This is a genomic window from Isoptericola sp. GX10416, from assembly GCF_056590155.1.
Genome location: NZ_JBWPVO010000008.1, coordinates 1 through 56,791 on the forward strand (window position 1 = coordinate 1; position 56,791 = coordinate 56,791).

Genomic DNA, 56,791 nt, shown 5'->3' on the forward strand with positions numbered 1-56,791 from the left:
GCGGCACCTTCAAGTCCGTCGCCGTCAAGGCCCCGGGCTTCGGCGACCGCCGCAAGGCCATGCTGCAGGACATCGCGGTGCTCACCGGTGGCCAGGTCATCACCGAGACCGTCGGCCTCAAGCTGGAGAACGCCACGCTCGAGGAGCTCGGTCAGGCCCGCAAGGTCGTCGTCACCAAGGACGAGACCACGATCGTCGAGGGCACCGGCGACGCCGACCTCATCGCCGGTCGCGTGCAGCAGATCCGTTCCGAGATCGAGAAGTCGGACTCGGACTACGACCGCGAGAAGCTGCAGGAGCGCCTCGCCAAGCTGGCCGGCGGCGTCGCCGTCATCAAGGCCGGTGCGGCCACCGAGGTGGAGCTCAAGGAGCGCAAGCACCGCATCGAGGACGCCGTGCGCAACGCCAAGGCCGCCGTCGAGGAGGGCATCGTCGCCGGTGGTGGCGTCGCGCTCCTGCAGGCCGGTGCCGCAGCGTTCGCGAAGCTCGAGCTCGAGGGCGACGAGGCGACCGGTGCGCAGATCGTCAACGCGGCGATCTCGTCCCCGCTGAAGCAGATCGCCATCAACGCCGGCCTCGAGGGCGGCGTCGTGGCGGAGAAGGTTCGCGGTCTCACGCCGGGTCACGGCCTCAACGCCGCGACCGGTGAGTACGAGGACCTGCTGGCCGCGGGCGTCAACGACCCGGTCAAGGTCACGCGTTCCGCGCTGCAGAACGCCGCGTCGATCGCCGCGCTGTTCCTCACCACCGAGGCGGTCGTCGCCGACAAGCCGGAGCCCGCCGGGGCCCCGGCCGGTGACGGTGGCGGCATGGGCGACATGGGCGGCATGGGCTTCTGATCCACGCTCGCTCGGCGCGCTAGCCCGCGCCATGCATGACGGCGGCCGGTCGTCCGGGGAGCTTGCTCCCGGGCCGACCGGCCGCCGTTCTCATGTCGTGGAGTTGTGGGCGCGATTTCTGGCCCGTTATGCCCGAGATCTCAGTATTTACGGCCCAGAAATCGCGCCCACAACGCTTGACCCTGCACCGGGGTGCAGGGGTGAGGGTGAGCGCATGACCCGAACCGGCGCACTGCGCATCTGCGGCTCTCCGCCCCCTTCGACCTGCTCGTCACGGCCCCGCTCGCGCTGCCCTGGACGGCCGCCCTCGTCCTGACCGGGCTCGCCGGGGCCCATACCGGTCTGGGGTTCGACGGCGTCGCACCGGCCCCGTCGAACGTCTACGTCGTGCTGTTCGCCAGTCTCGTGGGCAGCCTGGTGACGGTGTGGGCGCTCGTGCGGCTCTGGCGGCCGACGGAAGAGGACGTCCGGCGTCTCCGGTCCCTGCGGCGCGGGCAGGAGCTCGGGTTCCGGCTGAGCGAGCTGGGCGCTCTCGTCGAGATGTCGGACGACGCCCGCTCAGGAATCCGCGTGACGTCCGAGATGCGTGTCCGCGGCCGGGAGAAGCTGGCCGAGATCGACGAGCGCATCGCCGACCTGCGCAGGATGCGGACGGCGCTCGGGGACGTCCTCGCGGCGCAGCGGCTCGACCCGGCCGTTCCGCGCCCGGTCGTGGGCGCCCTCGCCTGATCACCCGAGGTTGTGGGCGCGATTTCTGGCCCTGAATGTTCTGCAAAAGGGGCAAAACGGGCCAGAAATCGCGCCCACAACTGGAAGGGGTCAGCGGGCGAAGAGGCGGGCTGCCTGGCTCTCCGCGTCCGCATAGGTGGTCGATGCGGACTGCAGTGCCGCCGTGACGGAGTCGAGCGCCGTCTCGACCTGCGCCTGGGCGGACTGCCACTGCGCCATGACACCCGCGAACGACGTCGCGGCGCTGCCGTGCCAGCTCGACTGCAGATCCTGCAGATGGCGCATCATCGCCCCGACCTCAGCCCGGATGGCCCCTACAGACCCGTTCACCGCGGCGCTCGCCTGCGCCACCCGCTCGCTGTCGACCTCGTACCGCATGCTGTCTCCTCCGTCGTCGTCCCGGTGGACCGGGCTGAGCACGACGGTAGGTCGCAGCGTGCGCTGCGCGCCGCCGTCGTCCACAGCCTGTGGACGACGAACTACCTCGACGCGAGCGGCACTACCTCGGCGACGGGCCAGCCGTCGCCTCCTCGCCCAGCTTGCGGCGCTCCTTGGCCAGGCGGTGCAGCTCGGCGTCGAGGTTCTGCCGCGCCGGCTCCTCCCAGGTCGCCCCGAGCGGGCTCACGTAGAGGTTCGGTCGCCCCAGCAGCTTGGTCAAGACCTTGATCCGCGCGTCGAGGTAGTCCGGCAGCGGGATGTGAGCGTACTCGGCGCGGATCTCCCCGACGTACTCCTTGTAGCGCTGGGGCTCGGCGGCGAGCATGCCCAGGTCGGCGTCGTTGAGCACCGCGGAGTCGAAGTCGCCGGGGGCGGCCTTGTGCCGGGCGAGCGTGTCGACCAGCTCCCCGACGCGGTCCGCCGACTCCACGGGCACGCCGATCTCCACGAGCTGGGTGCGCGCGAGCTCGGCGCTGAGGGTGGTCTGCTCCCCGCCGCGCGTCGCGTAGGCGACCTTGCGGTCCGCGTCGAAGACGGCGCCGTGGTACCAGGCGGCGAGGCGGACGAGGTCGGGCTCGTGGGTCTCGTGAGCGAGCTCGTCGACCCGGTGCAGGACGGCGGCGAGATGGCGCAGGTTGTGGAAGTGGCGGCCAGGCCCGGACCACCGTTCGATGAGCTCTTCGCCCACCGCGCGGATCGATTCCTCGGGCTCCGTGGCGCCCGCCCCCCGACAGGTGCGGACGAACGCCGAGAGGAACCACTGCGGCGCGCCGGCGCTGGGGACGCCCATCGCTATCAAGACCTTTGCTCGGAGATCGTTCCTTGTCTCCCTGTCAGCCTACGACCGTCGACCGACACTCGGGTCCCCGACGGCCCGCTGACCGGGCCGTCACGCAGCGTAGCCGCCGGCAGCCGGAAGGAGAACCCGCACGGTCAAGCCGCCGCCCGGCGTCTCGACCACGGAGGCGGAACCGCCGTGCGCACCGAGGATCGCGGCGACGATCGCCAGGCCCAGCCCGGACCCGCCCGACTCGCGGTTGCGCGAGGAGTCGGCGCGGTAGAACCGCTCGAAGACCCGCCTGGCCTGCTCCGGGGAGACCCCGGGCCCGTGGTCGCGCACCTCGACCACGACGCCGTCCGCCACGGTCCCGAGCGCGAGCTCGGTGGGCGACCCGGCCGGCGTGTGCCGGGCGACGTTCCCCACGAGGTTGGTCAGGACCTGCCGCAGCCGGTCCGCGTCACCGACGGTGCGCAGGGCCGACGGCGGGGCCTCGCCCCCCAGCCCCGTCACCGAGACGGTGCGCGTCGGGTCGAGCGCGTGCAGGTCCTGCGCGGTCTCGTGGGCGAGCGCCGCGAGGTCGACGACCTCGTGCCGCATGGGCCGTCCCTCGTCGAGGCGCGCGAGGACGAGCAGGTCGTTGACGAGCGTGCCCATCCGGCGGGCCGAGTCCTCGATGCGCACCATCGTGTCCTCGACCTTCTCGTCCGTGTCGAGTGCGCCCATCCGGTACAGCTCGCCGTAGCCGCGCACCGTGGCGAGCGGCGTGCGCAGCTCGTGGCTCGCATCCGACACGAAGCGCCGCATCCGCTGCTCGGAGGCCTCCTGCACGGCGAACGCCGACTCGATCTGCGTGAGCATCGCGTTGAGCGAGTGCGACAGCGAGCCGACCTCCGTCGAGGGCGGCTGCTCGGGCACGCGGCGCGACAGGTCGCCCTCCGCGATCGCGGCGGCGGTGGCCTCGATGCGGCGCAGCGGGCGCAGCGAGTGCTGCATCAGCCAGAACGCGAGCGCGCCGCCGAGCACGACGATCCCGATGCCCGACCAGAGCAGCGAGCTCGACAGGTAGGCGGTCGTCTTGTCGACCGCGGCCATGGGCAGGGCGACGTACGCGGCGCCCTCGACGGGACTGTCCTGCGTCTGGCTGCAGGGGATGGACACGACGCGCCACGTCGTCGGGTCGGAGCCGCCCTCCGAGTCGACGGTGAACGGCTCGAGGCCGCGGTCCACGACGGCGGTCAGCGACTCGTCGGGGATCTGCGGCTCGCCGAACCGATCGAGCGTCGCGGTCCAGCCTGCCGGGCCGCCGTCGAGCCCGTTGCAGCTGCGCAGGGTGACGGCGTACTCGCTGGGGATGTGCTGGCTGCCCTCGGCCGGGTTCAGCGCCGTCATGCGGGCCACGCCCTGTGCCGACTGCTTGAGCTGGGTGTCGAGCTGGTCGACCAGGTAGTTCGACACGACGGTGCGCGTCGTGAGGCCGGCGATGATCATCCCGGCGCCCAGCAGCAGCACGAGGATCGCCACCAGCCGCACCCGCAGCGGCACCTGCGCGAACCAGCCCCAGTGCTGCTCGTCCGGTGCGCCCGGCGGGACCTCCGCCGTCGGCCCGGGAACGTCCGTGCCCGACGGCGGTCCCTCCGCAACGCTCGGCGCCCCGGGGGCTGCTGGTGCGGCGAACGTCGGCTCGGTGCTGTCGGGCCGGTCGCGGAAGGTCATCGCTGCTGTGCGCGCAAGAGGTATCCGACGCCACGCTTGGTGTGGATGAGCGGGGGCAGCTCGACGTCCGCGCCGTCCGGCCCGGTGATCGTGACGTGGTCGATCTTGCGGCGCAGGTAGGAGATGTACGACTCGACGATGTTCGCGTCGCCGCCCCAGTCGTACTGCCACACGTGGTCGAGGATCTGGGCCTTGGAGAGCACGCGGCCGGCGTTGAGCATGAGGTACCGCAGCAGCTTGAACTCGGTGGGGGAGAGCTCGAGCTCGACGCCGGCGCGGTGCACCTCGTGGCTGTCCTCGTCGAGCTCGAGGTCGCCCACGCGCACGACGGCGTCGTCGTCCGGCTCGCCTCCGGCGGTGCGTCTCAGCACGGCGCGGATGCGGGCGACGACCTCCTCGAGGCTGAACGGTTTGGTGACGTAGTCGTCTCCGCCGACGGTCAGGCCCTGGATCTTGTCCTGGGTGTCGTCGCGGGCGGTGAGGAACAGCACGGGGGTGTGCCGGCCGGTGGCGCGCATCCGGCGGGTGACGGTGAAGCCGTCCATGTCGGGCAGCATGACGTCCAGCACGACGAGGTCCGGCTCGGTGTCGCGGACGAGCTCGAGCGCGCTGGCGCCGTCAGCCGCGGCATGCACCTGGAAGCCGGCGAAGCGCAGGGACGTGGAGAGCAGCTCGCGGATGTTCGGCTCGTCGTCGACGACGACGAGCCGTGCCTCCGGGGTGTCGGTGGTGGCGGCCATGGGTTCAGTGTGCTCCCGATCCCTGAAGGTTTCCTGAATGCGCGGCGTACGAGTCGCGGGGCGACCCTCCTGCCTTCAGGATGCGGGTGTGACTGCTGTCGCGATCCTGCCTGCCCGTCCGGGCGGCCGCGTCGTGCGCCGATGGGTCGCGGCGGTACTGGTCGTCGTGACCACGCTCCTGGTCGTCGCCTCGACCGTGGCGGTGTGGGCGCACCGCACGGTGCTCGACACCGACGACTTCATGGACGCCGTCACGCCGGTGCTGGACGACCCGGCGTTCTACGACGCGCTCGCGGACCACGTGACCGAGCAGACGCTGCTGGCCCTCGACCTCGACGCCCGCGCCGCCACGCGGCTCACCGAGCTCGACGAGATGATGGCGCTCGCGCTGGTCGAGCAGCTGGACGCCGAGCCCGGCCCGCTGCTCGAGGCGTTGAGCACGCGCGTCGACCGACTCACCCTCGCCACGCTCGCACCCGTGGTGGCCGACCGGTTCGAGGAGCGCGTGGAGACGCTGGTCCACCGGCTCGTCGACTCCGAGGCGTTCCACGATCGGCTGCCGCAGCTCGTCGAGCGGGCGCACCGGGCGGCCATCGGCGTCGCCCGGGCCGACGGCGCGGACCACCCGGACGTGTACCTGACCGACGACGCCGTCGTGCTGGACACGACGCCGCTGATCGCGGAGGCGCTGCGGGAGGCCCTCGGGAGCGTCGGCGACATGCTGCCCGGGGTCACGCTGCCCGACGCCCTCGTGGAGCGGGCACCCGACGCCCGGGCGCAGCTCGGAGCGGCGCTCGGCACCCGGCTTCCTGACGGGTTCGGCCAGGTGGCGCTCCTCGACCGGGAGACCTTCGACCTGGTCCAGGGCACCGTCACCACGGTGGACCGTGCCGTCTGGGTCCTGGTGGCGCTGACCGTGCTGCTCGTCGTCGTGACCGTGGCGGTCGCCCCGGCCCGGCGCCGGGTCACCGTCCAGCTCGGGATCGGCGTCGTGGCGGGCCTGATGATCGCCGCCGCGCTGGTGGCACGGCTGCGCGACCTCGTGGTGGACGCCGCGCGGACGACCGACGGGGAGCGGGTCGCGACAGTGCTGTTCGACGCCGTCGCGGCCGACCTGCACGAGATCTTCTGGCTGATCGGGATCGTCGCCGCCGTGGGCGCAGTCGTCGCCGTGCTGCTCGGCCGACCGGCCTGGCTGCGTCGGGCCGGGGACCGCTGGCCGTGGTTGCGCGCCACGGACGGCGAGGCCGCCGGGATCTCGCGCCGGGTCGCCGGGCACGCCGACGCCCTCAGGGTCGTGGTGGTGGCCGTGGCCGTCCTGGGCGTCGTCCTGACGGGCTTCAGCTGGGTCGGGCTCGTGCTGGTCGGGCTGTTCCTCGCGGTCTGCCTCGTGGGCATCTCGGTCGCGCAGCGCATCGCCGACGTCCCGGGCGAGCGCCGGTCGGCGCCCGCCCCCTGAACGTCGGAGGTGGTGCCGCGCGTCAGAGGTAGCGCAGCGGGTCGAACTCGTCGATCGGGATGATCCGGACGCGCGGCAGCGGGCTGGTGAAGGCGTCGACGTCGCCCTCCAGGTCGAAGATCTCGAGCCCGTCCTCGGTCAGCGAGGTGAGCTGGCCGTTGACGAACTCGCGGAAGGCCAGCAGACCGACCCGCCGCCCGTGGTCGGCCAGGAGACGCTCGACCTGCGGCAGGAAGTCGCCGTCGTGGCTGGCGAGCAGGACGTCGCCGTCGCGCCCCGCGATCGCCTCGAGGGTGCGCTGGATACCGAGGTCGACGACCTTCTCGTCGCCCTTCGCCGCCAGCGGGATGGGCCGGTAGCCCATCGCGAGCAGCGCCTGGACGAACGACATCGGCATCTGGCCGCTGGTCGCGTTGAGGAAGAACAGCGGGACGACGTCGGAGCCCCACACCTTGCTCGCGAACTTGGTGATCCGGTCCCAGCGCGGCCGCTCCTCGGGGTTGGGGCGGCGGTTCAGCACGTTCATGCCGAGCGTGGCGTCGATGTTCTCGCCGTCGACCAGGAGGTACGTGGTGCGGGTCGGCTCGTTCGGCGACGCCGGGGTCGGTGCCGGCGCAGGCGATGCGGTCGGCGCGGAGAAGGGGGAGACCATGCGCCCAGGGTACGCGGGACGGCGGCGCCGCGGTGGACGGGCATGGACCGCAGCGGCGGGTCGGAGTAATCTCAGCGGCCGTGCCCGACTTCTCCAGCTCCGACCACCCGCAGGTGACCGTCCTGCAGCACGGCTCCGACGTGCCGCTCGACCGGTTCGTCCGGACGTTCCCGGCTGCCCGCGTCGTGCGGCTCTTCGCCGGAGATCCCGTGCCGTCGCTCGAGGAGTGCGGCGACGGCCTGATCGTCCTGGGCGGGCAGATGCACGCCTACGACGACGCCGCAGCGCCCTGGCTGCCCGCGGTGCGCGACCTGCTGGCGCGCGCGGCCGTCGACGGGCTGCCCACGCTCGGGATCTGCCTGGGTGCCCAGCTCCTCGCCGTCGCCGGGGGCGGAGCGGTGCAGGTCGCCGCGCCGCCTGGGCGGGAGGCCGGCGTCGTCGACGTGCACTGGCGCGCCCAGGCGCTGGAGGACCCGGTCCTCGCGCCGCTCGTCCGTGCCGCCGGGGCGACGTGCGCCGACGACGTCGAGGCGCCCGGCTGCGTGACGCCTGCGGTCTCGATGCACTCCGACGCGATCATCGAGCTGCCCGCCGGAGCGCAGTGGCTCGGGTGGTCCGACACGTACCCCTACCAGGCGTTCCGCTGGGGCTCCGCGCTCGGCGTGCAGTTCCACCCGGAGGCGAGCCCGTCCCTGGCCGTGCGCTGGGCCCTCGGTGAGGTCGACGTCGACACCGCCGCCGTCCACGCCCAGGTGACGGCGCACGACGACGGTCTGGCACGCACCGCGGACCTGCTCGCCGGGGCGTTCCTCGAGCAGGTGCGTGCCGCCGTCGGGCGTCGTGCCGCACCCGCGGTCGCCTGATCGGCTTCCCCCCACGCGCTGTGGGTGCACGACACGCCGTCGGACTCCATCCGACGACGGCGTGTCGTGCACCCACAGCGCTGAGGGGGGGCGGGGAGTGGGAGGTCAGGACTCGATCTGGTTCTGCGGGGTGCCCGACTTCAGGGCTGCGAGGCGCGCCTCCAGCTCGAGGTCCTCCATCGACCCCTCCAGCTCGGAGAACTGCGACTCCAGCGACGACGCCGCGATCTCCGCCTGGCCCATGGCCTGCGCCTCCTCGCGACGCACCGCCTCCTCGAACCGCGAGAGCTCGCTGGTCGGGTCCATGATGTTGATCGAGCTGATCGCGCCCTGCACGGTCTGCTGCGCCACGGCGGCCTTCTGGCGGGCGACGAGCTGGTCGCGCTTGGACTTCAGCTCCACGAGCCGGTCCTTCATCTGGGCGAGACCGGTCTTCAGCTTCTCGACCGTGACCTGCTGCTGCTCGATCATCGGCTGGGCCGACTTGACCTCGTTCTCGGCGTCGAGCTGCTTGCGCAGCGCCACCTTGGCGAGCTGGTCGAACTTGTCGGCGTTCGCGGTGTCGCCCGCGCTGCGCCGCTCGTCGGCCTTGCGGGAGGCGGCCAGCGCCTTGGCGCCCCACTCCTGCACGGACTGCACGTCCTCGTGGTAGTCCTGCTCGGCGAGCCGCAGGTTGCCGATCGTCTGGGCGATCGCCTGCTCGGCCTCCGCGATGTTGTTCGTGTAGTCGCGGATGAGCTGGTCGATCATCTTGGCCGGGTCCTCGGCACGGTCCAGCATCGCGTTGATGTTTGCCTTCGCGAGCTGGCTGATGCGCCCGAGGATGCTCTGCTTCTGCGTCATGACGTGCCCTTCTGGTCCGTGCTGCCCGGATGTTGATGTTGATGACTAGGACGACGGCGGGGGCTCCGAGGTTCCCGGAGGCTCGACGTCAGAAGCGGCCACCGGCGCCGCCCCGGCCGCCGCCCCCACCGAATCCTCCGCCGAACCCGCCACGGGAACCGCCGCGCGGCCCTCCGAAGCCGCCACCGAATCCTCCGCCGAACCCGCCTCCGTAGCGTCCGCCCCGCCGTCGGCCGCGGCCCGAACCGCGCAGGACGGAGTCGAGGACGATCCCTCCGAGGATCATGCCGCCCATGTTCGGGGCGCTGCGACCGGAACCGGCGAACCCGCCCGGTCCGCCGTGCCGCATGTCCCAGCCGGAGGTGTCGGTCTGCGCCATCTGGGTCGCCTGCTGGACGTACCGTTCGGCCTGCTGCGCCGCAGCGAGCGCCGCGTGCTGGTCGGTGGCCTGCAACGTGCGGGCCTCGGCGGCGAGGCGCTCGGCCTCGGCCAGCCGGGTGCGGGCGTCCGGCCCGACGGCGCCGCGACGGGTGGTCACATAGCTCTGCGTGGCGCGGAGCTGGGACTCGACCCGGCCGAGGACGTCGCGCAGCAGCGCCTTGGCGCGGGCGTCGGACTCGGCCTGCTGCCGGGCCGGGGCGAGAGCGGTGTCGAGCGCGGCCTCCGCGGAGGTGAGCCGGGCGAGCGCGGCCAGCGGGTCGCCGCCCTCGCGGGCGCTGCGGGCCTGCTCGGCGGCGGACCGGGCCTCGGCGGCGGCGCCCTGCACGGCCGGGTCGCCGGACGCGAGGCGCTCGGCGTCGACGATGTCCTGCGTGATCGAGGCGATGCCCTTGTCGAGGTTCGTCGCGGCGGAGGCGAGGTCGTCGCCCGCGCTCGCCACGGCGTCGAGGAGCGTCACCGCCTGGCCGAGGGCGTTCTGCGCGGCCCGCGCGTCCGCGACCGCGACGGCCTTCTTGCGCTTCTGGACGGCGGTCCGGCCCGCGGCGACGGCCTCGCGGGCGTTGGCGACGAGGGCGGCCGCCTGGTCCGGGTTGTCGCGCACGGAGGCCAGCGCCGAGGCGGGGTAGGTGGCGGTGAGCCCGGCGAGCGTGCTGCGGGCGACCTCGATCCGCCCCTCGATCTCAACGGCACGCTGCTCGGTCTCGTCGAGCACCTGCGGCGCCCGCGACTGCAACCGGCGCAGGTCGTCGAACGAGTCGGCCTGGGCGTCCAGGGTGGCGGCCGCGGCCTGGCAGCGCCGGACGACGTCGGCGAGCACGGCGCGCTGCCGGGCGGCGTCCGACGGCGCGTCGCCCAGCGAGCCGCCGACCGGCACGCTCTCCTCGAGCCCCTGGCGCAGCCGGAACGCCTCGGCGACGTCCGCGCGGGCCTGCTCGAGGGCAGCGGTGAACTCGCGCGTCGCCTCGATCCCGAACTCGGCCTGCGCGAAGCCGAGCTCCTGCTCGGAGGTCTTGATCGCGTCGTCGACGGAGACCAGGGCGCTGCCGGCCCGTTGTGCGAGCTCCTCGGTGGTGAGGTTGGCGAGCGGGTCGGGGTCGGGTCCGCCGGCCCCGGTGCGCGCGGCGGCCGCTGCGGCACCTCGGCGCGTCAGGTCGGTGTCCCGCCGCGAGCGGGACCACAGGTAGACGCCCCCGGCGGCGACGACGGCGATCCCGCCGACCAGCAGCGGCCCGGGCACCGAGAACCCGCCGGAGGAGCCGCCGTCGTCCGCGCTGCCGGTGGTCGCGGCGCCACCGGAGCCGGTGACCGCCAGGGTGGTGTCGACGGCGGCGACCGTGGCGCCGGCCCAGTCGTCGTCGCGGAGCTCGTCGACGGTGGCGTCGCGGATCGCGTCGAGCTGCTCTTCCGAGAGGTCGATGTTGTTGTCCCAGCTCAGCCCGTACAGGCGGTCCTCGGTGGCGACGGCGAGGAGCAGGTCGTCGGGGCCGAGCTGCGCGTTGGTGGCCGTCGCGTCCGCCCACCCCCGCCCGTCGACGCCGTCGAAGGTCTCCACGTAGACGACGAAGAGCTGGTAGGGGCTCTCCTGGGCGAGCGAGTCCAGGGCCCCCTGGACCTCGGTGACGTCGTCCTCGCTGAGCACGCCCGCCACGTCCGTCACGTCGCCGTCCAGCTCCCGCAGGGGCGACTCGGCGTGCGCGGCGGGGGCGGTGAGGGCGAGCAGCACCGGCAGCGCGACCGCGAGCAGCAGCGTCCGAGGGGCGAGTGCCACTCGTCGGCGTGTGGCCTGGGTAGACGGGATCACGGTCTGCATCGTTCCGCGCGCGGGGGCACGGCGCAATCGCGGGGCGGGTGACGTTCGCCGCCGTCGGCCGGGCGCACCGCCGCGGGGCTATGCCGCGGATGTGCGGACCGTCCCGCGCAGCACGTCCACGACGCGCGACCAGGAGTCGCCGCCGCCCAGCAGCTCCGCGAGCTCGAGCGCGACGGCGTCGTGCGCCGCGACGTGCACGACCAGGTGCCGCCCAAGGTCGTCTACAGCCTCACCGACGACGGCGCCGCGCTGGAACGCGCGCTGCGTCCGCTCGGCGACTGGGGCGAAGAACGCATGGCGCAGATCAGCTCCGTGCGTCAGGGCAAGGCCGTCACCGCGCCCTGACGCTCGGCAGTCAGTCCGTCGTGGGCGCGGCCGCGCGGAGCTTCTCCAGCAACGGCCCGGCCGCCGTGTCGAGGAACTCCTCCTGCTTGGCGTCGCCGATCTGGTGCAGCGCCAGGTCGGTGTACCCGGCCTCCCAGAAGGCGGACGCCGCCTCGACGATCGCGTCCAGGTCCGGCCCGCAGGGGATCGACTCCGCGACGTCCTCCGGCCGCACGAACGCGCTGGCGTGGTCGAACGCCTCCGTGGTGGGCAGGTTGGCGTTCACCGGCCAGCCGAGGCCGAACCAGCGGAACTGGTCGTGGGCCCGCTCCACCGCGGCGTCGGTGTCCAGGTCCCACGAGATCGGCATCTGCGCGATCTTGCGGGACGCCGGCAGGTCGGCGTCCGTGCGCGCGGCATCCCACTGCTGCAGCATGCCCGGCTTCGGCTCGGTGGAGATCAGGTGGTCCGCCAGCGTCGCGAAGTTGTCCACCGACTGCTCCCCGGAGACGGCGACGCCGATCTCCACGGGCTCGTCCGGCAGGTCCCACAACCGCGCCGAGTCCACCTGGAAGTGGTCGCCGCGAAAGCTCAGCAGGTTGCCCTCGAACAGCGCCGCGATGATCTGGACCGCCTCACCGAGCATCTCGTGCCGCTCGTCCACGGCAGGCCAGCCGGCGCCCACGACGTGCTCGTTGAGGTTCTCGCCCGCCCCCAGGCCCAGCGTGAAGCGGCCCTGCGACAGCAGCCCCACCGTCGCAGCCTTCTGGGCGACGACGGCGGGGTGGTAGCGCAGCGTCGGGCACGTCACGTACGACATGAGCCCGACGTGCTGCGTCACCTGCGAGACGGCGCCCAGCAGGCTCCACGCGTACGGCGAGTGGCCCTGGGAGTCGAGCCACGGGAAGTAGTGGTCGCTCATCACCTCGAACTCGAAGCCGGCGTCCTCAGCCCGGACCGCATAGTCGACGAGGCTCCGCGGACCGGACTGCTCGGTCATCAGGGTGTATCCGAATCTGGTCACCCGATCACCGTGCGGCCGATGCGCGCTGCCCGCACCTCGGCCCCCACCCTCTACTTCACTCCGCCCAGCTCCTCGGTATCTTCGCGGAGCCGGACTGCGTTCCGTGCCGGGCGGGTACCTCGTTCCTCGGCCCCCACCCTCTACTTCACTCCGTCCAGCTCCTCGGCGTCGACGATGCGGTAGGCGTAGCCCTGCTCCGCCAGGAACCGCTGACGGTGCGCCGCGAAGTCCTGGTCCACGGTGTCGCGGGCGACGACGGCGTAGAAGTGCGCCGTCCGGCCGTCCTGCTTGGGCCGCATCACCCGTCCGAGGCGCTGCGCCTCCTCCTGCCGGGACCCGAACGACCCCGAGACCTGGATCGCCACGGACGCCTCGGGCAGGTCGATCGAGAAGTTGGCGACCTTCGACACCACCAGCCGGGAGATCTCGCCGGACCGGAACGCGCCGAACAGCTTCTGGCGCTCGCGGACCGTCGTCGCGCCGGTGATCAACGGCGCGTCCAGGTGCCCGGCCAGCTCCTCGAGCTGGTCGATGTACTGACCGATGATGAGCACCTGGTCGTCCGGGTGCTGTGCGACGAGCCGCTCCACCACGCGGTTCTTCCCCGGGGCGCACGCCGCGAGGCGGTACTTGTCCTCCGGTTCGGCCGTGGCGTAGACCATCCGCTCGTGCTCGGGCAGGGTCAGGCGCACCTCGACGCAGTCGGCCGGGGCGATGTAGCCCTGCTGCTCGATGTCCTTCCACGGGGCGTCGTACCGCTTGGGCCCGATGAGGGAGAACACCTCGTCCTCCCGACCGTCCTCGCGCACCAGGGTGGCGGTGAGGCCGAGCCGACGGCGTGCCTGCAGCTCCGCTGTCATGCGGAAGATGGGCGCGGGCAGCAGGTGCACCTCGTCGTACACGACGAGGCCCCAGTCGCGGGCGTCGAGCAGCTCGAGGTGCGTGTACACGCCCTTCCGCTTGGTCGTCAGTACCTGGTACGTCGCGATCGTGACCGGCTTGACCTCCTTGCGCGAGCCCGAGTACTCGCCGATCTCGTCCTCGGTCAGCGAGGTGCGGCGGATCAGCTCGTCGCGCCACTGCCGTGCGGAGACGGTGTTGGTGACGAGGATCAGCGTGGTCGTCCCGGACTTCGCCATCGCGCCCGCGCCGACGATCGTCTTGCCGGCGCCGCAGGGCAACACGACGACGCCGGAGCCGCCGTGCCAGAACCCGTCGACGGCCTGCGCCTGGTACGGCCGCGGCTCCCACGTGGCGGCGTCCTCGCCCGGGTAGACGGGTGTCGTCGTCGGCGACAGCGTGATGGCGTGCTTCTCGCCGTCGACGTACCCGGCGAGGTCCTCGGCCGGCCAGCCGAGCTTGACCAGCGCCTGCTTGAGGTTGCCGCGCTGGGAGGGGTGCACCGCGACCGTCGTGTCGTCGATCCGCTCGCCCACGAGCCCGGAGCTGCGCTTGGACTTGAGCACCTCGGCGAGCACGGCGGCGTCGGTGGACTCCAGCACCAGCCCGTGCACGGGGTGCGAGGCCAGGGTGAGGCGGCCGTAGCGGCCCATCGTCTCGGCGACGTCGACGAGCAGCGCGTGCGGCACGGGGTAGCGCGAGTACGCCATCAGCGTGTCGACGACCTGCTCGGCGTCGTGCCCGGCGGCGCGCGCGTTCCAGAGGCCGAGGTTGGTCAGCCGGTAGGTGTGCACGTGCTCCGGGGCGCGCTCCAGCTCGGCGAACGGCGCGATGGCGCGGCGTGCGTCGCCGGACTGCGGGTGGTCGACCTCCAGCAGGATCGACTTGTCGCTCTGGACGATGAGGGGGCCGTCGGGCATGCGGGTCCTTCCGGTGGGGGTGTCCAGGGTGCCAACGCCGGGCGGTCCGTGGGTGTTCCGCCCCTCAGTGTGGGGTGTCGGACAGGTCACTACTACCTCGGGGTGAGCGTTACCACCTCGGCGTCAGTCGATCGGTTCGACCGACGCGATGCGGTGCACCGCGATGGTCAGCTCGGCCTCGCGCTGCGGGTCGAGCGCCCGCAGGCGCCCGCCCTCCAGCCGCATCGGCTTGAGGTCGCGCTGCTGCAGGGCACCCGCGGGGCCCACCATCTCGACGCGCACGGTGCGCCCGTCGCGCAGCGCGTCGTGCAGCAGGGCCAGGGCGTCGCCCGGCTCGCTGGTCCCGTGCCCGACGGCGGCACTCGTCACGGGCGGCCCGTCGCGGTCCGCGGCGCTCACCCGCACCGGGGTGCCGCCGTCGGGCGCGGTGCTGCGCCCCGCGGAACCGGGCGCCGCAGGACCTGAACCTGCGCCAGCGGTCCCGGCTGCCTCGGTGCCGGACGCCGCCCGGCGCAGGCGGGCGATCACGGCGGCGCGGGCGTCCGCGGAGGTGTCCCGGACGGGGGCCGAGGGGCGGCGGGACCACGCCGCGCGGTCGAGCCGCACCGTGCGACGCACGGGGCCGAGCGGCCGACCGTCCGGACCCTCCAGGCCGGAGAGCAGGCCGTACCGGCGCAGCGTCTCGTGCAGCTCGGCGGCGGGCGCGGACGACGCCAGGACCGTGGGTGCCAGCCGCACCAGCCCCAAGGAGGCGAGCCGGCCGTCCTCGGCCAGGCCGGCCAGCGCGGCCGGGTCGGCGGCGCGCACGTACGAGGTGGCGGAGCCGACCCGGACCGCCTCGTGCCGCCGGGCGGTGTCCTTGACCAGGTACTCGAGGGGTTGCGGGACGGGCACGGGGGAGCGCCCGGCGAGCTCGGCCAGGAGGTCCTCGCCGCTGCGGCCGTGGTCCAGCGCGCGCGTGACCGACCCGGTCGAGAAGCGCACGGTGGTGGCCGCCCCGCGGGACTCGTAGTCGGCCGACTGGTCCAGCAGCCGCGAGAGGGCGAGGGAGGGACGCCCGGGCACGATGCCGGTGAGGTCGCCCTGGAGCAGGACCTCGTCGACCTCGGCGGGCAGCGCGCGGCGCAACGCCTCGGCCAGGAGAGCCGGGCCGCCGTCCTCGGCACCGCTCGCGACGACGTGACCGGGCGACGACAGGGCACCCGCCCCCGTCACGCCGAGCAGCGCCGCCTCGCGCAGCAGCCCGGCCAGCGCCGCCTCGGCGGGCACCGCCCGCGGAGAGCGCCACCGCAGCACCGTCATCACCTCCTCGGGCCCGAGCGCCGTGCCCGGCTGGGCGGCCAGCACGTCGAGCACCGCCGCACGCAGGCGAGCCACCCACGGCCGGTGCAGGTCGGGGGACAGCGGCGCACGCAGCGTGCCCTTCTCGTCGCGCGAGCCCACCTGCCACGGCGTGCGCCGCGACCCCGTCCAGGCCGTCACGAGCTCCGCCCACCGGTCGGCGTCGTCGGCCTCCTCCCAGGCGTCCGCCCGGACCGTCGGCACAAACGACGCCGGCGCCTCGCCGTCGTCTCCCACGAGCCCGGCGCTCGCGGCCAGCTCCACGACGAACGCCGCCGTGGGCTCGTCGGTGTCCAGCAGCAGGGCGGTGCGGCGCAGGTCGCGCACGCCGAGCCCGCCGGCGCGCAGCACGGACGGCGGGGCGTCCTCCCAGGAGGTGATGAGCCGGGCGACCTGTCGCACGATCTCCAGGGCGGCCGTCGCGGCCTCGGCGTCCGCTCCTGCGGTCGGCACGCCGCGGCCGTCGGGGCGGGGCGGGTCCAGGTCGGGGGTGCGGTGCGTGCGCCCGCCGCGCAGCGACAGCCCGACGTCGCGGGGGAGCACCACGTGCCGCGCGTCGGTGCGGAGGAGCAGCCCTGCCTCCACCAGGGCGTCGACGGCGCGGCGCGGACCGGTGCCCGCCGGGGGCACGACGCCGACGGGCGGCCCCCAGGCGAGCGCGTCCAGGATCGGCTGCGCGCCCGGCGGGAGGTCTGCCGGTGCGGGCCGTCGGTCCTCGCGCGCGGGCCCGAGCCCGGCGGGGTAGGGGCCGAGCACGTCCTCCAGCCCGGGCGTGGGCAGCACGCCGTCCTCGTCGTCCCAGACCAGCGCGGCGGTGCGGGCACCGTCCAGCATGTGCCCGACGGCGGTACCCCCCTCGGGCGCGCCGATCGCGGCCGCGACCTGGTCGGGCCGGACCGGGGTGCCTTCGGACAGCGCGAGCAGCGACTCGAGGACCTGCAGCGTGCCCGCGTCGAGGTGGCTCAGGGCGCGGTCGAGGCTCGTCCGGCTCGCGGCGCGGGCGGCGAGCGAGCGGAGCGTGGAAGGGGCGGGGGTGCCGAGATCGGGCCGCGCGGCGAGCAGCTCGAGGAGCTCGTCGTCGGAGCGGTTGCGCACCCATTCGGTGAAGCTGCCGACCATCTGCACGATGCTACGCCGGGTCCCTGGACGTCTCGCGACCCGGGTAGTCCGGGCGGCCAGGGCTCGGTCAGGGCCGTCGCGTCAGGGCGGTCCGGTCAGGGCCGGGCGGTCGCGCGGCAGACCTCGTCCCACGGTGTCGGGGCGATGCCGAACCGCTCCTGCGCCGCCCGGGAGTCGAGGAGGTACGGCGCCTCCCACTGGTAGCGGAGCTGGCGCAGCTCGCGCAGCAGGGGCGAGAAGGCGGCGGCGACGGTCCAGGCGGGGCCGCGCAGCGACGAGACGGGCACGGGCGGCCGGCCGACGGTCGCGAGGACGTCGGTCAGCGCCTGTGCCTGGGTGACGGGCGGGTTGCTGGGTACGTGCCAGATGCGCCCGTGGGCGTCGGCGTCGTCGGCGGCCGCGACGAGGGTGCGTGCGACGTCGCGCACGTCGGTGAAGGTGTGCGGCAGGTCGGTGCGGCCCATCATCATGGCGCGGCGGCCGCGCAGGGCGGCCGGGACCACGCGCGAGACGTGGCCGTTCTGCCCGACGCCGGGGCCCATGTAGTCGGAGCCGCGCACCTCGACGGCGCGCAGCCGGCCGGCGTCGTGCGCGGCGCGCGCGTCGGCCCACAGCCGGGTGCGCAGGCGGCCCTTGTGGTCGGTGGCGGCGTCGGGGAGGCCCTCGGTCATGGGGCCGTCGACGGGGCCGTACGGGTAGAGGGTGCCGGTGATGGCGTAGACGGCGCCGGTGCGCTCGGCGGCGGTCTGCAGCGACGCGGCGAGGGGCGGCCACACGGTCTCCCACCGGGTGTAGTCGGTGGGGTTGGCGCAGTTGTAGAGGACGGCGGCGTGCTCGGTGGCGCGGGTCAGCGCGTCGGGGTCGGCGGCGTCGAGCGTGAGGTGCTCCACGCCGCCGACCCCGGTGCTGCGCCCGGAACGGGTGGCGACGGTGACGTGCGAGCCGCGACCGGCGAGCAGGGCGGCGACCTGGCGGCCCACAGGCCCGGCACCGACGACGAGATGACGATCCATGATCAGTGCTCCTTGTTGTGAACGGTGCTCTCGTTTCGAGTATGCCTCCGGCGCCACGGACTTGGCAAGAGCGGCGCTCTCGGTAGTGAGCACCGATCCGTGCGAGGATGTGAGACGTGACCAGCACGCCGCGCACGGCCAGGGCGCTCGCCCGCGAGACCATCACCCAGGAGATCCTCGCGGCCGCCCGCGCCCGCCTCGCGGCCGACGGCCCCGCGGCCCTGTCGCTGCGCGCCGTCGCCCGCGACGTCGGCATGGTCTCCTCCGCGGTCTACCGGTACGTCGAGAACCGGGACGCTCTGCTGACCGCGCTCATCGTCGAGTGCTACGACGAGCTCGGTGCCGCCGTCGAGGACGCGGAGGCCGCCGTCGCCGAGCGCTCCGACGTCACCACGCGGTGGCTCGTCGCGTGCCGCGCCGTGCGCACGTGGTCGGTGGCGCACCCCGGCGAGTTCCGGCTGCTCTACGGCACCCCGGTGCCCGGGTACGCCGCCCCGCCCGACACGATCGACCCGGCGACGCGCCTCGTCCTGGTCCTGGTCAGGGTCGTGGCCGACGCGCACGACGGCGGCACCGTCCCGCCGCTCAGCCCGACGGCGCAGGCTGACCTGACGGACCTCGTGGCCGGTGCGCGGGACTTCCTCGCGGCGCGCGGCCTGATCACGGACGCGCCGCCCGAGCTGGTCGTGCGCACCCTCATGGCCTGGACCACCGTGCTGGGAACGGTCTCCTTCGAGATGTTCGGTCACCTGGTCAACACGGTGAGCGACCCCGAGGCGTGGTTCGACGTCGTCGCCCTGCGACTGGCCGCGGACCTCGGCATCGGCCTCTAGCACGCGTTCTCACCCGGGTGAAACTGCGTGTGACAGGGGAAAACGCTGCCCCGGGAACAGTGGGTGAAAGACGGGGTGAAAGGGCTCCGGAAAAGCACATCGAATCGGTTCTCCGCTCCTAGAGTCATGACAGAAAGCGTCGTCTCGAGGAGAACCCACCGTGTCCATCACCGACGTCCAGCAGCGAACGCGCCGAGCGCTCGCCGGGGTGCGCGCCGCGCGCCTCCGGGAGGTCCGTGCAGCGTTCCGCGCCGGGAGCTGGCAGACGGCGTACCGCCGTCGGCTGATGCTGACCGACGCCGTGCTGGTGGCGATGGCGACGTTCCTGGCGGTCATGGGCAACAACCTCGACGGCACCTGGCCGCCCGCGCACGGCCTCCGCGCGGACCAGATCGTCTTCATCGTGGTCGTCACGGCGGTGTGGCCGGTGTCGATCGCGCTGAGCCGTGGCTACGACGTCCGCCTCTTCGCCTCGGGCCCGCAGGAGTTCGAGCGGATCTTCGACGCGACCCTGCGCCTCTTCGCCGTCCTCGCGCTGGGCGCCTTCGTCCTCTCCTGGCCGGGCCTGCGCACCTACCTGCTCGTCGCGTTCCCGCTCGGGCTGGTGTTCCTGCTGGTGGGCCGCTGGCAGTGGCGCGGCTGGCTGCGCCGTCGCCGCGCCCGGGGGGAGTCGACGACGTCGGTCCTCGCCGTCGGGCTGCGCGACCAGACCGAGCGCCTCATCCGCGAGCTCAACGAACGGCCGTCCGGATACCGGGTGGTCGGGGTGTGCACCCCGACGACCGAGGCGCGCACGGGCGAGGAGGTGCTCGGCGTCCCGGTGCTGGCCGACCTCGACGGGGCGGCGACGATCGCGGCCCAGGTGGGCGCGGACTGCGTCGCCGTGGCGGGCTCCGACCGGATGACGGCGGAGGCCGTGCGCCGCCTCGGGTGGGAGCTCGAGCCGGTGGGTGTCGACCTCATGCTCATGGCCGAGCTGGCCGACGTCGCCGGCCCGCGCATCACCGTGACCCCCGAGCAGTCCGTCTCGCTGCTGCACGTCGACGCGCCGCGGTTCGCGGGCCCCAAGTACGTGGCCAAGACGATCATGGACTGGATCGGCGCGGCCCTCATCACGCTCGTGGTGCTGCCGGTGCTCGTGACCGTGGCGCTGGTCGTCGCGACGACGAGCCGGGGGCCGGTGTTCTACAGCCAGCTCCGGGTCGGCCGCGGCGGGCAGACGTTCCCGATGCTGAAGTTCCGCACGATGCGCGTCGGGGCGGACCAGGAGGAGGCCGTCCTCGGCTCGGAGCACGACGGGACAGGCGTGCTCTTCAAGCGCCACGACGACCCGCGCGTCACCCGTGCCGGCAGGATGCTGCGCCGCTACTCCCTGGACGAGCTGCCACAGCTCTTCAACGTGCTGGCCGGGCAGATGTCCCTCGTGGGGCCGCGGCCGCCGCTGCCGCAGGAGGTCAGCCGCTACGAGGCCCGCATGCGCCGTCGGCTCCTCGTCAAGCCCGGGATCACCGGGCTGTGGCAGGTGGGAGGTCGTTCGGACCTGCCGTGGGAGGAGGCCGTCCGCCTGGACGTCTACTACGCGGAGAACTGGACCCCGTTCGGTGACCTGCTGATCCTGGCCCGCACGGCCAAGGTGGTGCTGGCCGCCCAGGGCGCCTACTGAGGTTGTCGAGAGGTCCTGCGACGAGCCGGCGCCCAACTTCCCGGTACCCTGGGACACTGCCTCGGCCCCTCTGGCCGAACAGCTGTGAAGAACGACGAGCACGAAGAGGTCCAGGTGCCAACCGGCAAGGTCAAGTGGTACGACGCGGAGCGTGGATTCGGCTTCATCGCCAACGACGACGGCGGTGAGGTGTTCCTGCACGCCTCCGCGCTGCCCGAGGACGCGCAGAGCCCGAAGCCCGGCGCCCGGGTGGACTTCGGCGTGGCGGACGGGCGACGCGGCCCTTCCGCCCTGTCGGTGAAGCTGCTGGACCCGCAGCCGTCGGTGGTCCGGGCCAAGCGCCGGCCGCCGTCAGAGCTGGCGGGCATCGTGGAGGACCTCATCCGGGTGCTCGACCGCACGGGCGACCAGCTCAAGCGCGGCAAGTATCCGGAGGGCGAGGCCGGCAAGCGCGTCGCCACGATGCTCCGTGCCGTCGCCGACAACCTCGATTCCTGAGAGCGAGACGATCATGGCAAACGCCGACGCGCCCGTGAGGGCACGCCGCGTGAGCTCGCGGGCCAAGAACGACGCCGTCCTGCTGGGCGCGGTCGAACAGGCACGCGCCGCGGCGCTGGACGTCGCCTCCTCACCGGACGACGTCGGTGAGCACCTCGGTACCCACGCCGAGGGTGAGCGGCTCATGTCGCACCGGTTCGCGGCCGGCATGAAGGGCTACCGCGGCTGGCACTGGACGGTGACGCTGGCCCGCGTGCCGCGCGGCCGCAACGCCACGGTGTGCGAGGTGGAGCTGCTGCCGGGGGACGAGGCGATCCTCGCCCCGGAGTGGGTGCCGTGGTCGGAACGGCTGCGACCGGGTGACGTGCGGCCGGGGGACACGCTCCCGTTCCGGCCGGACGACCCGCGGCTGGAGCCCGGCTGGACGCCCACGGGCGACGCGGAGCTGGACGAGGTCGCGATCGACGAGCTCGCCCTGGCCCGCCAGCGGGTGCTCTCCCCGCAGGGCCGGGACGAGGCGGCGGAGCGCTGGTACCGCGGTTCGCGCGGCCCGACGGCACCGGGTGCTGTCGCCTCGGCGAAGGAGTGCACGTCCTGCGCGTTCCTCGTGCCGCTGCAGGGTCCCCTGGGCCAGCTCTTCGGGGTGTGCGCCAACGAGTGGTCGCCGGACGACGGCAAGGTGGTCTCGCTGGACCACGGCTGCGGGGCGCACTCGGAGACCGACGTGAGCAGCCGCCCGAGCGACTGGCCGGCACCGGCCCCGATGATCGACGAGTCGTCGATCGAGCGGGTCGAGCTGCCAGGTGCCGGTGCCGCGACACCGGAGCCGTCGTCGGGCGGCACCGAGGAGCCGAAAGGTGCTGGGATCGCGTGACGGAAGACGTCTTCGGGACCGCCGCGCTGCGGCACGCGGTCGCGGAGGCGTGGCTCGGGTCCGCCACCCGCTTCCGTGAGGACGCGAACTCGGAGGAGGACCACGCCCGCGGCCACTACCGCGACCGTGTCGTCGTCGAGCTGCTGCAGAACGCGGCCGACGCCGCCGCTCGTGCCGGTGTGCGGGGCCACGCCCTCGTCCGCCTCGATCCCGCCGCCCGCCGCCTCGTGGTGGCCAACACGGGTGCTGCCCTGGACGCCGACGGGGTGGCGTCGCTCGCCTCCCTGCGTGCCTCGGCGAAAGCGGGACCAGGCCAGGTGGGCCGCTTCGGCGTAGGTTTCGCCGCGGTGCGCGCGGTGTCGGACGACGTCACGGTGCGGTCGCGGTCCGGCGGGGTGCGCTTCTCGACGGCGGCCACGCGCGAGGTCCTCGACAAGGTGCTGGCGGACGGCCGCCCGGGCTCGGACCGGCTCTCGGCGGACGTCGCGGACCGCGGGGACGACCTGCCGGTCCTGCGCCTGCCGGTGGAGGCGGCCGCGCTGCCCGCCGACGCGGAGCACGACACGGTCGTGGAGGTGACGCTGCGCGACGACGCGTCGCTGGCGTCGGTGCGTGCCCAGCTCGACGAGGTGGACGACGTCCTGCTGCTCGCGTTCCCCGCCCTCGACTCCGTCACCCTGACCGTTGTGGGCGCGAATTCTGGGGTCGAGGATGCGGAGGAACGCCGCATATCGGGCCAGGAATCGCGCCCACAACGGACGGCGACGGGGCGGTTCGCGGAGGTCGACGTCGCGGACCTGCCGCGCGAGCACCGGCGCCTCGACTGGTCGCTCACCTGGGCTCTGGTGCCCGACGGCGGCACCCCGGACGCGCCGCGGCGTCGCGTCCTGCACGCGCCCACCCCCACGGACGTGGGCCTGGACCTCCCGGCGGTGCTGCTGGCCACGTTTCCCGTGGACGCGAGCCGGCGCCACGTGCTGCCCTGCGCCGCGACCGAGCGGCTCGCCGTGGCCGCCGGCCGGGAGTACGCGGCCCTGCTGGGTGACGTCGCCCGTACCGGAGAGACCGACGTGCTCGGCCTGGTCCCCACCGGGCTGCCCGCCTCCGAGCTGGACGCCGCGATCCGTTCCGCGGCTGTCGACGCCCTGCGCACCACTCCCGTCCTGGACGGCGGCGTCGCGCCGGTGGACGCCGTCGTGGTCACGGGCACACCCGGCGAGGACCCGGAGCTCGTGACGGCCTTGGCTCCCGTGCTGCCCGGCCTCGTCGCCGTGCCCGCCGCCCATCAGGCGGTGGTGCGGTCGCTGGGCGCCACGGTCGCGTCGCTCGCCGACCTCGTCGACGACCTGCCTGCCGGGCTGCCCGCCGCGCGCTGGCACTCCCTGCTGACCGCCCTCGAACCGCACGCCGCGGAGCCGGGGGTCCTCGAGGCACTCGCCGGGGCGCGCATCCCGCTCGCCGACGGCCGCGTCGCCGGCGTCCGGGGCGCCGTCGTCCTGCCCGAGTCCGCGGACGACGGAGACGAGGCCTCCCTCGCGGCGACGGCGCGAGCCCTCGGCCTGCGCGTGGTGCACCCGGACGCCGCGCACCCGCTGCTGCTGCGCGCGGGGGCTGTCGCGACCGACCCGCGCCGGTTGCTCCACGACCCGGAGGTGCGGGACGTCTCCCTCGCCGCGGCCGAGGCCGTCCTCGACGGCGGCAGCGACGACGGCGCGCTGGAGCTGGTGAGCCATGCGCTCGCCCTCGTGCGGCTGGCGGGCGGCACCGACGTGCCGTTCTGGACCGGCGAGCTGCCCGTGCCGACGGCCGACGGCGAGACGGTGGCGCTGCGCGAGACCGTGCTGCCGGGCACGTGGGCGGCCGAGCTGTTCACGGGCCTGGCGCCCATCGCGCCCGAGTTCGTCGCCCGGTACAGCGCCCCGGTCCTCGCCGCCGCGGGCGCGCGGACGGAACCCGCCGTCTACACGGTGCAGGACGCCGTGACCCCAGAGCCGGACGGATCGGACCTCGAAGGTGCGGGCAGCGACGCCGACCAGGACCCGAACGACCCGTCCGGATGGCTCGCCGGCTGGTCGGACTACCTGCGCATGCTGGCCGGCCGGTTCGGCGCGGGCGTGGCCGTGGGCGACCTGGTAGCTGTCGCCGACCTCGACGCCGTCGGTGACGAAGCCTGGCCGAGCGTCCTGTCCCGGCTCTCCTCCGACCCCGACGCCCGCCACGCGCTCCTGGCACCGGTGCGCACGGGCCGCGCCGCCGCGCCGTCGTACACCGCGTGGTGGTTGCGGGAACGCTTCGGGGCGCCCTTCGCGCTGCACGACGGCGTCCCCCTCCTGCCGACGGCGCCCCGCGACCTGGCTGGGCTCGACGTCGCGACGCGGCGGGCGCTCGGTGGCGTGGAGGCGCTCACCGACCTCGACGCCGCGGACTGGCCCGCCGCGCTGGACCGGCTGCCCGCCGTGGGCGCGAACCTGCCGCTGCGCGACGCCCTCGTGGTGTGGCGAGGGCTGGCGCGACTGTCGGCACGGCTCGACCCGTCCGACCGGTCGTCCGCGCTGGACCCGCTGCCGGACCGGCTGCCCGCGCTGGACGCGAGTGACGTCGTCGTGCAGCGGGCCGACGACGTCGAGGTGGCCGGGACGGCGCGCTGGGCGGCGCTCGGGGCGGTCCTGCCTGCGCCGGCCGCCGACGCCGAGGCGCTGGCCGACCTGCTCGACCTGCCGTTGGCGGGGGAGGACGGTCTGCCCGCGCCGGACATGCCGGGTACAGAGCGTGAGCTCAACCCGCGCCTGGCGGTGCTCGACCACCGCATGCCGGCCACGTGGTTCGAGCACGAGCGGCTCTCCGTGGCCGGCCGGCCCGTGCCGTGGTGGGTCGACGCGACCGGGCGAGTGCACGCGACCTCCCCGGCGGGGCTCGCCGCGGGCCTCGCGGACGTGCTCGGGCGCCCGGACCGCACCGTGCTGCTCGCCGCCGTGCTCGCCGAGCCGGAACGGGCCGTGGCGCTCTGGGCGACGACCGCCTGGGGGTAGCGGGGGCGTCAGTCCACAGGGTCGTCGCGGTGCCGGCGAGCCCACAGCAGTCCGACGCCGCCGAGGGCGATACCGGCGAGACAGACCGCCACGGCCGGCCCGGTCTGCTGCCCCACCAGGGCGAGGACGCTCATGGCGACGAGCACGACCGACCAGGCGATGATCCCCAGCAGGATGACGCGCCGCAGGTCGACACGCTCCGGCGGCGGCGTGGGGCGTCGGCGCTCCGGATGGAGCAGCAGGGACATGACGGTCGGCACGGGTCGATCGTACGTCGGCGAGGCGCTCCGGGCCCGGCACCCCGCGGCGTAGGATGAACGACTGGCGAACGCCGTGTGACGGTTACGACGAGGGACGAGGGCATGAAGCGAGTCATCACCTACGGCACCTACGACCTGCTGCACTACGGGCACATCGAGCTGCTCCGCCGGGCTCGGGCGCTGGGTGACTACCTGATCGTGGCGCTGTCCACCGACGAGTTCAACGAGGGCAAGGGCAAGAAGTCGTACTTCTCGTTCGAGGAGCGGCGCCGCATGCTCGAGGCGATCCGTCACGTGGACCTGGTGGTCCCGGAGAACACGTGGGAGCAGAAGTCCGAGGACATCAAGCTGTACCACGTCGACACCTTCGTCATCGGCGACGACTGGACGGGCAAGTTCGACGAGCTCAAGGAGCTGTGCGAGGTCGTGTACCTCGAGCGGACGCCGGAGATCTCGACCACGCAGATCAAGGCAGGTCTGGCTTCGAAGGCCTGAGCCTCCCGCTGTCGGCGACCAGCACCTCGGTGTTGAAGCCGAGCTGCTCTTCTCGACGCAGCTGTGGCTGCTCGGCGAGCCAGTGGTCGACCATCACGCGTTCGTCCTTGCGTGAGACGTCGTCGACGACGACGGTTGCACCGTCGGCCAGCAGTCCCGCGAAGGTCGGTATCGCAGGGTAGCGAGCGAGCGGTCCGGTGTTTCCGGGAGGTCCGTCCACCAGCAGCATGTCGATGCCCTCCAGGCCGGTGGTGTCGACGTCGTACCAGGAGAACTCGCCGCGCTCCGTCGCGGTCGGCACGAGGGGAGCGTGGCGGAGGTCGACCACGTCGGCGACGTCGTGCGCTTCGAGCTGTGCCTGGGTCGCGTCCCGATACTCCTCGGAGTGCTCGAGGGCGATCACCCGTCCGCCGGTCTCCCGGACGGCGAGGGCAAGCCACACGGTGGACGTCCCGGAGCCGCACTCCACGACCAGCTCGGCCTGCTGGCGCACCACGTGCTCGACCATCCACAGCAGCGTGGTCGGGTCGACGGCCCAGCCGCCGACGGTGGGCAGCACAGCGCGCGGCGGGAAGCGCGCGAGGAGCTGGTGGATCGCCTGGACCTGCGCCGGGATCGCGCGGGTCTGCTTGTTCACCGCGGTGAGCACGCTCTGGACCTGCCGGTCGCGCTTGCTCATCTCGGTGACAATCTCGGTCAGGGCAACGACCTCGGCGCGCAGCGCCGCGATCTCGCCCGACGGCGGTTCTGGTGTGGCCGGTGAGACATGTTTCTCGTTCTGGTCGGTCATCGGACCTCCTCGTCAGGATGAACCTACCCAAAACTCTCGTGCGTCTCCCGGGAACCTTCACATCTCTGGCACGATGAGTGCCCATGGCCAACCAGACCAGCGCGCCCACGCAGGGGTCCAGCGCGATCGACCGGTTCTTCAAGATCACCGAGCGTGGCTCGACCGTCGGCAGGGAGGTCCGTGGCGGCCTCGTGACGTTCTTCGCGATGAGCTACATCATCGTGCTGAACCCGCTGATCATCGGCACCGTCCCGGACGGCACGGGGGCGTTCCTCGGTGGGGGAGACGCTCCGAATTTGGAGATGGTCGCGGCAGCCACGGCGCTGGTCGCCGGGGTCGTGACGATCGCGATGGGCGCGTTCGCGAACTTCCCGCTCGCCCTGGCTGCAGGCCTGGGGCTGAACGCCGTGGTCGCCTACTCGATCGCGACCCTGCCGGACGTCACGTGGGCCGACGCGATGGGGCTGGTGGTCATCGAGGGCGTGATCATCCTGATCTTGGTGCTCACCGGCTTCCGAGAGGCCGTGTTCAACGCGGTGCCGCTCGAGCTGAAGACGGCCATCAGCGTGGGTATCGGCCTGTTCATCGCGTTGATCGGCTTCGTCAACGCGGGCTTCGTGGTGCCGGGCGAGGGCACGCCGCTCGCGCTGGGAGATCTACTTCCAACTTGGAGGCCGGACGAGTCCTAGCCGTGAAGGAGCGGTGTGAATCCTCAGATTGAAAAGGCGCTTGAAGTGTCCGCGCGGCAGTCGCAGGGGGAGGGGTTCAACAGGATGGCGAGCGACAAGAAGGTCGTGGACCTCCTGCTGGGTGGCTCGTTGAGCCTGCCGCCCCACCCGGCCTGGGATATTCCTCAGAAGATCCGCTGGGACGCCGATCCCTTCGGCGAGGTGAACTGGCAGGCGCAGTTCAACATGCTGCGCTGGCTGGATCCGTTGCGACGCCAGGCTGACGTCAACGAAGCGGCACGGGAGATGTGGTTGGCCGTGGTCCTCGACTGGATCGATGCCAACCTTGACTCGCCGCTGACAAAGTGGGGCACTGAGGGAATGGTGGCAGGAATCCGTGGACTCGCAATACTCAACGGTCTGGCACTTGCCAAGGACCCCAGCATCCTCGTGCGTGCACTGGAGCGCCATGTGGAGTGGCTGGTGGACGAGTCGAGACGTGGTGTGGGTAACCATGCGCTGTGGCAGATCGAATCGCTCTTCGTCCTCTCAAGTGCTCTGGGAAAGGAGCAGGAGCGAGCGGTCGCGATAGAACGTTTCGAACAGCATGTAGAGCTCGAGTACGACGAGGAAGGCGTCAACGCCGAGGGGAGTCTCGCATACCATCTCTATAACTACCGGATGACGCTGGATGCGTTGCGCCGCTTCGAGTTGGAGGGGGTGGATGTTGCGAGTGCCCGTGAAAGACTCCAGGGTGCGGTCCGAGAGATGGTGCACGGCACCCGTCCTGACGGGCTGCTCGAACGAATAGGCGATACTGAACGGGCTTCTCTCAGAGGAATTTCTTCGCCGGAGATCGACTATCTGCGCTCTGGTGGTGAGAAAGGCGAACCACCACAGGAGCTCACGGCGCTCTTCGGCGCGGGGTACGCCTTCGGTCGAACTGGGTGGGGAGAGACAAAGCGCTCTCTGGTGGACGAGACTTTCTACTCGCTACGCTTCGGTCGAGCTGATAGGGTGCACGGGCATCAGGACGGTGCATCTCTGACCTACTTCGCGCGCGGCGGCCCAGTTCTCATCGACACGGGCAAGTACGGCTACAACCGCTCCGAGATGCGCCGCCACATCAACTCGCGGCAAGCGCACAACGTAGTTGACCTGCAGCAGAGCGTGTACTCGAAGACCTCGGACGTAAGACTGGTCGCCAGCGAGAGCACCGACAGTTTCGACAGTTACTCCTTGGTGGACGAGGGCTACCACGGCCACCAGGTCGTTCGTGAAGTTGTCTTCTCACGCACGGCGGAATGGCTGCTGGTGGCAGACGAGGTGAGCGGCTCGTCGGCCGTGCCCGCGATCTCTCGGTGGCACTTTGATGCCGAGCTTGACGTGACGATCGAAGGATCGTCCGCGCTTCTGCGGCGGGGTTTGGCGACCGCGGCACCGGATATCGTCGTGGCTTGGGCCAATGCCAATCGAGCAGACGTCGTAGCCGGTGAGGAGAACCCGTACGAAGGTTGGTCGGCGACGGGGTGGAACACCGCCGTTCCCGTGCCGGTGCTGCGTCTTGACGTTCCGGTGGGGGGCGGACGCTGCGTCACGTTGATCGCCCCCGGTGACGACGGCGTGCCTGAGATCGCTGTCGAAGAGGGCGCTGATGCAGCCCTGGTGTCTGTGACTACCTCGTCACGGCAATGGTGGGTCGTGCTCTGTGCCGGCCGCGCTCCGGCGCTCTTCGACTCGCGTCCGACTCACTGGGATGAAGCTGGGCACGATGATCAGGCACGGCGAACGCACGCGCAGGTGCCCCCGGAAGCGATGGGTGAGGTGGAGCAGATCCTGACTGATGCTCGGGGCTCGCTCGGCCACGATCATATGGTGGAAAGGCTACGCGAGGCTGGCTCACGACTGAGAGAGCTGGGGTTGGGCGGCGGCCGGGACTATGGCTTCGGCTCGGTGGTGGCGGATGCCGGGATTCGCGTGGACGGGTTCGAACCTCGGCGGCGCTCGGTGATGCCGCCTGAGTTCCGCTACCGCGAGAACGCCACCTACCAGGTCTTCAGGCACGGCGATCTCCCCGCCGAACTACCAGCAGAGACAGCGGTCCATGTCTTCGAGATCGGGCCCGTTGCGCTGACAGGCATGCTCGTTCCACAGCAAGGCGACGTGTTGTTCGTGGCCCTCAGCGGCGCGGTGGACCGCGGTCGGACCTCACTTCCGCTGTTCCAGGGCCTTGGTGCCCATGCGGACCTACCTGGGTCGTCCTTGTTCTTCTCGGACCCCACGCTTGAGCTCGATGCCGACCTCCGACTCGGCTGGTACCTGGGCACGTCCCAGATTGACCTGCATGCAGTGATCGCCAGCATCGTCGAACGTGCCGCGTCGTTGCTGGGCGCCGGCAGAATCGTTCTGGTGGGCGGTTCGGGAGGCGGCTTCGCAGCGCTGCAGATCGCCGCACACCTGTCGGGCGCCACGGTAGTTGCGTTCAGTCCGCAGACCTCGATCAACAGGTACCATCCAAGGTTCCGCGACCACGCGCTGCGCGCCGTCTTCGGGCCTTTGGGTCCGTCGACGGGCGACCTCGAGCGCCTCGACGTGACCAGCCGATACTCGCGGGACAGGATCCGCGCGAACGTCCACTACATCCAGAATACTGGTGACGTATTCCACGTGGACAACCACGTTCGCCCCTTCCTTGACGCCCTCGCGAGGTCTCCGTTGGAGGGTCGCTTTCAATATGAAGAGGTCTCCATGGGAAAGGGCCATACGAGCCCGGCGCGCGACGTCTACGTGCGTGCCCTCATGGCGGCTTCCGACGCCTCGTAGGGGGCACGCACGCGCTCCCTGCGCTGAATCTCGATTAGTTCCTTCCGAACGATTCTCGCCAGCGCTGCAACGCGGTTCACATAACCGGTAAACGTCTGATCCCAAAGAAAGCGGAAGACGACGACCTCTTCGGCCTTTCCCAGGTCGCTGTCCGATGCTGCGATCTTCGCTAGGGTTCTCGTGACACCGTCCGCGTCGAACGACTCGGCCTGGTCGATATGTTCATGCATGAACGCCTCGACGTCAGCCCAGTTCGAGTCTTGCCAGATGAACGGTGTCGACCGGGTCTTCGCGGTGGTCGGCTTGTAGAACGGGACATCAGCCCAACGGGGATTTGCGACGCGGAGCAGTTCGCGATGCAGGTCTCCGCCGCGCTCGGGCGCCCCCATGGTGAGAGCAGACCTGGCCAGCACGCTCGGTGCGAAGAGCGGACAGAGGACGTCGGCCGATGTGAAGGTACCCGACCAGTTGGGCATTCTGTCCCGCGAGTAGAACATGTCCAATGCTTCGCCCGCCGTCGCGGCGCCGGATTCTCGTGCAAAGGTGAGAAAGGAGCGCATCTGGTTCGCGACGAGCTCCGTTGCTTCTCGTGATGCGACGCCCGAGTGCGCCATCGACATCAGCCGAGGACCTGCAGCGTCGACTGGGGCGCCAATCATCTTCGCATACCATGCGCCTGCGGCGAAGTTACCTCCGGCGAGCACTTCGCCTCCCAGGCCGTTAAACCTTGCCTGTCGAGCAGTGCGAAAGGCTGAGAACCTAACACTGTTGACTGCGGAGGCGGCCAGATAGCGCCCCTCGAAGGCTGTATGTTGGGACGCAATTCTGTCGAGAAAATGGCCCCCGGATGTCACGCGCCCCCGCTTTTCGGCGACGAGGTGCCGGACGTTCGGGTCAGTGGACTCCATGAGCCTCTTTGCTGTCTCCACCTCCCCGCGGTCAGAGTTGATCGTCCTGACCACGGACACGGCACCGCTCCGGATCCCTATGGCTGCGCACACGCGCGAATCCTTGCCACCACTGAGGTCGGCAACAGGACGTGTCGGCCAGCGTTTGGCGGAGGCCATGACAAGTTCCATGTCGCGGACGTTCTGGGTGGTTGACGGTGGCGGACCGGCGCGGGTGGAGTCAATCCATTCCGAGAAGCAGTTCTGTTCTTCCATGAAGCTGACGCCATGCCGGTGGCCCGCCTGAATTCTCGCACCGCCGATAAGTTGCTTTCCGTGCCCCAGCTGGGTCTCTCCGCCGATTGCCCACCCGACGGAGGCCATGCCGGACCAAGCGACGGAGTTTCGTTGTGGCTCTTCACCCATGAAGATGTGTGCTAGCCCTTGCCGTGTGCTCCAGACGTCACCGTCATCGAAATGGTAGTGAAAGAGGCGCACCAACCCGAGCACGTCGTTGGCGATCTCGAGCCGTCCCTGGCTCCATCGTGCAACAGCGAACGGAGCACCCAGATCTCCCTGGTGAATCGATCCATCGAGCACAGCCGAGGCCAGCGACCATGGGTCGGTATTGGTCGCCGGTCCGGCAGCCAGGCCAGGGACATGTAGCCATGCCGTGCCCGCGTCGCTGCGGGCGGAGTAGAAGCACCAGTCGACGGCCGAGTCGGTCGGCTCCCACCCGATGAATCCACTTTGGTTGTCCCCTGTGTGGCTGCGCCGAATCGTGCTGTGATGCAGGCTCTGGAGGTGTTCCTCTGATCTGTCTATGCGTGTTTGCAGGGAGCGTGACGACTCACGCTCGTTGAGGGAGTATGCGAGAAACCCGATAGAACTGGACAAAGTATGTCCTCCGTGGAGTTCGTTGGCCGGAAGCTTAGGGGGTCGAGAGATGTTCGGAATTGACTCCCACGGTGTATCCGCGTGCGCGATGATAGCCACGGAGCACATATTTACCTGCGGCGGGAAGATGTGCTCGGAACAAGTCTTCTTTCTGATATCTGAATCGAATTTTGGGTTTCCCCTCCAGTAGCACATGGAGTGCAACCTCTTCGGCCCAAGTCTTGTGGAGTTTTACGTCGATAGTATGCGGGCCCGTTGTCGCGACGACCGGGCGGGGAGGGGGAAATTGCGTGGAGTGATCGTAGACGAGTTCGTGAAGCACGTCGCCGAGCGAAGCGTTGGTCTCGCCGTTGAAGTGAAAGGGCGCGGGGCCCCATCGATGATCGGGAGCCGAGCGGGTATCGATACCGTCGCCGATGATGCGCGCCCCGGCCATCGTGGCGCGGGCGAGTTCGTAGTATCGACGTGCTAGGAGGTTGTGATCGGCGGCATGCGTCCCGAAGCTGGAGGGCGTCGGAGTCCCGTCGTCCAGACGAGATGCCCATCGAGGGGCGAGCAGGACGACACGATCCGCCAGTCGCGAGCGCGTCAGCGATCGCTCCCACTTCTGTAGTGCGGACGCCCACAGCTCGAAGTGCTCGTCGGTGCCGAACGGGATGTGGCGGGCTGTCGAGGCGAGAGTGCTGTCGAGGCCGGTGGAGATGGCTTCGAGGGTGCGGGTCATGTACCGACCGGACTTCTCGTAGACGCCGAGTCGCTCGTCTGTGATGTCCCAGAGGACGAGGTCGGTCTCGCGGTGATGGTGCTGGAGCTGCTGGATGAGGTCGGCGTGCAGCGTCCCGGTGATGGCACGTCGTTGGAATCTCGAGGTCAGACGGGTCTTGTCCAGCTGCTCGTCGAGACCGGTGATGTGACCGAGCAGCGGGATGATCGACTGGCGTGGCGAGTAGAAGGTCAGCGCGAACTCTTCCGGGGGCAGCAGGGAGAGCAGGTCGCGAGAGACGCAGCTCCCGTGGATGAAGACTCGCATCAGGCGTACTCCGTGGGCCGCTCTCCGAGGCCGAGGCTGTGCATGATCGATCGCAGGCTCCGCTCGGCGCCCTTCCCGTCACCATAGGGGTTGGAGGCTTTCGCCATCGCCTGGTACGCGCCATCGTCGGACAACAACGTCGCCACCTCGTCGATGAGTCGTTCCTCGTCGGTGCCGATCAGCTTCACCGTCCCGGCGTCGACGGCCTCAGGTCGCTCGGTGTTCTCGCGCATGACGAGGACAGGCTTGCCCAAGCTCGGTGCCTCCTCCTGGACGCCGCCGGAGTCGGTGAGGACGACCGTGGAGAGCGAGAGCATGCGCGTGAACTCGCCGTAGGCGAGGGGTTCGGTCACGGTGACGTTGGGCAGGCTGTCGACGTGCGGCAGGACGGCCTTGCGGACCACAGGGTTGCGATGAGCCGGGAGCACGATCTGGACGTCCGGGAACGCGTGAGCCAGGCGTGCGAGGGCTCGGCCCACTCCTTCCATCGCTCCACCCCAGTTCTCGCGGCGGTGCGTGGTCACGAGGAGGATCCTGCGGCCGGAGTCAGCGAGGTCTTCCAGCTTGACGTCCGCGAACGGGGTCTTCCTCTCGACCGTCATGAGCAGGGCGTCGATGACGGTGTTCCCGGTCACCACGACGTGATCGTCGGCGACGCCCTCGCGCAGCAGGTTGTCCCGACTGATGGCGGTGGGCGCGAGATGCAGCGACGCGATCTGGGACGTGATCTTGCGGTTCGCCTCCTCGGGGAACGGGGAGTGGATGTTGCCGGACCGCAGGCCGGCCTCGACGTGCACTACCGGGATCCCCTGGTGAAAGGCCGCGAGGGCCGCCGCCGTGGATGTCGACGTATCGCCCTGGACCACCACGGCAGCGGGCCTCTCGCTCATCAGCACCGGGTCGAGACGTTCGAGGACGCGAGCGACGATCGTCGAGAGCGACGCCCCGTGCTTGAAGATGTCGAGGTCGTAGTCAGGGCTGATGCCGAAGATCTCGTTCACCTGGTCGAGCATCTCGCGGTGCTGACCGGTCACGACCGTGACGGAGTCAAGCGCCTCGCTCGCCTCCAGCGCCTTGATGACGGGCGCTACCTTGATCGCCTCCGGACGGGTGCCATAGACCGTCATGATGCGCGGGCGCGTGTTATCCACTGTCTAGCTCTTTCCGTCGTCTCGAGCTCGGGAGTTGCTCCGCGGGCGTACGTGCCGTGCGGTGTACTGGCGAGGTGCTCTGGGCTCCTCGACGTGGACGTAGGTCTGCTCACGCTCAGCGAAGGCGCGTTCGATGACGGTTCGGGCCTCGACCGGCTTGTCCTTCGCGATCGCCCACGCCCACTTGCGGTAGCGCAGGGCGACGTCCTCGGCGGGGCCGTCGAGGACGAGGCGACCATGGTTCAACCAGATCGCTCGCGTGCACGTCTCCTCGATGGTCTGCGCGGCATGGCTGACGAGGAAGACCGTGCCGGCGCCGTCTCGAAGACGCTGCATGCGTGCTTCGCTTCGCTCGCGAAAGGCGGCGTCGCCGGTGGCCAAGGCCTCGTCGATCAGCAGGATGTGCGGGTTGGCGGCGGTCGCGATGGCGAACCGCAGGCGGGCCCCCATGCCGGACGAGTACGTCTTCATCGGCAAGAAGATCGACTTTCCGAGACCGGCCAGCTCCTTGACGTCCGGGACCGCAGCCTCGGCCTGCTCGGGCGTGAGGCCCATGGCGAGGCAGCCGAGGCGGATGTTCTGCTCGCCGGAGAGGTCGGGCACGAGTGCGGCGTTGACCCCGATGAGCACCGGCGTGCTCTCCGCGAGCACACGTCCCTTCGCGGGGCTCTCCAGCCCGGCCATGATCCGCAGCAGGGTGCTCTTGCCGGAGCCGTTCTGGCCGACCAGACCGACCTGCTCGCCCGACCGGGCCACGAAGGAGATGCCTGTCAGCGCGCGGACGAGGACCTTGGGGTCGTTGCCCAGGACGGTGCGCGCGGCCCGCTTGACGGCATTGACATGACGACGTCGCTCGGTCTCGTCCGTGGACGGCACCCGGTAGCGCACGTGGACGTCCTGCACGGCCACGGTGGCCTGGGCGAACGGGTCGACCTGGTCAGGCTCGGCCATAGGACTCCTCCCCCTGCCAGAAGAAGAGGAACCCGACCACGAGCACGCCGAGCCCCCACGACGTCAATCCGATCCACGTCGCGGCGTCCGGCACCGTGGCGTAGAGCAGGCAGTCCCGCGCCGCGTCCAGCACCATGAACATGGGGTTGGCCTCCATGATGCCGACGATCCACGGGAACTTCTCGAAGCGGTCGATCGAGAAGAAGACGGCGGAGGCGTAGAGCCAGAGGCGCATGCCGACGCTGATGAGCTGCGAGATGTCGGGCAGCACTGTCGTCAGCCGGGCGAAGAACAGTGCGATCCCCGTGGCGAGGCAGGTCTGCAGGAGGAGGACCACCGGGAAGAGCAGGGCGGCGGCGGTCCACGTCTCGTCCTCGGGCAGCGTGGCGATCAGCAGCAGCATCGCCGCGATGGTCGGCACGAGGTTCAACACGCTCCGCAGGATGACGGAGATCGGCAGGGAGGCGCGCGGGAACGAGAAGGCGCGGATCAGGTTGCGACCGGACTGGATTGACTTCGCGCCACCAGTGACGCACTGGGTGGTGAACTGGAACAGGAAGACACCGATCACCAGGTAACCGAGAAAGTTGTCGATCCCGCGGCTCGTCTCCAGGATCAGGCCGAAGATGAGGTAGTACGCCAACCCGGAGAGGATCGGGTTGATGATCATCCACGCCTGGCCGAGCACCGTCTCGCGCGTGCCGCTGGAGACCTTGGCGCGAGCCTCTGCCCACAGGAAGTGTCGCCGGCCCCAGAGCTGGGCCAGGTACTCCCGGACCGGTGGCCGCGCACCGACCTGTTTGAGCCGCCTTGCCGACACCACCTCGAGCGAGGTGGTGTGCTCGCGAAAGATCTCGGCATAGAGGTCTGCGGCGTCCGCGGGCGCCATGGCAGCAGGCGTCGGCCGCGACATGGGGACCGATTTGCTCATCGCGTGGATCTTAGTTGGCCGGAGCCATTTTCGACTGTTGATATAGCGCGAAAAGGACAAAGCGGAAATGTTTGCCTGGAGGTGAGGCGGTAGCCTGGGCGCCGTCGAGTGATCGAGGAGAAGAGGCCGCATGCGCATGCTCATCACCGGCGGTGCCGGGTTTATCGGTGCGAACTTCGTGCACCAGGCCGTGCGCGAGCATCCCGACGTACGGGTGACAGTCCTCGACGCCCTCACGTACGCCGGTGATCGGTCGTCCCTCGCCCCGGTCGCCGACGCGATCACGTTCGTCGAGGGATCCGTCGCCGACGCGGCGCTGGTCGATCGTCTGGTGGGCGAGTCCGACGCCGTCGTCCACTTCGCGGCGGAGTCGCACAACGACAACTCGCTGAACGACCCGTCGCCGTTCGTCGAGACCAACCTCGTCGGGACCTACATGCTCCTGGAGGCCGTGCGGAAGCACGGCGTGCGGTACCACCACATCTCCACCGACGAGGTCTACGGTGACCTGGCGCTGGACGATCCGGCGAAGTTCACGCCGGAGACGCCCTACAACCCGTCGAGCCCGTACTCGTCCACCAAGGCGGGCTCGGACCTGCTGGTGCGGGCGTGGGTGCGCTCGTTCGGCGTGCAGGCGACCATCTCGAACTGCTCGAACAACTATGGCCCGTACCAGCACATCGAGAAGTTCATCCCGCGGCAGATCACCAACCTGATCGACGGGGTGCGCCCCAAGCTGTACGGCGCCGGACTCAACGTGCGCGACTGGATCCACGTCGAGGACCACAACTCAGCCGTCTGGGCCATCCTCGACCGGGGCCGGATCGGCGAGACGTACCTCATCGGCGCCGACGGCGAGAGGAACAACCTGCAGGTCGTCCAGACGCTCCTCGAGGCATTCGGCCGTGACGCCGACGACTTCGACCACGTCAACGACCGGCCCGGGCACGACCTGCGCTACGCGATCGACGCCAGCAAGCTGCGCGACGAGCTCGGCTGGACGCCGCGCTACACCGACTTCCGTGCGGGCCTGGAGGCCACCATCGACTGGTACCGCACTCACAAGGCGTGGTGGCGCCCCGCCAAGGCCGCCGTCGAGGCCAGGTACGCGACGGCAGGCCAGTAGAGCCTCAGACCTTCAGGGTCGCAGAGCCTCAGGCCTTCAGGGTCGCGAGGTACGCGTTCACCGCGTCGGACGACGGCAGCAGGCCCTGCTGCTCGGCCTCGTGCAGGCTCGGCGCCGCCGTGTCCTTCTCCGAGAGCTGCGGCGTCAGCGTCGACCCGTCACGTGCCGTCGTCGGCCACTCGATACCCACGGTCGCGTCCAGCGGGTGAATGCCGTGCTCACGCTCGGGGGCGTAGCCCGACGAGCACAGGTACAGCACGGTCGAGTCATCCTCCAGGGCCATGAACGCGTGCCCGAGACCTTCGCCCAGATAGATGGCCCGACGGTCTGTGTCGTCGAGCAGCACCGAGTCCCACCGGCCGAACGTGGGGGAGCCGACGCGGACGTCCACCACGACGTCGAGCACCGCGCCCCGGGCGCACGTCACGTACTTGGCCTGCCCCGGCGGGACGTCCGCGAAGTGGATGCCGCGGAGCACACCGGCGGCCGAGACGGAGCAGTTGGCCTGCTGCAGGTCCAACGGGTGGCCCACGGCCTCGACGAACGGCCCGGACTTGAACCACTCGAGGAACAACCCGCGCGGGTCGCCGAACTGCTGCGGCGTGATCTCGAACGCGCCGGGGACGTCTAGCTCACGAAACTGCACTGGTGGGACCTCCCGGCGTCGGTACTCGGTGGCCCCTAGGATGCTACGCGTGCCTCCCGACTCGCAGAGCCAGCGCTGGGTGGTCGTCGGTGCCGGCGGGATGCTGGGCCACGATCTGATCGCCGCGCTCGAGCACGCGGGCGCCGAGGTCGTCGGTCTGCAGCGGGCCGACCTCGACGTCACCGACGCCGGAGCCGCACACCGAGCGCTCGCCGGTGCCGCCGTCGTCGTCAACTGCGCCGCCTGGACCGCCGTGGACGACGCCGAGGCCCACGAGCCGGATGCCTTCGCGGTCAACGCCGTCGGTGCGGCCCACCTGGCGCGGGCAGCGCACGCTGCCGGTGCGAGGTTCGTGCACGTCTCGACGGACTACGTGTTCGACGGCGAGGCGGGCGAGCCGTACGCCGAGGACGCGCCGCTCGCCCCGCGGTCCGCTTACGGGCGCACCAAGGCGGCAGGGGAGTGGGCAGTACGCGCCGAAGCGTCCGACCACCTGATCGTCCGGACGGCGTGGCTCTACGGTGCCCACGGAGGGTGCTTCCCGAAGACGATGGCCCGGCTCGCGGCCGAGCGCGACCGGCTCGCCGTCGTCGACGACCAGGTGGGCCAGCCCACGTGGACGCGCGACCTCGCCGACCTCGTCGTGCAGCTCGTCGAGGCCGGGGCGCCGGCCGGGACCTATCACGGGACGTCGACCGGTGAGACGTCCTGGTACGAGTTCGCGCGGCGCGTCGTGGCCTCGGCAGGGCTGTCCACGCCGGTCGAGCCCACCACCAGCGACAAGTTCCCTCGCCCGGCTCCGCGACCCGCCTACTCGGTGCTGGGGCACGACGCCCTGCATGCTGCGGGCGTGGAGCCCATCGGCCACTGGGCCGAGCGGTGGGGGGTCGCGGCGCCCGAGGTCCTCGGGTAGGTCAGTCGTCGAGCAGGCTGAGCAGGTAGCTCCCGTACCCGGACTTCAGGAGCTTCTCGGCGCGCACGCGCAGCTCGTCGTCGGACAGGAACCCGCGTCGCCATGCGACCTCCTCAGGCGCACCGATCTTCATGCCCTGCCGTTGCTCGACCGTCCGGACGAAGTCGCTGGCGTCGATCAAGGAGTCGAACGTGCCCGTGTCCAGCCATGCCGTGCCACGCGGCAGGACCTCCACGTGCAGCCGCCCCTGCTCGAGGTAGGCGCGGTTGATGTCCGTGATCTCGTACTCGCCCCGGGCCGAGGGCCGGATGTTCTTGGCGACCTCGACGACGTCGTTGTCGTAGAAGTAGAGGCCGGGCACCGCATAGCTGGACTTCGGCACCCGAGGCTTCTCCTCGAGCGAGATGGCCTGCCCGGCATCGTCGAACTCGACCACCCCGTACGCCGAGGGCTCCGCCACCCGGTAGGCGAAGATCGAACCGCCGTCCACGTCCGAGAAGCGTTGGAGCTGGTCGCCCAGGCCCTGGCCGTAGAAGATGTTGTCGCCCAGCACGAGGGCCGCCGAGTCGTCCCCGATGAACTCCTCGCCCAGCACGAACGCCTGCGCGAGCCCGTTCGGCTGCACCTGGACCGTGTACTCGATCGAGATGCCGAACTGGGAGCCGTCGCCGAGGAGGCGTCGGAACTGCTCCGCGTCGTGCGGCGTGGTGATCACCAGGACGTCCCGGATGCCCGCCAGCATCAGCGTCGACAGCGGGTAGTAGATCATCGGCTTGTCGTAGACCGGCACGAGCTGCTTGCTCACGCCGAGCGTGATCGGGTGCAACCGGGTGCCGGAACCGCCGGCCAGGATGATGCCGCGCATGGGTTGGATGCTCTCACGACACGTCGTCGTCGAGCATGGCGTAGAGGGCGGCGCGGTGAGCCCGGTAGGCACGGCTGCCTCGGCGGGTCATGGCGTAGTTGGTGGACGAGCCGGGCCCTCGCCCGCGCTTGGTGGACTTGACGTAGCCCGCCGCCTCCAGGGCAGACATCTGCTTGGACAGGTCCGAATCGGTCAGACCGAGCTGTTCCTTGAGGAACCTGAAGGTGGCGTACTCGGTGTTCGCCAGGACGGCCATCGCCACCAGCCGCTTGGGTGCGTGGATGACCGGGTCGAGGTCGCCCAGGTTCATGCCAGACGCTCCCGCACGGCCGCCGCCGCTCGCCGGTAGCGGGCCTGGTACCGCGCCAGCCCGGCGGTCACGAGTGCGAACGCAGCGGCGGAGGCCGCCAGGAGCCCTGCCCACCACCACGTGCCCGCGACCAGGCCGGCGATCACGACCACGCCGACGCCGTACCGGCGGTGCTCCCGCCGGATCTCCGGCGGAGGTGTGCCGCGACCGACCATCGGCAGGACGCCGTAGCGTCGGGTCAGCCGGCCGATCAGGGCGCCCATCCCGCCGCTGAGCGTGAGCATCGCGACGATGAAGGCGAGCTCGTGCTCGTGCCAGAGCCCGAACGTCCCCACGTATGCGGCGGACCACGCGCCGAAGAGGGGAGACACCCACCGGCGCGGCGGCGGCATCACGACGTAGGGCACCGCCTCGGCCCGCTGCATCTCGCGGACGCGCTCGGAGGCGTCGAAAGAGCTTTCCATGCCGGTGAGCCTAGAGAGTACTTTCCGCTTGTGCAAGTGTCAGGTTCGCCGGGCACGACGGCGTCCTCCCGGACGAGCACATCGCCGACGGCGGGACTTGCCACGCCAGAGCAGCCGTGCGCTACGGTGACGGCCATCACAACCGAAAACGGCCCCGGAGAGTGCGCCAACACTCAACCGAGGCCTGACCACCCAGAGAGAACGGACCTCTCCAGATGGCTGTCGCCGACGATATCAGCGCGCCCTCGGCACCCCCGCCTCCGGTGCGACTCAACGCCCGCGCGCCCCTGTGGCGCCTGATCGACGCCCTCGCCGCCGGAGGGTGGGGCGACCTGCGCGACGCCCCGCAGAGCGTGCGCACCTACCTGCTGGCCCTCGCCCGGATCGCCGACGCCCGCACCGGCGTCGCCGAGGTCACCGACGCCCAGGCGGCCGAGCGGGCCGGCCTGTCCGTGCGCACGATCATCCGGGCACGGACCTGGCTGCAGGCCGCCGGCCTCGTGGTCATGGCCCGCCGCGGTGCACGCCAGGGGTTGCGCGGCGTCGCGTCACTCCTGTCGGTCACCAAACGCGCACTGGTGGCCCTGCTGCCCGCCGCACGCCGCGCCAAGGACGCACGCTCCCGCCGTCGGGCATCCCGGCCGGGCGGCGCTCCCAGCCTTCCCAACCTGACACGATGGCAGTCCTTCCCCTCCTGGCGGAGGAAGACGGCGCCGCCCCGGCGGAGCGGGTCTGCCGGCCCCGCGACGCGGCCGACCGGACCGTCATCCGTGCAGCGGCAGCTCCTCGCCGAGGCGGCCGCCGCCGCGGCGCACCCACCGCGAGCCGCCACGATCGCCGCCGCCCGCGCGGCGATCGCCCGATGACGAGGTCAGCCGGGCAGCGCGTCCTTCGCCACCGAGAGCCGGAGTGGGCCGCCCGTCCCGAAGGTGCTGATCAGCAGGGACGGAGGGCTTTCGGCGCGGCCGACGTCCCGGTGCTGGCCGCTCGAGGTGGTCGCCCCGGCGTCGGGCTAGAGATCCCCGGTGCGAGCAAAGTCCCCCTGCATGACGAAGTTGCCGTCCACCCAGGCCGTGGCGATCTCCAGGTCGGCGGTGTCTCGCCACTGGATCGACGTCGGCGGGTTCTGCGCGGGGGAGAGGACGTTCTTCATCGCCGACGTCAAGGACCCGGCCAGGCCGTTGGCGATGACGCGCACCACGACCTCGACGATCAGCCGCACCAGCGGGCCGCCTATCCAGAACCACCAGGGGATGTCGGCCGAGTGGTGGCTCTCCGGCGAGTCGTCGGGTCGGAAGACCAGACCCTTCGACGCGGCGTCGAAGCCGATCTTGTTGACCGAACGCACCGAGAAGGTCATGGAGATGCCGAGCTTGAGGTCGCACGTGCCTTGAGCGACGTCGACGTCGAGGCCGCTGCCCGACACGCCGAACGAGATCGTCCGGATCTTCGGGTAGTAGTCGATCAGGCCCTCGCGCACCGACGCCATGTCCAAGGTCGTCGTGTTGACGACCCGTCCGGACGCCGCGTCGTAGTAGAAGCTCGCCGCCGATGCGCCGTGGCCGAACGCGTCCGGCAGCGCCGGCATGATGACGTGCTCCAGCAGCAGCGCCGTGGAGAACGCGAACGCTGCCTCGTGCTCCGAGGCCAGCAGTGCCGGATCCACCGAGCGCGGCAGATCGGTGATCGTCCGGTCGCTCGTGACGCTGAGGATGACCAGCGCACCCCCGGAGCCGTCGCTACGGTCGGCGTAGGCGAACGCCGACCGGACCGGCGTCAGCCACGACTCCGACGCCGGAGGCACGAGATTGACCGTGGCGAACACGAACGAGATCTGCTCGCTCCGCGCGGCGAGGTCGCCTGCCAACCCTGCCGCCAGCAGCGCGGTCTCGACGTCATCCAGACGGTCGTCAGGATCGTCGATCCGGATCGGAGTGATGGCGCCGGGTGTCGGATCCTGACCGATCGTGCCGGCTTTCGAGATGTCAAAGCACAGGTCTCGTACCTCAGACGCCTCCGACGAGACCAGGTCGAGTGCCACGCTCGCGACGAACACCAGCCCGGTGAGGTCGACGCGATGCGCCTCCTGAGCGGTGAGCTCGAGCCAACCCTCGATGATCGGCAGCCGCAGCGTGACGAACTGCCCGGAACCACCCTCGGCGATCTGCCAGTGGCCGAACGATCCACCGGCCCGGATCTGCAGACCGTCGGGATCGTCCACGGCGAAGTCGATCAGCAGCGCATCGTTCCCGCGAGCGAGCGCGTCGTTCACCCGGGCGAGATCAAGGGCGAACGCGGTGTCCCAGCCGTGCAGGTTCATCGGAAGGTCTCCCCGGGTGTGGTCTGTCTGCCGCCGAGCTGCAGCGACCCGTTCAGCTCGGCGCTGGTCAGGGTCAGTCCGGACGACTCCGGCCAGTGGATGTCGGTGGTGCACTCGAGCACGAGATCGCCGATGCTCGGCAGCGCCGCCGCCGCGTCACCGCCGGCGACCGCCGCGATGAGTGACGGTGTGGCGGCTGCGAGCCCGGCGACCAGCCCGATGATCAGCACCGCGGCGATGGCCGCTCCGGCACCGGGGATCACGATGGCGGCGACGATCGCCGCCACCGCGCCGAGGATCGCCACGATCGTCTCGGTGATCTCCGCCCACTTCTCCTTCTGCGTGTACTCGTTGCGCTCGGAGTCCCGCGAAGGCATGAAGCTCAAGGTCTGGCCGCCGTCCGGTCGGTCGACCAGCGTGATCCGGAAGAAGTCGCGCGCGTCGACGAGTGACCGGATCCCCGGTGCCACGGTGGTCTGCACCACCGAGTGCATCTGCAGCTCGTCGCCGACCACCTGCAGCTCCAGCTCCTTCAGCTCTGGACGGTAGGTGCGCCCGCCGGACTTCACCTCGTCGAGATCCACCGTTCGGGTGATGCGCACCGTTCCCGAGGCCAGCTCGAAGTCCTCGACCGTGGTGCCGTCCAACGCCCGAGTGAGTCCAGGGACCATCAGATGCTGCAGAAAGCTGTCCTGGGAGATCAGCACGGATGCCGTGCACGACGGCGGGACCGCAGTGGGGGCGAGCTGGTTGATCCGGCCGCCCGGAGAATTCCCGCACGTCATCGTCAGGACGCCGAAGCAGCTGTTGTCGTCGTCCGACCCGTTGGCGTAGGCGTAACCCGTCCACGTCGGCCTGAGCCACTGGAAGTCGCCCTGGGCGGCTCGTGTGTTCAGGTCGAGTGCGCAGAAGACGTACGTGAACAGGTGCAGGTTCGCGGTGAACCACTTGCCCAGGGCCGCGGAGAACAGCGCTGCCTGCAACGGCGACGGCACCGCCGACCCGTAGCCGACGGCCTGGATGACGGCCGGCGGATCGTCAGGATTGTCGGAGGTCGCGCGCGTCGCGAGGAACGACCGGTCGTCTGCGCCGTCGTCGGCCACCGCGGTCGCGGCGTCGGGCGGGGAGCCGCCGGAGGGCGGCTGCGGCAGGTAGCGCAGCTTGACGGCCACCGTCACCCACCCGTCCTCGACGGCCAGGTCGGGCGTGTTCGGGAAGCTCATCCGGGCAGTGCGCAGAGCGACCCGGACGAAGAGGATCGAGTTGGACCCGCCGCGCACGAGCTGCCAGGTGCCGAGCTCGCCACCGATCGTCCAACCGTCCTGGATCTCGAGCGCCAACGAGGTGGGCCAGCGTCCGCTCGCGGCCAGCGTCTCGTTCACCTGCGGCAGGCGCATGGCGTGGACGACGTCCCACCCGAGGGTGCCTGCCTCGGCCGCCAGGGTCTGCGGCGCGATCCCGGCCCGGGGCACGAACACCCCGGGCCGGGTCGCGGCGTACCGCGGTGGGGAGGTGACGGTCACGCTGAGGACCCCTCGATGACGACGAGGTCACCGCCGAGCTGGAACGACCCGTTGAGCTGCGCCACCTTGAGCTTGAAGCCGCTGGAACCGGGCCAGGCGACGTCGCTCGACGCCTCCATGACGAGATCGCCGATGGAGGGCAGCGCTGAGGAGGCCTTGCCCTCCATGACCCGGGCGATGATCTCCGGTGTCGCAGCCGCGAGCCCCGCGATGACGGAGATGATGACGATGGCGATGATCCGCCGAGCGAGCGTCTGGATGAGCTTGCCCGCCACCGTGGCCGCCACGGCGGCGGCGATGCCGATGATGATCTCGGTGACGATGACCCACGTCGCGGTCTCGAGCCAGTGGTTGCGCTTCGGGTCTCGCGACTGCACGAAGTTGAGGGTCTGCCCGCCGCCTTCCTTGTCCACCAGGACGATGCGGTAGTAGGTGACGTCGGTGATGAAGACGTCGATGCCGGGAGAGATGTGCACCTTGGTCTTGGTGTTGATCTGGATCTCGTCACCGACCGTCTGCAGGGTGAACGACTGCAGCTCGGGGGTGTAGCTGATGAGGTCGACGGTGATGTCGTCCATCGTGATGTCGTTGACGGACTCGATGACCGACCGGGACAAGGTGAAGTCGGACTCGGTGGCGTGCGTGAACGACTTCGTGAGCCCGGGCAGGATCATCTCGCGCAGGAACAGGTCGTTCGACACGAGCACCGACCCGTCGCAGTCCGGCGGGATCGCCGATGGCGGCAGCTGATTCGTCAGACCGTCCGCGGAACGACCGGTCGTGAGGTTGAGGACGCCGAAATAGCTGCCCTCGTCCGTCGGGCCGTTGAAGTATGCGTAGCTGGTGTATGTCGGCTTGAGCCACTGAAACTGCTCCTGCGCTGCTCGGGCATTGATGTTGACCACCGAGAAGACATACGTGAACTGGTCGAGGTTCGCGTTGAACCAGGTGGAGAGGGCCTCGGAGAACAGGGCCTTCTGGAGCGGGGTGGGCTCGGCGGTCCCGTAGTCGATCGCCTGGATGACGACGGCGGGGTCGTCCTCGGCACGCGCCTCGACAGAGCTGGCGAGGAACTGCTCGACACCCCCGGTGTCTCCGGCACGGGCGTGGTGCTCGCCGTCGGTTCCCGACCCGGCGGGAGGCTGCGGCAGGTACTGCAGCTTGATGGCCACGGTGGCCCTGCCGTCCGTCACGTTCAGGTCGTCCGTCCCCGTGAAGGTCATGTGTGCGCTGGTCAGGGGCGTCCGGAGGAAGATGATGGCACCGGAGCCGCCGCGGGTCAGCGACCACGGGCCGAACGTGCCCGACAGGGTCCACCCCTCCTGGACGGTCGTGGAGAACTCGGTGGGCGAGGCGCCCGAGTCGGCCAGGGCGGCATTGACCTGAGGCAGCCGGATGGCGTTGACGCAGTCCCAGCCGAGGGTGTCGGCCTCGGCGGCGAGGAGTGCCGGAGGAATCTCGTCGCGACGCACGAAGACTTCTGGTCGGACGTCGTCGTACCGAAGGATCTCCGCCGTGGCGAATGCCGACGGTGGGGCGGTGGAGGTGCTCATGGTGTTTTCCCCTGTCTCATGAATCGATGTGCAGTTTGACTGCATTGGCAGCGTGGCATCGGCTCCATTCACCTGCCCGCCGACCGACTAATTTCACCCGCAAGCCGATAATCTTTGTGTATTCTGGGCCGGAATGAGCGCATCGCCCCTCCCGAACCATTTGCGTCGTCCTGGTCCGCCCGGCCGCCGCAGTCGACTGGCACACTGGCCCTGTGACGCGTGACACGCCGCCGTGCGAGCGTGCCTACCGCCGCACCCTCGCCGTCCTGACGCTCGCCGTGGCGCTGTGGGCCGTGGCCTGGTCCGTGCTGACCCCCGGGTTCCGCTCGCCGGACGAGCAGAACCACCTCAACAGCGTGGTCCGGATCGCGTACGGCGGCGGCTGGCCTGCTCCGGGGGAGGCGCACTTCGCGCCCTTCACCGACCAGGCCGTCGCCGAGGCCGCCTACCCGGCCGACCTGCCGGGACGTTGGCAGTACCGCGCCCACGCGACACAGTTCGTCGAGCTCACGCCCGTGCCCGCCGACGAGCGGGTGCGCATCAGCGCAGAGAACGCGCTGCCCGCCCCGGGCACCAGCGCCACCATCGACCAGATGACCCAGCATCCGCCCGCCTACTACGCCCTGGGTGCGGCGGTGCTGCGCGCCACCGGCACGGCCGACGCCCGCTGGGACGTCGCGCTGCTGACCCTGCGGCTGCTCGACGTCGCCCTGTTCGCCGCCACCGTCCCGCTCGCCGCGGCCACGGCGCGCCGCCTCACCGGGTCCCGCTCCGCCGCGCTGGTCGCCGCCCCGTTCCCGATGCTGGTCCCGCAGGTGGGGCACATCCTCGGTTCCGCGAACAACGACGCCCTCGTGGTGCTCAGTGGCGCCGTGGTCACCTGTCTCGCCGCCCGCGTCGTCACGGGCGACCTGCGCTGGCGCGTCGTCGTCGCGATCGGCCTGGCGCTGGGCGTCGGCCTGCTCACCAAGGTGATGCTCGCGTTCGCCATCCCCACCGTCGCGCTCGCCTACCTGCTCGCTCCCGGCCCGCACCATCCTCGAGCGGGGCCGACGACGGCGGCCCGGAGCGTGCGTGGCCTCGCCGCCCTGGCGCTCGCCTTCGCCGTCGGCGGCTGGTGGTGGGCCCGCAACTGGATCGTGGACGGGGCGGTGCAACCGGTCGGGCTGCCGCGCGACTACTCGGGGATGACGCCGGTGCCGGCGGACCAGGTGCTCTCCGACGCCCTCGGGCGCACCGCGCAGGCGTTCTTCGGGAACCTGTCCTGGCTGGAGATCCGGCTGCCCGGCGCTCTGGTGGTGGTCGGTTCCACGCTGCTGGTCCTCGTGACGCTGATCGCCGTCGTCGTGCCTGGTGCGCGACGCGGCTCCCTGACGATCGCGCTGCTGCCCGTCGGCCTGGCGGGCGGGGTGATCGTCAACGCGGTGAAGAGCTGGTCAGAGACGGGCGTGCTCGTCGCGCTGCAGGGGCGGTACGTGTTCGGCGGGCTGACGGCGCTCGCGGCGCTGCTCGCCGTGGCCGTCTGGCAGGTGTGCCGCCGTCGGGAGCGGGCGGTGGCCGTGGCCGTGCTCGTCGCCACCGGCCTGGCCGTGCTCGCCGCCGTCGCGGGGCTCGTGTGGGCGTTCGAGGCGATGTATCGCGGGCCGGGGGAGTCGGTGGGTGCCGCGTGGGAGCGCTGGGCGGCGTGGAGCCCGCTGAGCGCGCCGGTGATCGGCGTCGTGCTGGCCGTCGTCGGCCTCGGGATGGTGGCCGCGGTGGTCGCCGCGGCCCGCTTGGCGAGCGCGGCAGCCAGTGGCGCTGGGCGACGTCGTGGAACCTCACGCATCACGGCCTGATGCCTGACTTTCCGCGACGTCGGCCGGCGGAGTGCTCGCCGATGGTTCGATCCGTTGCCTTGACAGGACGCCTATCGATACCGGAATACTAGCTGTCATGGCCGAGGTAGGTGTTGCTGAAGCGGCCGAGATGTTAGGTGTCTCGGCCGAACGAGTGCGCCAGCTGGCGGCGGCGGCGCGGATCCCCGCGCGCCGGGTCAACAGCACATGGCTCATCGATGCCTCTCGCCTCGACAGGTTTCGGCCGGTCGCCCGCCCACTCGTCCCTCGTATGGCCTTCGCGCTCGACGCGATGGCGGAGGGCCAGGACGCCGAGTTGGAGCGGCGTGATGCCTACCGAGCGAGAGGCCTGCTGGACCGGCTCAGAGAAACCTCCGACCCCGGCGCGCTGCTGCGGTCCTGGATGGCTGCGCGGGCGACCACCGTCACGCTCGACGCACATGCTCCTGCCGGCCTGGCGGATGATCGACGGATTCTCCCCTCCGGTATCAGTGCGCCGGTGGCCCGGCTGACCGGCTCCGGAGCGTTCGAAGGCTACGTCGCGGATATCGACTTCGAAGAGGTCAGGCTCGACCATCTCCTGCTTCCTCCGACCGGCACCGGGAACTGTGTGTTTCACGTTTCCCGGGAGCGACCAGAGCGCGTGGGTCGGCTCGTCGTCGCCGCGGACCTGCTCGAACGTGGTCCCGGTCGGGAGCACCGGCGCGCGCTCGAGATCATCGCGGAGGTCGTGGCATGACCGAGGCCATCTGCCTCCCTCCGCAGACACCGGCTGCGCAGACGGGCTGGCACCTCCTCTTCGACCTGTACGAGCGGATGCCCTCGCACTGGGCGGTCGTGGGCGGCCAGATGGTGATCCTTCACTGCGTCGCACGGGGGACCGCGCCGGTCCGGGCGACCGAGGACCTCGATGCGGCACTGGATGTGCGATTACGCCCAGGGATCCTGCGTGAGTTCACCGCCGCGCTGACCGATCTGGGATTCGAGTCGTCTGGCCGGTCTCCCAGTGGACACGAGCACCGTTGGGTGACCTCGGACGGGGCGCAGATCGACGTGCTGATCGCGAGGCACCTCGGCGCGCGCGCCAAGAGTCGCACAGGGGTGACCGGCGGGACCACGATCGCTTCCCCAGCCGTACAGCAGGCGCTGGACCGGTCGACGCCGGTTCGCGTCGTCGTTGCCGGAAGGACCGGCACCGTGAACCTGCCGTCGTTGCACGCGGCCCTGGTCGCCAAGTCTGCTGCGTATGGCGTGGTGCTCGACCGGCACCGTGACCGTCACCTGACCGACCTGTGCGCGCTCCTCACGGTGGTCGAGCGTGGTGACGGGCTGGAGAGCTCGAGCCGCCGCGATCTGGAGCACCTGGGCAACGCGTTCGGAGTCCTCGGTCGACGGCCGGAGATCGTGGGTCGGGTCGACGGTGCTGCGGCGGGACTCCTGCGTGCCCGTGAACTCGTTCGCTTCGCAAGAATGCGACTCGATCGCGGTGCGGCCGACGAACCGTAGCCGTATGCGTCGTTAGACTCGCGCAGGTCAGCGCCTCCGCGCCGACCGCCAGCGCCGCCGTCGTCCCACCGAAGGGCCTCGATGAAGCTCGTCGTCCAGATCCCGTGCCTCGACGAGGCCACGACCCTGCCGCTCGTGCTGGCCACGATCCCGCGCGAGGTGCCCGGCTTCGACCGCGTCGAAATCCTGGTGATCGACGACGGCTCCACGGACGGCACCGCGGAGGTCGCCCGGAACCTCGGCGTCGAGCACGTGATCCGCCACACCCGCACCATGGGCCTGGCCCGCTCGTTCCGCGACGGCGTGGACCACGCGCTCGCCCACGGCGCGGACGTGGTGGTCAACACCGACGGCGACAACCAGTACCCGTCCGAGCGCATCGCCGACCTCGTCGCGCCCATCGTCGCCGGCGAGGCCGACGTCGTGGTCGGGGACCGCCAGACGGCCACCATCGAGCACTTCTCACCGTTCAAGAAGCGCATGCAGCGCGTCGGCAGCCGGGTGGTCAGCGCCGCGGCCAAGGCCAGGCTGCCCGACGCCGCCAGCGGGTTCCGCGCGTACTCGCGCCACGCGCTGCTGCGCCTCAACGTGGTCACCCAGTTCAGCTACACGATGGAGACCATCATCCAGGCCGGCAACAAGGGCCTGCGCATCGTCTCCGTGCCGGTGACCACCAACCCCAAGACCCGCGAGTCCCGCCTGTTCCGCAACATCTGGCAGCACATGGGGCGCTCGGCGCGCGCCATCGTGCGGAGCTGGATCATGTTCCGCCCGCACCTGGTGTTCCTCACTCTGGCGGGCATCTTCTTCCTGGCGTCGGCGATCCCCGCCGTGCGGTTCCTCGTGTACTTCGTCCAGGGCGAGGGCGGCGGCCACGTGCAGTCCCTCGTGTTCGCCGGCGCGATGCTCGTCGGCACGCTGCTGTGCCTCGCCCTGCTGGTCATCGCGGACCTGCAACGCACCAACCGCACCCTCCTCGAGGACTCGCTCGAGCGGCTCAAGCAGCTGCAGTACGGGCGGGACGAGTGACGCCCGCTGAGGCAGCATCATCGTTAGCGCGGCAATGACGAAGTTAACGACGATGCTGACGAGGATGTTGATGGTGATGTGCGTCAGGCTGCGCGCCAGCCAGCCCTCGGACAGGGGGCGAGACGAGTGATCGTCGCGTTCGGCACCTACGACGCCGCCCGGCACCCGCGCGCCGGGATCCTCGTCGCCGGGCTGCGCGCCCACGGGCACACCGTGGCCGAGCTGAACCGTCCCCTCGGGTTCAGCACCGCCGAGCGCGTCCGCATGCTCCGCCAGCCGTGGCGCCTCCCGCTGCTGCTGGTCCGGCTGCTCGCCTGCTGGGCCCTGCTCGTGCGCGACGACGTCGCCCACCGCCGCACGCACGGCAGCCCCGACGCGCTGCTTGTCGGCTACCTCGGCCACTTCGACGTGGTCCTGGCCCGCCTGCTGCACCCCCGCACCACCGTGGTGCTCGACCACCTCGTCTACGCTGCGGACACCGCCACCGACCGCGGCGCCGCCGGCCTGCGGGTGCGGCTGCTGCGCGGCCTGGACCGGCTCGCCCTCGCGTGCGCCGACGTCGTCGTCCTCGACACCGACGAGCACCACGCCATGCTCCCCGCCCGCCGACCCCACCGCCGCACCGGCCGCGAGCCGCACGGCGTCGTCGTCCCCGTCGGCGCTCCCGACGCCTGGTTCCGCGCGCATCCCGTGCCCGACGGCGGCGCCCCGGCCGGCGAGGAGCCGTTGCGCGTCGTGTTCTACGGCCTCTTCACGCCGCTGCAGGGCGCCACGGTGGTGGCCGAGGCGCTCGCCGACGTCCTGCCCCGCGCCGCCGCGTCCGGCCGACCGATCGAGGCCACCCTGGTCGGCCACGGGCAGGACCACGCCGCCGCCCGGGCCGTGCTGGACGGCATTCCGGGCGTGCACTGGCTCGACTGGGTGGAACCCGACGCGCTCCCCGAGCTCGTCGCCGGTCACGACGTCTGCCTCGGCATCTTCTCCGACACCCCCAAGGGTCTGCGCGTGGTGCCCAACAAGGTGTTCCAGGGGCTCGCCGCCGGCTGCGTCGTCGTCACCTCCGACACCGCCCCGCAGCGCCGCCAGCTCGGCGAACACCTCGAGCTCGTGCCGCCCGCCGACCCGACGGCGCTCGCGGACCGCCTCCTCGAGCTCGCCGACCCGGACCGGCTCGCCGCCGCCCGGGCCCGAGCGTTCGCCGCGCGCGACGCCATCCGGCCGGGCGCCGTCGTCGGCCCGCTGGACGCGGCGCTGGCCGCGCGCGAGGTGCACCCGTGAGCGCGGGCGTGGTCCCCCGGCTGCTCGCCGTGCTGCGCTCGCCGTGGGTGCGCTGGGGGTTCCTCGTCCTGGCGCTCGGCCTGGCCGTCTACGCGGTGGTGGCCGTGCGGGAGGACCTGCTGGACGCCGCCCGCGCGCTTTCCGCCGCGCGGCTCGCGGTGGCGCTCGTGCTCTCGGTGCTGTTCGTCGGCGCCACCCTGCTGTCCTGGCGGGCCGTGCTCACCGACCTCGGCTCACGGCTCGACGCGCGCTCCGCCGTCGCCGTGTTCGGCATCAGCCAGCTCGGCAAGTACGTGCCCGGGGGAGTGTGGAACATCGTCGCCGCCGCCGAGGTCGGCGCCGACCACGGCGTGCCGCGGCGCCGCACCATGACGGCCACCGCCGTCGCCACCGGTGTCGGCGTCGTCTCCGGGGCGGTGGTCGGCGTCCTGGCGCTGCCGTTCCTCGCCGCGGACGCCCTCGGGCCTTGGGCCTGGACCCTCTGGCTGCTGCCCGCCGTCGTCGTCCTGCTGCTGCCGCCCGTGCTCAACCGGCTGCTCGCCGTCGCGCTGCGGGCTGCCCGCCGTGCGCCCTTCGCCCAGCCGCTGTCGTGGGGCGGGCTCGGCGCGGCCGCCGCCTGGGCCGTGCTCGGCTGGGTGCTCGCCGGCGTGCAGGTGTGGCTGCTGGCGACCGGTCTCGGCATGGCGACGGGCGTGCGGACGCTCGCCCTCGCCGTCGGCGGCTACGCGCTGGCCTGGATGGTGGGGTTCCTCCTCGTGGTGGTCCCCGCCGGCGCCGGCGCGCGCGAGCTCGTCCTGCTCGCCGTCCTGGCCGGCACGATCCCGCACGCGGAGCTGCTGCTCGTCGTCCTGGTCAGCCGGGTCCTCGTGACGCTCGCCGATCTGGCCTTCGCCGGTGCAGGGGCGGTCCTGCGGCGCGCGCCCTTCCCGCCGCTCGCCCCGCGCGGACGGTTGCGCTGGGACGTCGTGCGCCGGTCGCTGCCCCGCGAGCGGGCGTCCGTGCTGGAGGTGGGGTGCGGCCAGGGAGCCGTGGGCGCCCGCATCGCCGCGCGTCACGACTACACCGCCGTCGAGCTCGACGAGACGAGCTGGGCGACGGCCGCGGAGTGCATCGGCGCGGCCGCCCCGCGGGCACGCGTGCTGCACGGCGACACCACCGTGCTGGACCCGGACCAACGGTTCGACGTGGTGTGCGCGTTCGAGGTGATCGAGCACATCGACGACGACGCCGCTGCACTGGCCGGGTGGGTCGCGCGGGTGCGGCCCGGCGGCGAGCTGTTGCTCTCCACGCCGGCCTGGCCCGATCGGTTCGGCCCCTGGGACACCCTGGCCGGCCACTACCGCCGCTACGAGCCGGAGCGGTTGCGCGGGCTGCTGGAGGACTCCGGGCTCACCGACGTCGACGTGACCCTGTACGACGCCCCGATCGGCTACCTGCTGGAGGCGGTGCGCAACCGGATGGCGCGCCGTCGGGCGGGGGACCGTGCGGAGCTGGACCTGGCAGGGCAGACTGCCGGGAGCGGACGCGTCCTGCAGCCCACGTCGCTGGTCACGGGGGCGCTCGTCGCGGCCGCGGTCTGGCCCTTCTGCCTGCTGCAGCGAGCCTTCCCCCGGCGCGGGACGGGCCTCGTCGCCCGCGCCCGCCGCCCCACCCCCGGGATGCCGAATGTCGAGGTTCGGACCGGAATGAGCCGTCATGGCGGTCCCGACCTCGACACTCGGCACTCGCACCACGGACGTTCGGAGGAAGCGTGACGACCACCGCACCACCCCTGACCCTGTTCGGCTCGCTGCGCTGGGACGTCGTGCGGCGCGTGTTCCCGCCCGGACCGGCCCGCGTGCTCGAGATCGGCTGCGGGCAGGGTGCCGTGGGTGCCCGCCTCGCCGCCGCCGGGCACGACTACACCGGCGTCGAGCTCGACGGTGCCAGCGCCGACGTCGCCGCCGCACGCCTGACCGACGCCGGTCTGCCGGGCCAGGTCGTGCACGGTTCCGTCGAGGCGCTGGTCCGGCCCGGGGCCGGGTACGACGTCGTCTGCGCGTTCGAGGTGCTCGAGCATCTCGAGGACGATGCCGGGGCGCTCGCCTCCTGGGTCGAGCTGCTGCGTCCGGGTGGGCTCGTGCTCGTCTCGACCCCCGCGTGGCAGTCGCGGTACGGCCCCATGGACGCCGCCGTCGGGCACCACCGCCGCTACGAGCCGGCCCAGATGCGCGCGCTGCTCGCCGAGGCCGGGCTCACCGACCTCGGCGGGCGCCTCTACGGTGCGCCGCTCGGCTACGCCCTCGAAGCGGTGCGCAACCAGGTGGCCCGCCGTCGGTTGGACGACCGGACGACGACGGCGGAGCGCACCGCCCGCTCCGGGCGCCTGTTCCAGCCGTCGTCGGCGCTCCAGGGCACCGTGACGGCGGCGGCCACCTGGCCCTTCCGGGTGGTGCAGCGGGCACTGCCGCAGACCGGTCCGGCGCTCGTCGCGTGGGGAACCCGCCCCGCGTGAGCGGGATGGGTCAGGGCGCGTAACCGGTGCCGTGCTCGTCGACGTACTCGTCCATCGTGTCCGTGCGCAGCGCCTCGCCGAGGTCCGCCGTCTGCGCCTCGTCGACGAGGTTGACCGACGCGCCACCCACGGTTCCGAAGCCGGTGATCGGCGCCATGAGGCTCACGACGTCGTCCCGGTCGAGCTCCGCCGCCATCGGTGCGAGGGCGACGAAGTCCTCCACTTCGAGGCCGCCCGTGACCTTGACGTTGTCGTACAGCAGGGCGACGAGCTCGGCGACGAACGCCGGGTCGTCGATGCGCTCCGCGATGCGGTCCATCATGCCGATCACCGCGGCGCGCTGCCGCTCGGTGCGGTCCAGGTCGCCGAGGGGCAGCCGCTTGCGCTCGCGCACGTAGATGAGGCCGTCGGTGTTCTCCAGCGTGATGCGCCCCTCGGGGAAGTCCACGACCCGCCCGGTCGAGTTCACCGTCACCGTGGAGTGGTGCTTGTTGTCCACCTCGAAGCCGTCGAGGGCCCGCGTGAGGTTGATGAACCCGTTGAAGTTCGCCTGCACCGTGTGGTCGATCTCGAGGCCGCCCACCAGCCCGGCCACCGTGTCGACCAGGGTCGGGGTGCCCCCGCGCGAGAACGCCGAGTTGATCTTCCCCTCGCCGATCCCCGGGATCGGCACGTGCATGTCCCGCGTGAACGAGACCAGGTAGAGCCGCTCCCGGTCGGCCGGCACGTGCGCCAGCATGATGATGTCCGCGTTGCCGCCCATCGAGGAGGCGTCGCGCGAGTCGGTGCCGATGAGCAGCACGTTGCGGGCCCCTTCGCCCAGCGGGTCCGCTGCCTCGGGCGACGGCGACGGCGCGGGCGACTTCGTCACCGGTTCGACCGCCTCGGTGGTGGTCTGCGTCGCGGCGGGGCGAGGTACCGGCTCTGCGGGCAGCGAGCACGCCCCCAGCGTCAGGACCGCCGCGGTCACGAGCGCCGCGACGCGCACACCGTGCTGTCGGGTCCGGGTCATCGTCGATCCTCTCGGTGCAGTTCGGCGACCGCCGTGCCGGTCGTCGCCGCGTAGACGTCGTCGTAGCGAGCCACGAGCCGCGACCAGGTCCGCTCGGCCGCCACCTCCCGGCCGGCCGTGACCAGCGCGTCGCGCCGGCCGCCGTCGTCCAGCAGGCCGCCGACGGCGTCGACCCAGGCCGCGTCGTCGTCCGCGGCGACGAGCAGCGCGGCCGGGGCGCCGCCGTCGAGCGGGGAGCACACCTCGCGCAGCGCCGGCAGGTCGCTCGCCACCACCGGTCGACCCGTGGCCATCGCCTCGACCGGCTTCAGGGGGGTCACCAGGCCGGTGACCCGGTCGGGGCGACGGGGAACCAGCACGACGTCGAGCGCTGCGAGGTAGGTGCGGGCCACGTCGCGGGGGACCCGACCGGGCAGGTGCACGTGCTCGGCGATCCCGAGCTCGGCGGCGAGACGCCGGAGCACGGGGCGGGCCACGCCGTCGCCGACCACCAGCGCCGAGACGTCCGTGCCGCCGTCGCGCAGGGTGGCGACCGTCCGCAGGATCGTGTCGAGGCCCTCGTAGCCGACCAGCGAGCTGACCGTCCCGATCACCTGCGGTGCCGTGCGCAGCCCGAGCCGGGCGCGGGCCTCGGGGGGCGTCGGGACGGTGGCTCCCAGCAGGGCGGAGTCGACGGCGTTGGGCACCACGGTGATGCGCCCGGCGGGGACGCCGCGCCCGACGAGCTCGTCGCGCATCGTCGCGCTGAGCGTCACGACGTGGTCGGCCGCCAGCGCGAGCTCGGTCTCCTTGGCGCGCACCAGCGCATACCGCTCGGACCGCGTCGCGGCGTCCCGGGCCGCGACGGTGGCGTGCGAGGCCGCCCACGTCTCCTCGGGCAGCCCGCGCACCTCGTACACCCAGGGGAGCCCGGCGTGCGCCGCGGCCGCCCGGGCCGCCTCGCCCGTGGTCCACGGCGTCGTGGCGTGCACGACGTCGGGCCGGTTCCGCCGGAGCTCGGCCACCAGCAGGGCGGTGGCCTCCTCGGCCCGGCGCGCGTGGTCGGCCGGCAACGACCGGGGGACCAGGCGCGAGTACTCCACGCCGTCGACGACGTCGGTGCCCCGGGCGCCCAGCGCGCCGATCGTCAGGGGGTAGCCCGCCCGGGTGGTCGCGGTGACGCGGCGGCCCGCCGCCCGCTGCGTGGTGAGGATCGCGTGCGTGCGCAGCGTGTACCCGCTCTGGGTGTGCGGCAGCGAGTTGGTCAGGTGGTGGTGGACGGCGGCCAGGCGGCCGGCGCGGCCCGCTCTCGTGAGGGCCGCCCCGGCAGGGTCAGCGGCGCCGACCGGCTCCAACGTGCCGATCTGCCCCAGCAGCGCGGCCCGCACCCGGCGGCCCGTCCGACCGCGCGGTGCCGCCTCGCGGACCGTCGTCACGGCGCCGGCCGCCCACGCGGCCCGCAGCCGGCCCGCCTCGCCGTCCGTGCCGTCCCCGACCAGGCGCTCCACCCGGGGGACGACGACGGCGCTCACCCGGGCGGGCAGCCGCCGCGACGCCTGCAGCACCAGCCACGCCGGGTCGGTGGACAGGGCGTGGACCAGGTAGGAAGCGGTGAAGCGGAGGTGGTGCGCGAGCTCGGTCACCCGCGTCACGCGACCGGCTCCCCGGCGGCTCGCGTGGCGCCGACCGGCGGCGCGACCCGCCCGAGCGGTGCGGGCACCAGCTTGATCTCGCAGGTGGGGCAGGCCGTGCCCTGCGCCTCGGCGGCCCGGTGCACGGCGCTCGCGTGCCGCTCGGGCTCCAGCAGGTGGTCCACGAGCTGGACGTACCGCCGGCCGAGCTCGTCGTCGTCGGCGTTCGCGGCCACCCATGCCGCCGCCGCGGGTGAGACCACGGGGAGGGCACCGTCGCGCACCCAGCCGCTCCAGACGTCGGCCAGCGTCGACGCGTCGCCCGGCGTCACCACCGTGCCGGCACCCGTCGACGCGACGAGCTCCGCGGCCTCTCCCGCGACGCAGGCGGTGACGAGACGGCCGGAGGCCATCACCTCGTACAGCTTGGACGGGATCGTCCACTCCAGCGGGCGCCAGTCGCGCAAGGACACCAGCACGGTGTCCGCCCACCCGTACAGGGCGCGGACCTCCTCGGCGGGGACCGAGCCGCCGAACGTCACGGGAGCGTCGAGGTCTGCGGCCAGCCGTCGCAGCTC

50 protein-coding genes and 1 pseudogene (1 of these 51 cut by a window edge) are annotated in these 56,791 nt (G+C 71.6%); 23 read left to right on the plus strand and 28 right to left on the minus strand.

Going from position 1 to position 56,791, the window contains the following annotated elements; all coding sequences use genetic code 11:
- Both groEL and ACWAT2_RS12450 read left to right on the plus strand, forming a co-directional pair.
- Positions 1 to 839: chaperonin GroEL (groEL, locus tag ACWAT2_RS12445; RefSeq protein ID WP_480048912.1), on the plus strand; the 839-nt coding region annotated here is incomplete at its 5' end.
- 387 nt (positions 840 to 1,226) lie between these two features.
- A complete protein-coding gene (locus tag ACWAT2_RS12450; RefSeq protein ID WP_402374223.1) occupies positions 1,227 to 1,568 on the plus strand; it encodes a MerR family DNA-binding protein in 342 nt (113 codons plus the stop codon).
- A gap of 90 nt (positions 1,569 to 1,658) precedes the next feature.
- On the opposite strand, the gene ACWAT2_RS12455 is transcribed toward ACWAT2_RS12450, so the two are convergent.
- From ACWAT2_RS12455 to ACWAT2_RS12470, 4 genes are all read right to left on the minus strand, one after another.
- The gene (locus tag ACWAT2_RS12455; protein WP_402374225.1) at positions 1,659 to 1,946 is read right to left on the minus strand and encodes a WXG100 family type VII secretion target; all 288 of its coding nucleotides are present in this window, start codon (positions 1,944 to 1,946) and stop codon (positions 1,659 to 1,661) included.
- A 121-nt stretch (positions 1,947 to 2,067) separates the two neighbouring features.
- Positions 2,068 to 2,796 (minus strand): HD domain-containing protein, encoded by a 729-nt coding sequence (locus ACWAT2_RS12460; RefSeq protein WP_402374227.1) that lies wholly within the window; start codon positions 2,794 to 2,796, stop codon positions 2,068 to 2,070.
- A gap of 99 nt (positions 2,797 to 2,895) precedes the next feature.
- Positions 2,896 to 4,500, minus strand: coding sequence for a sensor histidine kinase (locus tag ACWAT2_RS12465; protein WP_402374229.1), 1,605 nt, complete (start codon positions 4,498 to 4,500; stop codon positions 2,896 to 2,898).
- Positions 4,497 to 5,240, minus strand: a complete 744-nt coding sequence (locus tag ACWAT2_RS12470) for a response regulator transcription factor (RefSeq protein WP_402374230.1) — start codon at positions 5,238 to 5,240, stop codon at positions 4,497 to 4,499. Before ACWAT2_RS12470 ends, ACWAT2_RS12465 begins: the two co-directional genes overlap by 4 nt.
- An 88-nt stretch (positions 5,241 to 5,328) precedes the next feature.
- Here ACWAT2_RS12470 and ACWAT2_RS12475 point away from each other — a divergent pair, with 88 nt between their 5' ends.
- Entirely contained in the window at positions 5,329 to 6,699 is a 1,371-nt protein-coding gene (locus ACWAT2_RS12475) for a hypothetical protein (RefSeq protein ID WP_402374232.1), read from the plus strand.
- A 22-nt stretch (positions 6,700 to 6,721) separates the two neighbouring features.
- Here ACWAT2_RS12475 and ACWAT2_RS12480 read toward each other — a convergent pair whose 3' ends face one another.
- Positions 6,722 to 7,351: an NYN domain-containing protein gene (locus ACWAT2_RS12480; protein ID WP_402374234.1), complete on the minus strand. Its 630-nt coding sequence runs from the start codon at positions 7,349 to 7,351 to the stop codon at positions 6,722 to 6,724.
- Positions 7,352 to 7,431: 80 nt separating this feature from the next.
- On the opposite strand from ACWAT2_RS12480, the gene ACWAT2_RS12485 reads away from it, so the two are divergent.
- Positions 7,432 to 8,214, plus strand: a complete 783-nt coding sequence (locus ACWAT2_RS12485; RefSeq protein WP_402374236.1) for a type 1 glutamine amidotransferase — start codon at positions 7,432 to 7,434, stop codon at positions 8,212 to 8,214.
- Between the two features lie 105 nt (positions 8,215 to 8,319).
- Here the strand turns inward: ACWAT2_RS12485 and ACWAT2_RS12490 are convergent, their stop codons facing one another.
- Entirely contained in the window at positions 8,320 to 9,057 is a 738-nt protein-coding gene (locus ACWAT2_RS12490) for a PspA/IM30 family protein (RefSeq protein ID WP_402374238.1), read from the minus strand.
- Between the two features lie 88 nt (positions 9,058 to 9,145).
- Complete coding sequence (locus ACWAT2_RS12495; RefSeq protein ID WP_402374240.1) at positions 9,146 to 11,266, minus strand: TPM domain-containing protein; 2,121 nt, start codon at positions 11,264 to 11,266, stop codon at positions 9,146 to 9,148.
- A 234-nt stretch (positions 11,267 to 11,500) separates the two neighbouring features.
- On the opposite strand from ACWAT2_RS12495, the gene ACWAT2_RS12500 reads away from it, so the two are divergent.
- Positions 11,501 to 11,653, plus strand: a complete 153-nt coding sequence (locus ACWAT2_RS12500) for a winged helix-turn-helix transcriptional regulator (RefSeq protein ID WP_402374241.1) — start codon at positions 11,501 to 11,503, stop codon at positions 11,651 to 11,653.
- A gap of 10 nt (positions 11,654 to 11,663) precedes the next feature.
- On the opposite strand, the gene ACWAT2_RS12505 is transcribed toward ACWAT2_RS12500, so the two are convergent.
- The 4 genes from ACWAT2_RS12505 to ACWAT2_RS12520 all read right to left on the minus strand — a co-directional run bounded on the left by ACWAT2_RS12505 (position 11,664) and on the right by ACWAT2_RS12520 (position 17,949).
- On the minus strand, positions 11,664 to 12,656 hold the full coding sequence (locus ACWAT2_RS12505) for a TIGR03557 family F420-dependent LLM class oxidoreductase (RefSeq protein WP_402374243.1): 993 nt from the start codon (positions 12,654 to 12,656) through the stop codon (positions 11,664 to 11,666).
- A gap of 140 nt (positions 12,657 to 12,796) precedes the next feature.
- Positions 12,797 to 14,476, minus strand: coding sequence for a DNA repair helicase XPB (locus ACWAT2_RS12510; protein ID WP_402374245.1), 1,680 nt, complete (start codon positions 14,474 to 14,476; stop codon positions 12,797 to 12,799).
- A 123-nt stretch (positions 14,477 to 14,599) separates the two neighbouring features.
- Entirely contained in the window at positions 14,600 to 16,936 is a 2,337-nt protein-coding gene (locus ACWAT2_RS12515; protein WP_402374247.1) for a helicase-associated domain-containing protein, read from the minus strand.
- Between the two features lie 95 nt (positions 16,937 to 17,031).
- Positions 17,032 to 17,949: an NAD-dependent epimerase/dehydratase family protein gene (locus ACWAT2_RS12520; protein ID WP_402374248.1), complete on the minus strand. Its 918-nt coding sequence runs from the start codon at positions 17,947 to 17,949 to the stop codon at positions 17,032 to 17,034.
- Positions 17,950 to 18,065: 116 nt separating this feature from the next.
- Here ACWAT2_RS12520 and ACWAT2_RS12525 point away from each other — a divergent pair, with 116 nt between their 5' ends.
- The 5 genes from ACWAT2_RS12525 to ACWAT2_RS12545 all read left to right on the plus strand — a co-directional run bounded on the left by ACWAT2_RS12525 (position 18,066) and on the right by ACWAT2_RS12545 (position 24,846).
- Entirely contained in the window at positions 18,066 to 18,782 is a 717-nt protein-coding gene (locus ACWAT2_RS12525) for a TetR-like C-terminal domain-containing protein (protein ID WP_402374250.1), read from the plus strand.
- Between the two features lie 160 nt (positions 18,783 to 18,942).
- The gene (locus ACWAT2_RS12530) at positions 18,943 to 20,445 is read left to right on the plus strand and encodes a sugar transferase (RefSeq protein ID WP_402374252.1); all 1,503 of its coding nucleotides are present in this window, start codon (positions 18,943 to 18,945) and stop codon (positions 20,443 to 20,445) included.
- 114 nt (positions 20,446 to 20,559) lie between these two features.
- Complete coding sequence (locus tag ACWAT2_RS12535; RefSeq protein WP_402374254.1) at positions 20,560 to 20,943, plus strand: cold-shock protein; 384 nt, start codon at positions 20,560 to 20,562, stop codon at positions 20,941 to 20,943.
- 13 nt (positions 20,944 to 20,956) lie between these two features.
- A complete protein-coding gene (locus ACWAT2_RS12540) occupies positions 20,957 to 21,817 on the plus strand; it encodes a DUF3027 domain-containing protein (RefSeq protein ID WP_402374256.1) in 861 nt (286 codons plus the stop codon).
- Complete coding sequence (locus tag ACWAT2_RS12545; protein ID WP_402374258.1) at positions 21,814 to 24,846, plus strand: sacsin N-terminal ATP-binding-like domain-containing protein; 3,033 nt, start codon at positions 21,814 to 21,816, stop codon at positions 24,844 to 24,846. Before ACWAT2_RS12540 ends, ACWAT2_RS12545 begins: the two co-directional genes overlap by 4 nt.
- Positions 24,847 to 24,854: 8 nt before the next feature.
- Here ACWAT2_RS12545 and ACWAT2_RS12550 read toward each other — a convergent pair whose 3' ends face one another.
- Entirely contained in the window at positions 24,855 to 25,106 is a 252-nt protein-coding gene (locus ACWAT2_RS12550) for a DUF2530 domain-containing protein (protein ID WP_402374260.1), read from the minus strand.
- A 102-nt stretch (positions 25,107 to 25,208) separates the two neighbouring features.
- Here ACWAT2_RS12550 and tagD point away from each other — a divergent pair, with 102 nt between their 5' ends.
- Positions 25,209 to 25,601 (plus strand): glycerol-3-phosphate cytidylyltransferase, encoded by a 393-nt coding sequence (tagD, locus tag ACWAT2_RS12555; RefSeq protein ID WP_402374262.1) that lies wholly within the window; start codon positions 25,209 to 25,211, stop codon positions 25,599 to 25,601.
- On the opposite strand, the gene ACWAT2_RS12560 is transcribed toward tagD, so the two are convergent.
- Complete coding sequence (locus ACWAT2_RS12560) at positions 25,573 to 26,391, minus strand: class I SAM-dependent methyltransferase (RefSeq protein WP_402374264.1); 819 nt, start codon at positions 26,389 to 26,391, stop codon at positions 25,573 to 25,575. The two genes, tagD and ACWAT2_RS12560, sit on opposite strands and share 29 nt — an antisense overlap.
- A gap of 83 nt (positions 26,392 to 26,474) precedes the next feature.
- On the opposite strand from ACWAT2_RS12560, the pseudogene ACWAT2_RS12565 reads away from it, so the two are divergent.
- Together ACWAT2_RS12565 and ACWAT2_RS12570 are read left to right on the plus strand one after the other, a co-directional pair.
- Positions 26,475 to 27,047 (plus strand): annotated as a pseudogene (locus ACWAT2_RS12565) (solute carrier family 23 protein); the annotation flags it as partial.
- A 48-nt stretch (positions 27,048 to 27,095) separates the two neighbouring features.
- Positions 27,096 to 29,882, plus strand: coding sequence for a heparinase II/III domain-containing protein (locus ACWAT2_RS12570; RefSeq protein WP_402374266.1), 2,787 nt, complete (start codon positions 27,096 to 27,098; stop codon positions 29,880 to 29,882).
- On the opposite strand, the gene ACWAT2_RS12575 is transcribed toward ACWAT2_RS12570, so the two are convergent.
- From ACWAT2_RS12575 to ACWAT2_RS12595, 5 genes are read right to left on the minus strand one after another with little or no spacing between them, the layout of a single operon-like run.
- Positions 29,843 to 31,765 (minus strand): hypothetical protein, encoded by a 1,923-nt coding sequence (locus ACWAT2_RS12575; protein WP_402374268.1) that lies wholly within the window; start codon positions 31,763 to 31,765, stop codon positions 29,843 to 29,845. The genes ACWAT2_RS12570 and ACWAT2_RS12575 overlap by 40 nt on opposite strands.
- On the minus strand, positions 31,701 to 32,696 hold the full coding sequence (locus ACWAT2_RS12580; RefSeq protein WP_402374270.1) for a DUF6270 domain-containing protein: 996 nt from the start codon (positions 32,694 to 32,696) through the stop codon (positions 31,701 to 31,703). The genes ACWAT2_RS12575 and ACWAT2_RS12580 overlap by 65 nt, the downstream gene beginning before the upstream one ends.
- The gene (wecB, locus tag ACWAT2_RS12585; protein ID WP_402374535.1) at positions 32,696 to 33,823 is read right to left on the minus strand and encodes a non-hydrolyzing UDP-N-acetylglucosamine 2-epimerase; all 1,128 of its coding nucleotides are present in this window, start codon (positions 33,821 to 33,823) and stop codon (positions 32,696 to 32,698) included. Before wecB ends, ACWAT2_RS12580 begins: the two co-directional genes overlap by 1 nt.
- 27 nt (positions 33,824 to 33,850) lie before the next feature.
- Positions 33,851 to 34,798 (minus strand): ABC transporter ATP-binding protein, encoded by a 948-nt coding sequence (locus ACWAT2_RS12590; protein ID WP_402374272.1) that lies wholly within the window; start codon positions 34,796 to 34,798, stop codon positions 33,851 to 33,853.
- Entirely contained in the window at positions 34,785 to 35,729 is a 945-nt protein-coding gene (locus tag ACWAT2_RS12595) for an ABC transporter permease (RefSeq protein ID WP_402374274.1), read from the minus strand. Before ACWAT2_RS12595 ends, ACWAT2_RS12590 begins: the two co-directional genes overlap by 14 nt.
- 130 nt (positions 35,730 to 35,859) lie before the next feature.
- Between ACWAT2_RS12595 and rfbB the strand changes: the two genes are divergently transcribed.
- Entirely contained in the window at positions 35,860 to 36,855 is a 996-nt protein-coding gene (gene rfbB / locus ACWAT2_RS12600; RefSeq protein WP_402374276.1) for a dTDP-glucose 4,6-dehydratase, read from the plus strand.
- 28 nt (positions 36,856 to 36,883) lie between these two features.
- Here the strand turns inward: rfbB and ACWAT2_RS12605 are convergent, their stop codons facing one another.
- Positions 36,884 to 37,501, minus strand: a complete 618-nt coding sequence (locus ACWAT2_RS12605; RefSeq protein WP_402374278.1) for a dTDP-4-dehydrorhamnose 3,5-epimerase family protein — start codon at positions 37,499 to 37,501, stop codon at positions 36,884 to 36,886.
- Positions 37,502 to 37,550: 49 nt separating this feature from the next.
- Between ACWAT2_RS12605 and rfbD the strand changes: the two genes are divergently transcribed.
- Positions 37,551 to 38,414 carry a dTDP-4-dehydrorhamnose reductase gene (gene rfbD, locus ACWAT2_RS12610; RefSeq protein WP_402374280.1) on the plus strand — a complete coding sequence of 288 codons (864 nt, stop codon included), beginning with the start codon at positions 37,551 to 37,553 and terminating at the stop codon, positions 38,412 to 38,414.
- Position 38,415: 1 nt separating this feature from the next.
- Here the strand turns inward: rfbD and rfbA are convergent, their stop codons facing one another.
- Genes rfbA through ACWAT2_RS12625 form a run of 3 tightly spaced genes read right to left on the minus strand, consistent with a single transcriptional unit; the run spans position 38,416 to position 40,053 of the window.
- Entirely contained in the window at positions 38,416 to 39,279 is an 864-nt protein-coding gene (rfbA, locus tag ACWAT2_RS12615; RefSeq protein WP_402374282.1) for a glucose-1-phosphate thymidylyltransferase RfbA, read from the minus strand.
- Positions 39,280 to 39,292: 13 nt separating this feature from the next.
- Positions 39,293 to 39,589: a transcriptional regulator gene (locus ACWAT2_RS12620; protein ID WP_402374284.1), complete on the minus strand. Its 297-nt coding sequence runs from the start codon at positions 39,587 to 39,589 to the stop codon at positions 39,293 to 39,295.
- Positions 39,586 to 40,053 (minus strand): hypothetical protein, encoded by a 468-nt coding sequence (locus ACWAT2_RS12625; RefSeq protein WP_402374286.1) that lies wholly within the window; start codon positions 40,051 to 40,053, stop codon positions 39,586 to 39,588. The genes ACWAT2_RS12620 and ACWAT2_RS12625 overlap by 4 nt, the downstream gene beginning before the upstream one ends.
- Positions 40,054 to 40,268: 215 nt before the next feature.
- Here ACWAT2_RS12625 and ACWAT2_RS12630 point away from each other — a divergent pair, with 215 nt between their 5' ends.
- Entirely contained in the window at positions 40,269 to 40,919 is a 651-nt protein-coding gene (locus ACWAT2_RS12630; RefSeq protein WP_402374288.1) for a hypothetical protein, read from the plus strand.
- Between the two features lie 146 nt (positions 40,920 to 41,065).
- Here the strand turns inward: ACWAT2_RS12630 and ACWAT2_RS12635 are convergent, their stop codons facing one another.
- Genes ACWAT2_RS12635 through ACWAT2_RS12645 form a run of 3 tightly spaced genes read right to left on the minus strand, consistent with a single transcriptional unit; the run spans position 41,066 to position 45,449 of the window.
- Positions 41,066 to 42,373 carry a TULIP family P47-like protein gene (locus ACWAT2_RS12635; protein ID WP_402374290.1) on the minus strand — a complete coding sequence of 436 codons (1,308 nt, stop codon included), beginning with the start codon at positions 42,371 to 42,373 and terminating at the stop codon, positions 41,066 to 41,068.
- A complete protein-coding gene (locus ACWAT2_RS12640; RefSeq protein ID WP_402374292.1) occupies positions 42,370 to 43,896 on the minus strand; it encodes a TULIP family P47-like protein in 1,527 nt (508 codons plus the stop codon). The genes ACWAT2_RS12635 and ACWAT2_RS12640 overlap by 4 nt, the downstream gene beginning before the upstream one ends.
- Complete coding sequence (locus ACWAT2_RS12645; protein WP_402374294.1) at positions 43,893 to 45,449, minus strand: TULIP family P47-like protein; 1,557 nt, start codon at positions 45,447 to 45,449, stop codon at positions 43,893 to 43,895. The genes ACWAT2_RS12640 and ACWAT2_RS12645 overlap by 4 nt, the downstream gene beginning before the upstream one ends.
- Before the next feature lie 212 nt (positions 45,450 to 45,661).
- Between ACWAT2_RS12645 and ACWAT2_RS12650 the strand changes: the two genes are divergently transcribed.
- The 7 genes from ACWAT2_RS12650 (at position 45,662) to ACWAT2_RS12680 (ending at position 53,591) form a co-directional block, all read left to right on the plus strand.
- Entirely contained in the window at positions 45,662 to 47,284 is a 1,623-nt protein-coding gene (locus ACWAT2_RS12650) for a DUF2142 domain-containing protein (protein WP_402374296.1), read from the plus strand.
- A 97-nt stretch (positions 47,285 to 47,381) separates the two neighbouring features.
- Positions 47,382 to 48,023, plus strand: coding sequence for a helix-turn-helix domain-containing protein (locus ACWAT2_RS12655; protein ID WP_402374298.1), 642 nt, complete (start codon positions 47,382 to 47,384; stop codon positions 48,021 to 48,023).
- Positions 48,020 to 48,790, plus strand: a complete 771-nt coding sequence (locus ACWAT2_RS12660) for a hypothetical protein (protein ID WP_402374300.1) — start codon at positions 48,020 to 48,022, stop codon at positions 48,788 to 48,790. The genes ACWAT2_RS12655 and ACWAT2_RS12660 overlap by 4 nt, the downstream gene beginning before the upstream one ends.
- Positions 48,791 to 48,871: 81 nt before the next feature.
- Positions 48,872 to 49,819, plus strand: coding sequence for a glycosyltransferase family 2 protein (locus tag ACWAT2_RS12665; RefSeq protein WP_402374302.1), 948 nt, complete (start codon positions 48,872 to 48,874; stop codon positions 49,817 to 49,819).
- Between the two features lie 126 nt (positions 49,820 to 49,945).
- On the plus strand, positions 49,946 to 51,097 hold the full coding sequence (locus ACWAT2_RS12670; RefSeq protein WP_402374304.1) for a glycosyltransferase: 1,152 nt from the start codon (positions 49,946 to 49,948) through the stop codon (positions 51,095 to 51,097).
- Positions 51,094 to 52,851: a class I SAM-dependent methyltransferase gene (locus ACWAT2_RS12675; protein WP_402374306.1), complete on the plus strand. Its 1,758-nt coding sequence runs from the start codon at positions 51,094 to 51,096 to the stop codon at positions 52,849 to 52,851. The genes ACWAT2_RS12670 and ACWAT2_RS12675 overlap by 4 nt, the downstream gene beginning before the upstream one ends.
- Positions 52,848 to 53,591 carry a class I SAM-dependent methyltransferase gene (locus tag ACWAT2_RS12680; protein ID WP_402374308.1) on the plus strand — a complete coding sequence of 248 codons (744 nt, stop codon included), beginning with the start codon at positions 52,848 to 52,850 and terminating at the stop codon, positions 53,589 to 53,591. The genes ACWAT2_RS12675 and ACWAT2_RS12680 overlap by 4 nt, the downstream gene beginning before the upstream one ends.
- Positions 53,592 to 53,601: 10 nt before the next feature.
- On the opposite strand, the gene ACWAT2_RS12685 is transcribed toward ACWAT2_RS12680, so the two are convergent.
- The 3 genes in view from ACWAT2_RS12685 to ACWAT2_RS12695 are tightly spaced (each overlapping or abutting the next) and all read right to left on the minus strand, a layout consistent with a single transcriptional unit that may run on beyond the window.
- A complete protein-coding gene (locus ACWAT2_RS12685) occupies positions 53,602 to 54,603 on the minus strand; it encodes an LCP family protein (protein WP_402374310.1) in 1,002 nt (333 codons plus the stop codon).
- The gene (locus tag ACWAT2_RS12690) at positions 54,600 to 56,234 is read right to left on the minus strand and encodes a glycosyltransferase (RefSeq protein WP_402374312.1); all 1,635 of its coding nucleotides are present in this window, start codon (positions 56,232 to 56,234) and stop codon (positions 54,600 to 54,602) included. The genes ACWAT2_RS12685 and ACWAT2_RS12690 overlap by 4 nt, the downstream gene beginning before the upstream one ends.
- On the minus strand, positions 56,231 to 56,791 hold the 3' end of the coding sequence (locus ACWAT2_RS12695; RefSeq protein WP_402374314.1) for a glycosyltransferase family 4 protein. The gene runs 870 nt beyond the window's last position; only the last 561 of its 1,431 coding nucleotides appear in the window; its start codon lies beyond the right edge, outside the window; it ends in the stop codon at positions 56,231 to 56,233. Before ACWAT2_RS12695 ends, ACWAT2_RS12690 begins: the two co-directional genes overlap by 4 nt.

Coding starts and splice junctions, on each gene's coding strand:
- ACWAT2_RS12455 (WP_402374225.1), bottom strand. CDS start 1,946: ATGCGGTACGAGGTCGACAGCGAGCGGGTGGCGCAGGCGAGCGCCGCG.
- ACWAT2_RS12460 (WP_402374227.1), bottom strand. CDS start 2,796: ATGGGCGTCCCCAGCGCCGGCGCGCCGCAGTGGTTCCTCTCGGCGTTC.
- ACWAT2_RS12465 (WP_402374229.1), bottom strand. CDS start 4,500: ATGACCTTCCGCGACCGGCCCGACAGCACCGAGCCGACGTTCGCCGCA.
- ACWAT2_RS12470 (WP_402374230.1), bottom strand. CDS start 5,240: ATGGCCGCCACCACCGACACCCCGGAGGCACGGCTCGTCGTCGTCGAC.
- ACWAT2_RS12480 (WP_402374234.1), bottom strand. CDS start 7,351: ATGGTCTCCCCCTTCTCCGCGCCGACCGCATCGCCTGCGCCGGCACCG.
- ACWAT2_RS12490 (WP_402374238.1), bottom strand. CDS start 9,057: ATGACGCAGAAGCAGAGCATCCTCGGGCGCATCAGCCAGCTCGCGAAG.
- ACWAT2_RS12510 (WP_402374245.1), bottom strand. CDS start 14,476: ATGCCCGACGGCCCCCTCATCGTCCAGAGCGACAAGTCGATCCTGCTG.
- ACWAT2_RS12515 (WP_402374247.1), bottom strand. CDS start 16,936: ATGGTCGGCAGCTTCACCGAATGGGTGCGCAACCGCTCCGACGACGAG.
- ACWAT2_RS12520 (WP_402374248.1), bottom strand. CDS start 17,949: ATGGATCGTCATCTCGTCGTCGGTGCCGGGCCTGTGGGCCGCCAGGTC.
- ACWAT2_RS12540 (WP_402374256.1), top strand. CDS start 20,957: ATGGCAAACGCCGACGCGCCCGTGAGGGCACGCCGCGTGAGCTCGCGG.
- tagD (WP_402374262.1), top strand. CDS start 25,209: ATGAAGCGAGTCATCACCTACGGCACCTACGACCTGCTGCACTACGGG.
- ACWAT2_RS12560 (WP_402374264.1), bottom strand. CDS start 26,391: ATGACCGACCAGAACGAGAAACATGTCTCACCGGCCACACCAGAACCG.
- ACWAT2_RS12580 (WP_402374270.1), bottom strand. CDS start 32,696: ATGCGAGTCTTCATCCACGGGAGCTGCGTCTCTCGCGACCTGCTCTCC.
- wecB (WP_402374535.1), bottom strand. CDS start 33,823: ATGACGGTCTATGGCACCCGTCCGGAGGCGATCAAGGTAGCGCCCGTC.
- ACWAT2_RS12590 (WP_402374272.1), bottom strand. CDS start 34,798: ATGGCCGAGCCTGACCAGGTCGACCCGTTCGCCCAGGCCACCGTGGCC.
- ACWAT2_RS12595 (WP_402374274.1), bottom strand. CDS start 35,729: ATGAGCAAATCGGTCCCCATGTCGCGGCCGACGCCTGCTGCCATGGCG.
- rfbB (WP_402374276.1), top strand. CDS start 35,860: ATGCGCATGCTCATCACCGGCGGTGCCGGGTTTATCGGTGCGAACTTC.
- rfbA (WP_402374282.1), bottom strand. CDS start 39,279: ATGCGCGGCATCATCCTGGCCGGCGGTTCCGGCACCCGGTTGCACCCG.
- ACWAT2_RS12620 (WP_402374284.1), bottom strand. CDS start 39,589: ATGAACCTGGGCGACCTCGACCCGGTCATCCACGCACCCAAGCGGCTG.
- ACWAT2_RS12625 (WP_402374286.1), bottom strand. CDS start 40,053: ATGGAAAGCTCTTTCGACGCCTCCGAGCGCGTCCGCGAGATGCAGCGG.
- ACWAT2_RS12630 (WP_402374288.1), top strand. CDS start 40,269: ATGGCTGTCGCCGACGATATCAGCGCGCCCTCGGCACCCCCGCCTCCG.
- ACWAT2_RS12635 (WP_402374290.1), bottom strand. CDS start 42,373: ATGAACCTGCACGGCTGGGACACCGCGTTCGCCCTTGATCTCGCCCGG.
- ACWAT2_RS12645 (WP_402374294.1), bottom strand. CDS start 45,449: ATGAGCACCTCCACCGCCCCACCGTCGGCATTCGCCACGGCGGAGATC.
- ACWAT2_RS12655 (WP_402374298.1), top strand. CDS start 47,382: ATGGCCGAGGTAGGTGTTGCTGAAGCGGCCGAGATGTTAGGTGTCTCG.
- ACWAT2_RS12660 (WP_402374300.1), top strand. CDS start 48,020: ATGACCGAGGCCATCTGCCTCCCTCCGCAGACACCGGCTGCGCAGACG.
- ACWAT2_RS12665 (WP_402374302.1), top strand. CDS start 48,872: ATGAAGCTCGTCGTCCAGATCCCGTGCCTCGACGAGGCCACGACCCTG.
- ACWAT2_RS12685 (WP_402374310.1), bottom strand. CDS start 54,603: ATGACCCGGACCCGACAGCACGGTGTGCGCGTCGCGGCGCTCGTGACC.